Genomic DNA, 56,966 nt, shown 5'->3' with positions numbered 1-56,966 from the left:
CCAGGAGAGCAGGGCGAGTCCCGAGGTGAGGATGAGCGCGTCCAGCAGGCTGGCGATGTCCCGGGACGCGGTGCGGTAGCGGATGAAGCCGAAGAACCCGGCGGCGAACAGCGGGTAGGCCAGCAGATAGAAGACGTCCGCGAGGGACGGGAACGGGTTGGTCTGGCCGAAGGCCGATTCGAGGATGTTGTACGTGGTGTCCCCGGCCGTGAAGGTCAGGTTGGCGGCGGCGAGCATCAGCCAGGGCCAGCGTCGCGCCGGGCGGTGGAGGCGGACGCCGATGAGGATCGCGACGACCCCCGCCGTCCCGATCACGGCCCACATGCTGGTGTGCCGGTCGGGGACCGTCAGGTAGACGACGGTGAAGGGGATCACGAAGAGGACGTACAGCGCCATGACGCGATGGGCGGAGACGGGCGGCCTGCCGCTGACCGGTCCGGGCCCGTTGTGCGGCCCCCCTCCGGTGTTCGGCCGAAGCCAGTTCCCGAGACGTGTGATCGGCTCCACGGTGACCTGCCGGGGGATATCGATGACGCCCGAAAAGATATATATTTACAGCGTATATGTACACCTTCCTCCGATTTATGAAGAGGGTCAAGGGATGCCCACAGAGGCAGGCTCCGGAAGGACGGGACGCCGGCGCGGCCGGCTGACCCGGGACCTGGTGCTGGCCACGGCGCTCCGGCTGGTCGACCGGGAGGGCCTGTCGAGCCTGAGCATGCGGCGGCTCGCGGCGGAGCTGGGGGTGGAGGCGATGGCCCTCTACCGGTACGCGCCGGGCAAGGACGCGCTGCTGGACGGGCTGGTGGAAGCGGTCTTCCGGGAGCTCATGGACGCCCTGGGGGTTCCCGCGGCCGGCGAGCGGACCGGTATGAACGGCGGGGAGTGGCGCGAGGAGCTGCACCGCACGGTGCGGGAGGTCCACCGGTTGTCGCTGCGCCACCCGCACGTGGTTCCGCTGTTCGCCACCCGGATGCTCGCCGTGCCGCTGGCCCGCCGGCCGCGGGCGGTGCTGCGGGTGCAGGAGCACGTCCTGGCCCTGCTGGTCCGGGCGGGGGCCGACGACCACCGCACGGAGCTGGCCTACCGGGCGGTGACGGCGTGGGCCTTCGGGTTCGTGCTGGTGGAGCTGACCGCCGTGGTGGACGACCCCGACGAGCCGGAACCGGCCATCCGGATGGGCCTGCACCTCATGCCCGTACGGGAACTTCCCCATCTGCGCGCCACCGCGCCCGCGCTGGCCGAACGGGCGGGCGAGGAGGTGCTCGCCGCCGGCCTCGACGCCCTGCTGGACCGTTTCCTCGACGCCCCCGGGAGGGAACCGATGACGTGAGTCGACGCCTCCGGAAGGGCACCGCATGACGACCTCCGTGCACGGCCCCGCAGAGGAGGCCGAGGGCCCCGCCGGGAGCACCGGACGCCCCGGGCCGCCGCGCTCCCGCAGGGCGCTGGTGGCGGGCTCGGTGGGCAACTTCATCGAGTGGTACGAGTTCGGCGTCTACGGCTGGTTCGCCACCCTAGTCGCCGCCACGTTCTTCACCCCCGAGGGCGGGAGCGCGGCGGAGGCGCTGGTGCGGACGTACGCGTCGTTCGCGCTGGCCTTCTTCTTCCGGCCGCTGGGCGCCGCCCTGTTCGGCCGCCTGGGTGACCGCGTGGGCCGGCGCCCCACGCTGATCCTGGCGGTGCTGCTGATGACGGCCGCGACCACCCTGATCGGCGTGCTGCCCTCGTACGCCACGATCGGCGCGGCGGCGCCGTGGCTGCTGACGCTGCTGCGGGTCGTCCAGGGCCTGTCGGCGGGCGGCGAGTTCGGGGGCGCCGTGGCACTGATGACGGAGTTCGCCCCGCCGGGCCGGCGCGGTCTGTACGGGGCCTGGCAGTCGTTCACGGTGGCGCTCGGCCTGCTCGGCGGCGCCGGGGTGGCGGCCCTGCTGGGCACGGTGCTCACCGGGGCGCAGCTCGCCGCGTGGGGCTGGCGCGTGCCGTTCCTGCTGACGCTGCCGATGGGGCTGGCCGCCCTGTGGCTGCGGCTGCGGCTGGAGGAGACGCCGCCGTTCCGGCACCGGCACGACGCCCCGGCCGCCGCCGCGCCCGCGCCCCGGGCGTCCGCGGGGGAGGCGGTGCGGGCCGTCGCGCTGGGCGCCGGGCGACTGATGGGCTGGTCGGCGGCCGGCTACACCTTCCTCGTCGTCATGCCGTCGTACCTCCAGAACGTGCTGGACGCCTCGTTCCGGCAGGCGCTGACCGCCGCGGTCCTGGCCAACGCGGGCTTCGCCGCCGTGATCCTCCCGGCGGGCGCGCTGAGCGACCGGGTGGGGCGGCGCCCGGTGATGGTGTCGGGCGCGGTGGTGGCCGCCGTGGCGGCGTTCCCGCTGCTGGACCTGTTGCAGGACCCGGGCGTGCCGCCGGCCGTCAAGGGCCTCGCCGTGTGCGGGGCCGGGATGGTGGTCGGTCTGATGGCGGGGCCCGGGCCGGCGATGCTGGCGGAGATGTTCCCCACCCGCGTCCGGTACACCGGGCTGGGGCTGGCGTACGCCCTGTCCAACGCGGTGTTCTCCGGCTGCGCGGGCCTGATCGTGACCGAGGCGGTCAGGAGGACCGGCGATGCCGACGTGCCCGCGTACTACGTGGCCGCCTCGTGCGCCGTCAGCGCCCTCGCCCTGGCCACGCTGCGGGGCGACGACCACCGCCGCGCGCTGCGCGGCTGACCGGGGACGGAGCGGGATGCGGGTCATCGGGATGATGTCGGGCACGTCGTACGACGCCGTCGACGCGGCCGCCGCCGACCTGTCGCTGGAGGACGACACCCTGCTGCTGACGCCGCTGGGCATGGTGAGCGCCCCGTACCCCGCCGGGGTGCGGGACGCGCTGGCCGCGGCGCTGCCCCCGGCCGCCACCACCATGGAGGACGTGTGCCGGCTCGACACCCTGATCGGGCGGGCCTTCGCGACGCTCGCCGTACGGGCCGACGAGGAGCTGTGCGACGGGCGCGCCGACCTCGTCGTCTCCCACGGACAGACCGTGTACCACTGGGTGGCGGACGGGACGGTGCACGGCACCCTCCAGCTCGGCCGGCCGGCCTGGATCGCGGAGGCGACGGGCCGTCCCGTCGTGTCGGACCTCCGGGCCCGTGACGTCGCCGCCGGCGGGCAGGGCGCGCCGCTGGTGAGCGTCGTGGACGTGCTGTGGCTGCGCGACCGGCCCGGCGTGCCGGTGGCCCTCAACCTGGGCGGCATCGCCAACATCACGGTGGCCGCCGGGGCCGGGTCCCCGGTCGCGTTCGACACCGGGCCCGCCAACGCCCTGGTCGACGCGGCCGTGCGCCACTTCACCGGCGGTGCGCTCGGGTACGACGAGGACGGCGCCCTCGCCGCCCGCGGCCGGGTCGACCGGGCGCTGCTGCGGCGGCTGCTGGAGGACCCGTACTACGCGCAGCCGCCGCCCCGGACGACCGGCAAGGAACGGTTCCACCTGCCGTACCTGCGGGCGGCCCTGGCGGGGTTCGAGCGGCTGCCCGCCGAGGACGTGGTCGCGACGCTCACCCGGCTCACCGCCCGGACGGTGGCGGACGCGGTGCGCTCGGTGGGGGCGACGGAGGTCGTCGCGTCCGGCGGCGGCACCCGCAACCCGGTGCTGATGGGCATGCTGGGCGGGGAACTCGGCGGCGTGCCGCTGCGCGGGTCGGACGAGCTGGGGCTGCCGTCGGCCGCCAAGGAGGCGTACGCCTTCGCGGTCCTGGGGTTCCTGACGGTCCGTGGGCTGCCGGGGACGGTGCCCTCGTGCACCGGCGCCCGGCACGCGAGCCTCCTCGGTTCACTGACGCCGGGGAGGGACGGGCTGCGCCTGCCGGAGCCGGCCGCCACCGCGCCCAAGAGGCTGCGACTGTGCGGCGAATGAGTCCGTTCTGTGATGATCTGTTTCGACTCCCCTCCTCGCGGCGACCCGCATGGGACGAACCGTTCGACGGATTGGGAGAGTTTCATGAGTGACTGGCGCCAGCAGGCGGTGTGCCGCGACGAGGACCCCGACCTCTTCTTCCCGATCGGGAACACCGGTCCGGCGGTCCTCCAGGCGGAGGACGCCAAGACGGTGTGCCGCCGCTGCCCGGTGCGGGAACCGTGCCTGGAGTGGGCGCTGGAGTCCGGGCAGGAGGCGGGTGTCTGGGGCGCCACGACCGAGGACGAGCGGCGGGCGATCAAGCGCCGCCGGGCCGCCCGCCGCACCCCGCGCGGCACGGGCTGAGCCCGGACCGCCCGTGCTGGGCCGGTGGCACGGAGTGAGGGCGGGGTCACGGCGTGCCCACGATTCGCCGACGGGGCTGTTCAGGGAACACGTGTCCGGTTTACGTTGGTGTGGCCCGCCCTGTCCCGGCTATCGATCCGGAGCCCCATGCACAGCGCCCGTACCGCTTCCGCCGCGCTCACCGGCGCCCTCGTCGTCGCGCTCGTCGGCTGTGCCGCCACGGGCAGCGGAGCGGCCGAGCGGCCGGCCGGCCCGGCCCCCGGCTCCGCCTCGGCGACGGCTCCGGTGACGGCGGCGGCGACGGCCTCGACCCCGGTGGCGCCCGTCGGCGGGCCGGCGCCCGGGACGCCCCCGGCGGCACCGCCCGTCGCGCCCTCCCCCGAGCCGTCCCCCGACGACCCGGCCCGCTCCGAGGCCGCCGTGCTGGCCGTTCCGGCGATCGGCGTCGAGAACCTGCGGGTCGTGCCGTACAAGGGGACGACCGACGACTGGCCCGGGACCCGGATCCAGAACCGGGGCGTGGCCGCCGGCCCGTACGGCCCGCACGGCGGCGTGGGGCCCGGCGAGGTCGGGAACTACCTGGTCACCGCGCACCGGCTGTCCGCCGGTGGTCCGCTGCGGGACCTGCCGGAGCTCCGGGTGGGCGCGTCGGTGTTCGTCACCTCGGGCGGCACCGTGTACGAGTACCGGATCACCGGGACCCGGAAGACGTCGTTCCGCTCGGAGCGCTCCCTCGCCGAGCAGCGCGCCGCCGTGCCCGGCCGGCCCGGCGAGCGGCCGGTCAAGGCGATGATCACCCTCTCCACCTGCGCGACGCCCGAGGACAACGCCGACGGGAACTTCTGGCGGGACGCCAAGGGCAACCCGGAGCACCGCATCGACAAGGTGGGCGTGCTGGTGTCAGCCGAGAAGGCGAAGGGGCAGTGACTTCAGGCCGTTGATGAAGTGGGAGACCAGCCGCCGCGGCGGCGGGCCCGGTTCGTACGGCGGCAGGACCCGCAGCACCTCCTCGTGGAACACCCGTAGCTGGAGCCGGGCGAAGTGGGCGCCCAGGCACACATGCGGCCCGTCCCCGAACGACACGTGCGGGTTCGGCGAACGGGCCAGGTCCAGCCGGTGCGGCTGCGGGAAGACCCGCTCGTCGTGGTTGGCGGAGGCGTGGAAGACCACGACCTTGTCCCCCCGGCGCACCCGTCGGCCGCGCAGGACGTGGTCCTCGGCCGCCGTGCGGCGGATGTGCAGGACGGGCGGGTGGACCCGCAGCAGTTCCTCGACGGCGGTGCCGATGGAGAACTCCCCCGCGCGCAGCCCGTGCTGGGCGTCCGGGTGGGCGGCGAGCGTGAGCAGCCCGCCGGGGGCGGCGCTGCGGACCGTGTCGTTCCCGGCGACGGTGAGCAGGAAGAAGGACATCTCCAGTTCGCCGTCGGACAGGTCGGCGTGGGCGAGCGAGGTGAGGACGTCGTCCCCGGGACGGGCGCGCTTGTGGGCCGCGAGGTCCCGGGCGTAGCCGAACATCTCCTCCAGCATGGCGGGTGAGCGCGGGTTGACGGGTGTGCCGTCGGGGCCGAGCACCGGTGGCTCGTCGGGGTCCTGGTAGGCGATCACGCGCTCGGTCCAGCCGAGCAGCAGGCCCCGGTCGCCGCGCGGCACGCCGAGCAGGTCGGTGAGGTTGAGCAGGGCGTACTCGTCGGTGACGGCGCGCACGGCGTCGACGGTGCCGTCGCCGTCCCGCGCGGTGGCGTGCGCGGCGGTGAGCAGCGCGCGGGCCCGGCGGCGGACGTCGTCCTCGAAGCGGGCGACCCGCCCGGGGGTGAAGGCGCGGCTCACCGGACGGCGCAGCCTGCCGTGGCCGGGCGGGTCCTGGTTGAGCATCATGCGCCGGATGAAGGGCAGGTCGGCCGGGTCGGGGTCGCGGATCTGCGTGGCGCCCAGCCAGGAGGAGTAGCGGCGGGTGTCCTTGAGGATGTGTACGACGTCGCGGTGCCGGGTCACCGCCCAGAAGCCGGGCCCGGCGGGCCAGCCGAGCACCTCGTACTCGTCCTGCCGGGCCACCGGATGGTGGTCGCGCAGCTCCCGGTAGGCGTCGTGCGGGATGCCGCGCGCGTACAGCCGGGGGTCGAACACGTCGGGCACCGCCCGGGGCGGGACGGTCACGCGGGGCCGTCCGCGCGGAGGAAGTCCTCGACGACCCGGACGAGTTCGAGGGGCGTCTCGTCCATGGCGTAGTGGCCGGCGCGGGGCAGCTCGGTGACCCGGCCCTTGGGGTAACAGCGCAGCCAGGTGCGGCGCATCAGCTCGGCGCCGAGCGCCGGGTCGAGCGAGCCGACGACGGCGAGGGCGGGGACGTCGTTCCCGGCCACCTCGGTGTGGAAGTCCTCGCGGGCCCAGGAGTCGAGCCAGGCCCGGAACGCCTTGGCGTCGCTGCGGTCCAGGGAGCGGGCCACCATCCGGTCGAGCCAGGCGTCGGGGCGGTTGCCGCCGGTGGTGGCGTCGATGATGGCGCGGCGGTTGGCGGGGGCGTCGGCGGCGCCGGCGAACAGGTCCCACTGCTCGGGCGGCATCAGCAGTCCCCCGGCGGGGACCGGGGAGATACCGACCAGCCGGCGGACGCGGCCGGGCGCGGCGGCCAGGACGCGCTGGGCGACACTGCCGCCCATGGAGTGGCCGACGACCGAGAACCGGTCCCAGCCGAGCCGGTCCGCGAGGGCCAGCAGGTCCTCGGCCGCCTCCCGGGTGGTGTACGCGCCGGGGGCGTCCTTGGCCTCCCCGTAGCCGCGCAGGTCGACCAGCGCGTAGGTGAAGGCCGTCCGGTCGAGGTCGGGCAGGACGGGGGCGTAGGCGGTGCGGTCGGCGAGCCAGCCGTGGACGGCGAGGACGCGATGGGGTCCGTCACCGGTCAGGTGGTGGGGCAGCGGGAAGGGGGCCACGGTCGCTCCGATCGGGAGGGGACGGCGGGACGGGTTCACCTTGTCCCGGTCCGGGCCGCCCCACAAGACCGCGAAAGGGTTACCCGGTCGCCGGGCCGGGCGGTGGCGGGAGGTCCCCTCCGGTCGCCGGGCCGGGCGGTGGCGGGAGGTTCCCTCCGGTCGCCGGGCCAGGCGGTGGAGGGCGGTCCCCTCCGGTCTCCGGGCCGGGCGGTGGCGGGAGGTCCCCTCCGGTCTCCGGGCCGGGCGGTGGCGGGAGGTCCCCTCCGGTCGCCGGGCCGGGCGGTAGAGGGCGCACCGACCTCTGAGGGCCGGTGGGGCAACGGCGGGTGCGGGCCCGGCGGGCGCTTCCGCCGTCCGAGTACACCCCCCGGGTCGCGGCGGCCGCGCCGGAGACCGGTGTGGGAGGTTGGGGAGTCCGAGTCCGGCCGGGGTGACGGCTCCGGGGCGAAGGCGTCAGGAGAACATGTGCGGTCCGGGATCGTGAAACGGAACCTGCGGCTCCTGCCCGCCGACCCGCTGGGCGCCCTCGCCGGTCTGGTCCTGCGCTTCCCCGTCCGCACCCTGGTGCTGACCGGCTGCGCGCTGCTGGTCGCGGCGGTCACCGCCGTGGGGGTGAACGAGAACCTCTACCACGGCGGTACGACGGCACCGGGCGCCGAGTGGGCGCGGGCGGAGCACACGCTCTCCACCGCGTTCCGCAGCGGCAGCCCCACGGTCACCCTGGTGGCGACGGCCGGCCCCGGCGGTTCGGTGGACGACCCGGCGTCGGTGGCCGCGGGGACGCGGCTGGCCGAGCGGGCGCGCCGGCTGCCGAAGGTGGTGGAGGTCCGCTCGTACTGGCCGGGCCGTCCCGCCGCGCTGCGCGGCCGTGACGGGCGCTCGGCCCTGGTGCTGCTGCGGGTGGCGAGCGGTGAGGCGACGGCGCACAGGGACGTGGAGCCGCTGCTGCGCGAGCTGACGGGCCGCCACGGGCCGCTGGCGGTGGGCGCGACGGGGGCCACGCCGGTGGGGCTGGCGATCGAGCGGCAGAGCCGGCTGGACCTCCGGCGCACCGAGCTGCTCGCCGCGCCGCTGACCGCCGCCGTGCTCGTGCTCGTCTTCGGAGGTGTGGTCGCGGCCGGCCTGGCGCTGCTGGTGGGCCTGTGCGCGGTGGTGGGGGCGGTCGCGTTCCTGACCGGACTGTCCCAGCTCACGACGGTGTCGGTGATCGCGCTGAACCTGACCACGGCGCTGGGGTTCGCGCTGGCGGTGGACTTCAGCCTGTTCATGATGGCCCGGTACCGCGAGGAGCGGGCGCGGTACCGCGACGAGCCCGATCCGGGCGAGGCCGCGCACCAGGCGCTGGTGGCCACGGTGTGCAGCACGGGCCGCACGGTGGTGTGCTCCGCGCTGACGGTGATCGGGAGCCTGGCGGCGCTGCTGGTGTTCCCGCTCGACATGCTGCGGTCGGTGGCGTACGGCGGCATCACGGTGGTGGCGCTGAGCGCGCTGCTCGCCGTCACCGCGCTGCCGGCGGCGCTCGTCCTGCTCGGTCCCCGTGTCGACGCGCTGTCGGTGCGCCGCCGCCGGCCGTGGACGACCCCGGACGGCGGCCGCTGGTACCGCCTCGCCCACACGGTGATGCGCCGCCCGGTGCCGGTGGTGCTGGTGCTGGGCGCGCTGCTGACGGCCCTGGTGCTGCCGTTCACGGACGCCCGGTTCGGCACGTTCGACGACCGGGCGCTGCCCGCCGGTTCGGCGACGCGCCGGGCCACGGACACCGTGCGCCGCGACTTCGACCACCACGCCCTGAACCCCGTGCAGGTGGCGCTGCCCGGGCTGGACGCCCGCGCCGGGGCGGCCGCGCTGGACGGCTACGCCCGGCGGCTGGCCCGGCTGGAGCACGTGGCCCGGGTGGAGACGGCCACCGGGACGTACCGGGAGGGCCGGCGGGTGGCGCCCCCGGTGCCCGGGCACGGTTACGCCTCGGGGGCCGGTGCGTGGGCGGCGGTCGTCACCGACGTCGGTCCCGAGACGGCGGAGGGCGTGTCGGTGGTACGGGCGGTACGGGCGGTCTCGTCGCCGGTGCCGGCGCTGGTGGGCGGCACGCAGGCGTGGCTCGCCGACCTCGCGGACGCCATCCGGGCACGGCTGGTGCCGGCGCTGTCGCTGATCGCGGTGGTGACGCTGCTGTTGCTGGGGTGGTGCACGCGCAGTGTGGTGCTCCCGCTGAAGGCGCTCGTCCTGAACGTGCTGAGCCTGAGCGCCACGTTCGGGGTCATGGTGCTGGTGTTCCAGGAGGGGCACTTGAGTGGGTGGCTCGGCGGGTTCACGGTGACGGGGGTGACCGACACCGTGGTGCCGGTGCTGGTGCTGTGCGTGGCCTTCGGGCTGTCGATGGACTACGAGGTGCTGCTGCTGTCGCGGACCGTGGAGGAGCACGGGGCGGGGGCGCCGACACGGCGGGCCGTGGCGCGTGCCGTGCAGCACACGGCCGGGCTGTTCACGGCGTCCGCGCTGGTCGTGGTCGTGGTGATGGCGGCGCTCGCGGCGTCCGGCCTGCTGCTGCTGAAGGTGGTGGGGGTGGGCCTGGCGGTGGCGGTGTTCGTGGACGCCACGGTGATCCGGCTGCTGCTGGCCCCCGCACTGATGGCGCTGCTGGGCCGGGCCAACTGGTGGGTCCCGGCCCTGCGTCCCGCGCCTCAGTCCCTGGTGCCGGTGAAGAGGTAGGTGGGCACCCGGGCCGGCAGGTACGGGACCGGGGAGAGGCGTTCGCGCACGTGCACGGGGGTGAACCGGGCACACAGGTAGGGCAGGTGGTCGGGCGACAGGAAGACGTTGTTGTGGCTGAACCAGGCGGGCCACAGGTGCCGCCGCCACGCGGCGTGGCGGACGCCGCCGGAGGGCTGCTTGCGCGAGACGTAGAAGTCGCAGACGGCGAGGGTCCCGCCGGGCCGGAGGATGGCCCGGGCGTGGTCCACGGCCGTGAACCAGTCGGGCATCATCGTCAGCGCGTAGGAAAACACCACGACGTCGGCCCGCCCCTCCGGGGGCCGGTAGTCGGTGGCGCTCGCGAGGACGGTCTCCACGTTGTCCCAGCCGGACCGTTCGACGCGGTCGCGTGCCACGGCCAGCATCGAGGCGGAGACGTCGACGAGCGTGATGCGCCCGTACTCCTTGCGGCGCCGCTCGTCGAGGTGGGCGATGTTGCTGCCGGTGCCGGCGCCCATGTCGACCAGGTGGCCGCCGGGCGCGGCGGGAAGCAGGCCGACCAGTTCACGGCGGCCGTGCAGGAGCCGTTCGCGAAAGGCGTCGTAGTCGGCGGCCGTGGAACGGTAGTAGGACTCCATGCGCTCGGCCGGTGTGGTGCCGGCGACGCGCGGGAAAGCCATGTGGCGGATGGTGCGCAGGTCGGACCGGATTCCCATGGATGCTCCTCGCTCAGGGCAGGTCGGCGATGTGGAAGCTGCCGTAGGTGTGCACCCTGTCCCGCTCGTGCAGCCGGGCGGCGAGTTCCGGGTGACGCCGGAGCAGGTCCGTCAGCCGCCGGGTGCGTCCGTCGTGGCGAACGCGTACGGGGTCGAGGTAGCGGGTGGTCAGTCCGGCGCTGCGATAGATCACACGGGCGCCCGGGCGGGCGGCGTCCACGATGGCCTGCCACTCCTCGGCCAGCCCGGGCTGGTCGCGCCAGCCCATCCAGTCCATGTGGTCCAGCAGGACGAACTTCGAGACGTCCGGCCGGGGCGCGGTCCGGGAGAGGAACCCGGTGACGGTCGCGGTGCGCACGTCCAGGCGCGGCAGGGCCTCCCGGAGACGAACGAAGTTGCCGGCCTTCAGATACTCGGGACAGCAGGTCTCCGTGTACGAACCGGTGATGTAGGCGCGCCAGAAGTAGTTGTCGGCCAGGGGCAGCCGGCCGAAGATGGCGTCCAGTCCGTCGTGCACGAGCTGGGCGGTGCCGCCCGCGTACTCGTCGGCGATCTCCCGGCGCTGCTCCGGCGGGACGCCCGCCAGGTTCAGGGCGACCGGCTGTGCGGCGAGCCGCGCCGCCGACCAGAGCCGGTCGCGCAGCCGGGACTCGTAGATGTGCCGCTGCCGTTCCAGGGTGGGCGCGGCCAGCAGCTCGTCCAGGTCCGGGCCGAGGCCCTGGAAGCGGCGCAGGAAGAGCATCAGGCCCTTGGCGAGGAAGCCGGACGTGCCCCGGTAGTAGAAGGAGTTGCGCCAGCCTCGGCCCGCGAAGGCCTCGATGTACCCGTCCCAGAACCGCTGTGCGAAGGGGGACAGGTCCGGTCGCAGCGCGTCCCGGTAGAGCCGGTGGGCGTGTACCGATCGCCCGGTGCCGAACAGTTCGAAGAACGCGTCGTGCGACAGGCGCCGGACGCCGGCGGCCTTCAGTTCCAGCAGGGCGTTCTGGCGCGGGTTGACATCGACGGCGGTGACCCTGCCGGCTCCGGCGAGCAGGTAGTCCAGGGCGTTGCAGCCGCCGCTGGTGATGACCAGGACATGGTCGTCGGGTCCGATGCCGAGGGCGGCGCGGTCGAGCGCCGGGTCCTCCCAGCACGCGTTGTAGACCAGTTTCCGGTCGTGGAGGGCGCTGAACACCCGCCCTGCCAGCGGGGTGCCCGCGCGGGGCCCCGGCAGCGCCGGGGGGTGGTCGGCGACCGGCGTCACATCGGCGGTGGGGTACGAGGACATGCCTCTCACCTTGCTGGATGGGGCGCCCCGGCCGGTGCGGGGACACCCGGATTCGCCCGGGCGGCGGAACGCCGGGCGGTGACGCGCTGGGCCGGGCGGGCGGTTTCCGGCGCCGTCCGGCCCGGCGCGGACGCCTCGCGGGACCCGCCGGGTGGACGCTGTCCGGTGGACCGAGCGAGGGAGGAACGGGGATGGGACGGCGACCACGACGGGCGGTGACGCCCGTGGGCCTGGCCGGAACGGCCCTCGCCCTGGCCGCGCTCGCGCTGGTGGCACGCGGCGCCCCCCGGCGCCCGTCGCCACCCCGCCGCGAGGCCCCCACCAGGATCCGGACCCCCCTGCTGCTCATTCCCGGGGCCTGACCCCGGGCGGGCGGGGCGCGGCTCGCCCCGGGCCGGAAGGGACGGCCCCACCGCCCGGGTACGCACCCGCCCCTCCCCCGGCCGCCCGGCCCATGGGCCCGCACCGGCGTCCGGGGGAGGCCCCGGGGCGGTACCCATAGGCCCCCGGACGCCCGGCAAGGGCTCCGGGAGGCGGTTCGGACCGGGAGGGACCGGGCGCGGCGCCCGGGCGACCGGTGCGGCGGTCAGCCGTTGCCGATGCGGGCGCCGACCGCGGCGAGGGCGGTCGTCACGGGCTGGAAGAACGTCTCACCGCCCACGTCGCAGTTGCCGCTGCCGCCCGAGGTGAGGCCGATGGCGTCGCCCTCCCGGGTGAAGAGGGAGCCGCCGCTGTCGCCGGGCTCGGCGCACACGTTGGTCTGGATGAGCCCGGTGACGGTGCCCTCGGGGTAGTTCACGGTGGCGTTCAGGCCCGTGACCTGCCCGTCCCGCAGCCCCGTGGTGCTGCCCATCCGGAAGACCTGCTGCCCGACCGCCGCCTCGGCCGCCTGCCGGATCTCCAGCTTCCGGCCGCCGCCCACGTCGACGGCGCTCGGCGCCTCCGCGTTGGGGTCGTCGTACGTGACCAGGCCGAAGTCGCCCTGGCCGGGGAAGACGCTCTCCTGCACCGAGCCGAGCGGCGTGCCGTTCTGGTCGGCCCACTGCTGGGAGGCGGCGGTGCAGTGACCGGCGGTGAGGAAGGCGTTGGCGCCGTCCTGGGTGGTCACGTTGAACCCCAGCGAGCAGCGCGAGCCGCCGCCGAAGATGGCGTCACCGCCGTCGACGAACGGCTTGAACTCCCCCTTGGACTTCTGGATGCGGGCCATGCCCTCGCCCAGTGAGGCGACCGTGGACTCCAGCTTGTCCCAGCGTTCACCGGTGACCGTGCGGTCGGCGGTGACGAGGACCTGGTTCGTCCGGGGGTCGAGGGCCCAGGCCGTCCCGGGGATGCCGGCCTTCCGGGACAGCGTCCGGGTCGCCGCCGTCAGCTCGCCGGTGCTGTGCTCCACGTCCCGGGCGACCGCGCCCGCCCGCTCGACCGCGGCCTTGTCGGTGCCGTCGCCGTCCGCCACGTTGACGACGAGCCGGCGCGCGGCCTTGTCGTAGTAGGCCCCGGCGTACGAGTCGCCGAGGGACTGGCCCAGTTGCCTGGCCACCTGTGCGGCGGACGCGGCGCTCATGGTCGTGGCGGTCGCCGTCCCCGGTGCGGGGCCGGACTGTGAGGCGTTGGCGTTGGGCAGCAGGATCGCCGCCGCGACAATGCCGACCGCCCCGGCTCCCGCCAGGACGGCTTTTCGCTTGGGTATGCGCCTGTGACTCAACTCCGCTGCTCCTGCTGGTGGTTCGGACTCCGGTCGCCGACGGCGGCCGGGGGACGCGTCCGCCCCTAGGTACGGGCGGCGCGGCGGATGTGTTCACCCCGGCTCCGCTTTCCCGGTACGGCGACGGGGGCCGGGCGTGCGCCCGTGGGTCGCTGCGCACGAGGGAGCGGTGTTAGAAATGGTTCATGAGCGGACGTCTCGGACGGACCAGGCGGGCGTCGGGCCGCCCGGTCCCGGGACGCGCGCCGGACGCTCCGGACGCTCCGGACCGGCCCCGGGGCAGGGCCCGTCCCGGCGCGGCCGGACGGCCGCCCGGTGAGGGGATGCGGTCCCTGCTGGGCGTGCGCAGCGTCGCCGGTCAGGTGCTGCTGCTCCAGGTGCTGGTGGCGGTGCTGCTGATCACGGCCGCGGTGGTGGGACTGGCGTTCCAGGCGCGCTACGACGGGGAGCAGGACGCCCAGAACCGTTCGCTCGCCACCGCCGAGTCCTTCGCCGACGCGCCGGGCACGATCGATGCGCTGAGGTCCGCCGATCCGACGGCCGCGCTCCAGGCCGCGGTGGTGCGGGCACGCAACGGCTCCGGCGTGGACTTCATCTCCGTGATGCGGCCCGACGGGACGCGCGTCGCCGACAACGAACGCTCGCTGATCGGTGTCCGTGCCGAGGGCGTCCAGCGCGCCACGGCGGGGACCGCGTTCACCGAGATCTTCGAAGGTGCCCCGAACGACGCGGCCCGGGCGGTCGTGCCCGTCACCGCCCCCGACGGGTCGGTGGCCGGCCTGGTGAGCGCGGGGGTCTCCATCGAGAACGTCGGGGACTCCGTCAACCGGCACCTTCCGGTGCTCTTCGCCTCCGCCGGTGCCGCGCTGGTGCTGGCGGTCGGCAGCTCGGCGCTGGTCAGCAGGCGGCTGCGGCGCCAGACGCACGGGCTCGGGCCGACCGAGATGACCCGGATGTACGAACACCACGACGCCGTTCTGCACGCGGCGCGCGAAGGGGTGCTCATCATCGGGGACGACGGCCGGCTGACCCTGGCCAACGACGAGGCGCGCCGGCTCCTGGAGCTGCCGCCGGACGCGGAGGGGCGCCCCGTCACGGCGCTCGGGCTGGACGAGAGCACCGCCGGGCTGCTGGCCTCGGGCCGTGCCGTGACCGACGAGGTGCACCTGGCCGGGGACCGGCTGCTGGCGGTCAACACCCGGCCGACCGCCCCGTACGGCGGGGCGGTCGGCACGGTCGCGACGCTGCGCGACACCACCGAGCTGCGCGCGGTGTCGGGGATGGCCGAGGTCGCGCGGGAGCGGCTGAGGCTGCTGTACGAGGCGGGCGTGCGGATCGGGACGACGCTGGATGTGGTACGCACCGCCGAGGAGCTGTCGGAGGTGACGGTCCCGGGGTTCGCGGACTTCGTGACGGTGGAGCTGCTGGATCCGGTGCTGCGGGGCGAGGAGCCGTCGGGCGGGCACACCGAGATGCGGCGCACCGCGGTGTGCGGGATCCGGGAGGACCACCCGCTCCAGCCGGTGGGCGACCTCGTCCGGTTCGCGGTGCCGACCACGCCGATGGCGGCGGCGCTGGCGGCCGGGCACGCGGTGCTGGAGGCCGACCTGAGCGTGGCGCACGGCTGGCGGGCGCAGGACCCGTCCGGGGCCGACGAGGCCCTCGCGTACGGCATCCACTCGCTGGTCACGGTGCCGTTGCAGGCACGCGGGGTGGTGCTGGGGATGGCCAACTTCTGGCGCTCGGAGCGTGCCGAGCCGTTCGAGGAGGAGGACCTCGCCTTCGCGGAGGAGGTGGCCGCCCGGGCCGCCGTGGCCGTCGACAACGCGCGGCGCTTCACCCGCGAGCACACCATGGCGGTCACCCTCCAGCGGAGCCTGCTGCCGCGGGTGCTGCCCGAGCAGAGCGCGCTGGACATCGCGTACCGCTACCTGCCCGCGCAGGCGGGGGTGGGCGGCGACTGGTTCGACGTCATCCCGCTCCCGGGGGCCCGGGTGGCCCTGGTGGTCGGCGACGTGGTGGGCCACGGTCTGCACGCCGCCGCCACGATGGGCCGGCTGCGGACCGCCGTGCACAACTTCTCCGCGCTGGACCTGCCGCCCGACGAACTGCTGGGCCATCTGGACGAGCTGGTCACCCGCATCGACCAGGAGGAGGGCGGGGACGGCAACGGGGAGGGCATCACGGGTGCCACCTGCCTGTACGCGATCTACGACCCGGCGACCGGCGGGTGCAGCGTGGCGACCGCCGGGCACTTCGTCCCGGCGCTGGTCCGCCCGGACGGCACCGTGGACTGCCCCGAGGTGCCCGTCTTCCCGCCCCTGGGGCTGGGCGGGCTGCCGTTCGAGACGGCCGAGCTCCGGCTCGCCGAGGGCACCCAGCTCGTCCTGTACACCGACGGCCTGATCGAGCACCGGCGGCGGGACGTCGACATCGGTCTGCGGGAGCTGCACGAGACGCTGTCCGGTCACCCCGGCCGGCCGCCCGAGGAGACCTGCGAGGCCGTGTTCCGGGCCATGCTGCCGCCGCACCGCCGCGACGACATCGCCCTGCTGGTGGCCCGCACCACGCTGCTCGACCCGTCCAGGGTCGCCGACTGGGACGTGCCGGCCGACCCGGCGGCCGTCGCCGGCGTCCGGGCCGCGTGCGGCCGGAAGCTGGAGCAGTGGGGACTGGAGGACATCGGGTTCACCACCGAGCTGATGCTCAGTGAGCTGATCACCAACGCCATCCGGTACGGCTCGGAGCCCATCCGCGTGCGGATGCTGTACGAGCGCCGGCTGGTCTGCGAGGTGTCGGACGGCAGCAGCACCTCCCCCCACCTGCGGCGCGCGGCCACCACCGACGAAGGCGGGCGGGGGCTGTTCCTGGTCTCCCAGTTCGCCGAACGGTGGGGCACCCGGTACACCCCGACCGGGAAGGTCATGTGGACCGAGCAGTCCCCGTCCGCGGGGCCCCGGCAGCCGGTGGAGCTGATGCTGGACGACATCTCCTGGTGAAGTGATCCATTCCCGCCGAATGGACGAGGGCCGTTTTGCTCCTTTCCCGCCGGCGCCGAATTCCTGAATGATCGCGGCGTTACCACGGGCCGGCCGGTACGCGTGGATCAATGGACGACCGGACCGCCGCAGGAAAGAAGCCGCGTCCGCTCCGGACGCCGTCGACAGGACTCGGACCGTCTCCGCCTTGCTTTCGCGAGGCGTGAATGTGGGAAGGGGGCCGATGCCGCTCGTTCCCGGGGATCCACGGGAGTGTCGATCGGGGCGGCCATCCGTGGTTCGCGCCCGGCGCTCCTCGCGAGTGACCGGCGATCACCCGCCCAGTCGGCAGCCTTACGCCCCATTTACCCCGCGATGGGCTCTAAGCCGGTAACGCGGCATGTGCCCATGTCCAGCCATACATAGGCGACTTGTCGCCCTTCCGAGGTCCGCGTGATAAGCATCACCGCGCCCTGCCTCCACGAGCCCTCGCACATGCCCGTATTTCCGTATGGGAACTGCGAAGTTGACGGTCCACCACTTCACGGCGGTAACCGCGCGTGTGGAATTCCAGCCTTGTTCCGTGCGGCCTCTCTCGCTTACGGTCCCCTCAATCCGGATGGACCGCCGAATCCTGCCGCCGTCCGGTAACCCCACCCACTCACGGACCAACGGCAGGAGCGGGGGACCCAGGTAAGCCGCCGGCCCGGATCACACCGGAACGGCTCGGGGTGAAGTCGTGGTGAATACCACGGCCGGACATCTCCCGTCCGAACCCGACAGCTCACCTCGCAGGCGACGGAGAGGAATTTCGCCATGCCCGCAAAGGGTAAGCACCGTCGTGCCAAGAACAGCCCGCTCGCACGCCGCCTCCTGGCCGCGGGCACGGGTGGCGCGGCGCTCGCGCTGCCGATGATCGGTGCCACGGCCGCCGAGGCGGCACCGAGCGCGGCGCCCAGCGCCGTGCACGCGGTCACCACCGCCGTGTCCGCCGCGCCGGCCGCCACGACCGCCGCCAAGAAGGCCGGCACCGTCACGTACGCCGTCGTCGCGGGCGACTCCCTGTCCAAGATCGCGCGGGAGCAGGGGGTGAGCGGCGGCTGGAAGAAGCTCTACGACGACAACCGCAAGGCCATCGGTGCCGACCCGTCCCTGATCCGCCCCGGCCTGAAGCTGACCATCGCCGGCAAGGCCGCGGCCGCGCGCCCCTCCGCCGCCCCCGAGCGCGCCGACCGGTCCGCCGTACGCCAGGCCGCCCCGGCCGCCGCCAAGGCCGTGTCCTACCCGGACAACCTGGACGGCTGGATCCGCGAGGCGCTGGACATCATGGCCCAGCACGGCATCCCCGGCACGTACGAGGGCATCCACCGCAACATCATGCGCGAGTCCTCGGGCAACCCGCTCGCGATCAACAACTGGGACTCCAACGCCCTGGCCGGAACGCCCTCCAAGGGCCTCCTCCAGGTGATCGCCCCGACCTTCGAGGCCTACCACGTGCCGGGCACCTCGACCGACCTCTACGACCCGGTCGCCAACATCACCGCCGCCTGCAACTACGCGGCCGACCGGTACGGCTCGATCGACAACGTCAACGGCCCGTACTGATCCTCCCGCTCCCGCACCGGGGCCGGCCGCACCCTCGCGGCCGGCCCCGCCGGCGTTTCCGCCCGGGAACCACCGCACCACCGCACCGGCATTGCATAACCATGCCAAATCGTGCAAACTTACGCATACCGCGTTGTACGAGGAGTTTTCCCGCATGGCCCACGAAGCCGACCCGACCGCTCCCGCCCCCGCCCCCGCCCTCCGCATCGACATCACCCTGGCCCGGAACTGCCACGACTGCGGCGAATGGGGCACCGTGATCGACGCCCAGGGCCACGACCGGCCCTGCCCGGCCTGCCAGCGCCCCCGCCGCGGCTGACCCCTGCCGCCCTCACGGGCGGGCACGCTCAGTAGTTCTGCCACTCGTGGCGGGTGTACTCCAGCACCGCCGGGTCCATCAGAGTGCTGGCGCGGACGTCCTGGGGGCGCCGGTCGACGGGGAAGACGGTGGCGGCCGCGAGGACGTCGTCGTCGAGGAAGCGCAGCGGCGGGGCGTCGGCCGCGAGGCGCAGCTTCGGGGGCGGGCCGTCGGCGCCGGGGGTGGCGAGGACGAAGCCCCAGTTGCCGAAGCTGGGGACGTCGACCTGGTAGGGGGTGGTCGCGTAGCCGGCCTTCCCGATGGTGGCGGCGATGGACCAGTACGACTTGGGCGCGAAGAACGGCGACCCGCCCTGGACCATGACGCGGCTGTCGGGGGTCAGGACGCGGCCCAGCAGGTGGTAGAACTCGACGCTGTACAGCTTGGCGAGGGCGGCGGTGTCCGGGTCCGGGAAGTCGATGAGGACGGCGTCGTAGCGCCGGGTGGCGTCCCGCAGCCAGTTGAAGGCGTCGGCGTTGACGACGGTGACGCGCGGGTCGGACAGCGCGTGCCGGTTGAGGTCGAGCAGCGGGGCGAAGGTGCGGGCCAGCCGTGTCATGGCCGGGTCGAGGTCGACGAGGGTGACGGTGTCCACGTCGTCGTAGCGCAAAACCTCCCGGAGGGCCAGCGCGTCTCCGCCGCCCAGGATCAGCACGGAGGAGCGCTTCCCGGCGAGCGCGGGGTGGACCAGCGCCTCGTGGTAGCGGTACTCGTCCACGGACGAGAACTGGAGGTCGCCGTTGAGGAACAGCCGTGTGTCGGGCTGCCCGGTGAAGGCGGTGGAGCGGGTGACCACGATGTCCTGGTACGGCGTGGTCTCGGCGTGCACGATGGGGTCGCGGTAGAGCTGCTGGCGTGCCGTGACCTCGATGTCGTCGGCCAGGACGTACACCGTGGCGAGGACGGCGAGGACGCCGCCCGCGCCGGCCAGCAGCCCGTTGCGCACCATCGGGCGGGTTTCGCGGCGGAAGATCCACAGCACCACGACGACACCGGCGACGGCGTTGACGCCGCCCACCACCAGCGCGCCCTTGAGCTGGCCGAAGGCCGGCAGGAGCAGCAGGGGGAAGCACAGGCCGCCGGCCAGCGCGCCGACGTAGTCGGCGGCGAACATGTCGGCGACGGCGCTGCCGGCCTCCTGGCGCCTGATCCGCTGGAGGAGGGTCATCAGCAGCGGGATCTCGGCGCCGACCAGGAGCCCGACGACGAAGGAGACGACCACCATGGCGGGCATGTAGAGGCGCAGCCAGGCGAAGGCCATGTACAGGATGAGCACCGACAGGCCGCCGACCAGCGCGAGGAGGATCTCGACGAGGGCGAAGGCGCCGACCGCGCGCCCTTGCAGCGGCTTGGCCGCGAGGGACCCGATGCCCATGGCGAAGACCATGACGGAGATGACCACGGAGGTCTGCATCACGGAGTTGCCGATGAGGTAGCTGCCGAGGGCCGTCAGCGCCAGTTCGTAGACCAGGCCGCAGGCCGCGCAGACGAACACCGCGAGCAGCAGCAGGAAGCGCGTTCCCCGTGCGCGGGGCCCCGGCGGCCGGGGTCCGGCGGCCGGGGCGGTGCGGTCCAGGACGGTGGTGCCCATGCCGGGTTCAGGAAACGGCGGCGCCGACCATGAAGGCCGTGCCGAGGTACATGGCGGCCTGGACCCAGGCGGCGGGGTGGGGGCTCGTCCCGTTGTCGTCGAGCACGGCGTGGCCCAGGCGCCCAGGGGTGAGCAGCCCGACGATGACCGAGATCAGCGTCATCACGACGACACCGGCGAGGCCGTACAGCAGGGTGCTGACCAGGCCCTCGGCGAGGCCCAGCTCGGATTCGCTGGCCCGGATGGACTGCTCGATGACGAGGCCGATGGCGAGCGTCTGGCCGGCGAGGAGGACGGCGGCGCCCCGGTTGCGCTCGGTCCACACCACGTGGAGGAGCTTGCCGGGGGTGACGAGGTCGAGCGCGATGAAGCCGACCGCCATCACGACGAAGCCGACCAGGCCGTAGAGCAGGGCGGTGCCTGCCGACTCGAAGATCTCTGTCACGGTGTGCCTTTCGGGGACGTCGTCGAGGGATGCGGAGGGAAGGGGGGTGCGGAGGGGCGGACGCGTCGCGTCACTTGCCGGAGCCGGGGCCCCCGCCGCGGAACGCGGCGCTGTCGGGGTCCGGCCAGACCGACCCGACGTGGGTGCGCCAACGGCTGTAACCCGTGCGGTAGTCGGCGATCTCGATCAGGCTGCCGGTGCCGCTGGTGTGCGGGCTTATGGCGACGATGTCGTTGCGGTAGCGGAGGAACTCCTTGCCGCCGTCGCTGACGCGGTCGACGGCGGAGGTGTTGCCGTTGATCTCCCCCGCGACCTTGGGCACCGGGTCGGTGCGGTCGACGTAGTCGGCGCCGCTGGAGGAGTACTGGCCGCGGATCCAGCCGGACGGGACGTCGTTGCCGTCGTCGTCGTCCGGGTCGCTGGAACAGGCGGCGAGGGCGAGGGTGGCGAGGAGCATCACGCTGATGCGTCGGGCGGTCTTCATCGGGCCTCCAGCCGGGTGTGCGTCGCCACGATCCGGCGGCTCTGCGGGTAGGTGTGCCAGGTGCGCCAGCTCAGCCCGGTGTCCTCCGGCTCCACGGTGAGGGCGGTGACGGCTTCCGGTGAGCCGGGGAAGACCCCGTACAGGGACCGGGGGTGGTCCTCCGAGCGGTCGCGGATCCGGGCCACCCGGGTGCTGAACTCCCGCGGGCCGTACTGGCGTACGCGGGCGCCGAAGCCGTAGTGCCAGCCGTCGAAGTCCCGGGCCGCGGTGTCGGGCAGACCGCCCGCGACGCCGGGCAGGCAGGCGACGGTCTCCCCGACCGGCCCGGCGAACACCTGGTGGGAGGCGCCCAGCAGTCTCAGTTGTACGTCGAGTCCGCCGACGGTCAGGTCGCGCACGGCGAGCGCCTCGCGCGGCGGACGTCCGAGCACGAACGACAACTGGTCGGCGTCGGTGTCCAGGTACGGGGTCGTCAGCGCTATACCGCTCATCCGACGCCGCCCGGGCACCCGACCAGTACCGTGCCGAGGACGGCGGGCTCGAATCTCAACGGTGGTTCCCCCGACTGCGAAAGTGCTTGGAGCGCGGCCGAGTATGGCACAGGCGCCCCACGCGCCTCATCCGGGGCTGGGCGGGGCCCTCAGCCCCCGTCGCCGGCCGGACGGGCCGCCGCTTCCCGGTCGGAGCCGGGCCACACGTAGGGCAGGTCGTCCGGGACGCCGGTGAAGCGCGCCGCGTAGAAGTCCGGGTCCTTGCGCAGCAGGGCCGACTGGTGGCTGCGGTGGAAGGCGGGGTCGCCCAGCCAGAACGGCACCTCACCGGCCCCGGCGAGCTCGTCCTGCGGACGGACGGGCGCGCCGGGGCGGAAGGCGTGGAAGTCCGCGAGCAGGGAGGCGGCGCAGGTGTCGCGGTGCCCCCGCTCGGTCCAGGCCGCGCACACGTCCAGGCCGTAGCGGACCAGGGCCTCCTCGTAGCCGATCCACATCCGTACCGCGGGGTGGTGCCGCCAGCCGTAGCCTGGCACGGTCAGCCCGCGCAGCACCTGGAGGGCCTCGACCCGCTGCTTGCCCAGACGGCGCGGGTCCAGCACCTCGGCGCACGCCGAGAACGCCGGGTACGGCAGGAAGGTCTGCACATCCACGTGTCTACCGCCCCTGGGCCGTCTCCGCACGCCGGGGTACGGAGCCGCGCGCCGGCCCGTACGGGGGCGGGACCGGGACCGGACGGCGGACGAGCGGCCGGCCGTTCACCCACCCACGGGATGGGGACATCCGTTCGGGGTGGTGGACGTCGTGACGCCGGGCGGGGCCGGCAGTTGAACAGGGCATGAAGAAGCGCAGCATGCTCGCCGTCGCCTCCCTCGTCGCCGGAGCGGCGATCGCCGCCCTCAGCCCGGCGCCGCCCGCCGCCCAGGCGGTCACCTCCGACGGGCCGTCCGGCGCGGACGTCGTCGGCTCGGTGGAGGACTTGGACGGCACGGACGACACGGACGACACGGACGACACGGACGACGAGTCCGCCCCGCGCGCGTAGCCGCGTACGGGCACGGCGCCGCCGCACGGGGCACGGCGCCGAGGGCAACGGCACGTGCGGGATAATGCCGCCATGCGGATTTCAGCCAGGGCGGACTACGCGGTGCGCGCCGCACTGCTCCTCGCCGTCGGCGAACGGAGCGACCCCCTGAAGGCGGAGGCCATGGCCGAGGCGCAGGAGATCCCGCACAAGTTCCTCGAAGGCATCCTGAACGACATGCGGCGCGGTGGCCTGGTCACCAGCCAGCGCGGGGTGAACGGCGGCTACCGGCTGGCCCGGCCCGCCGGAGAGATCAGCGTCGCCGACGTCGTCCGGGCGGTGGACGGCCCGTTGGTGTCGGTACGGGGCGTCAGGCCGCCGGAACTGTCGTACAGCGGCCCGGCGGAGTCGCTGCTGCAGCTGTGGATCGCGTTGCGCGCGAACGTCCGGAGCATCCTGGAGGGCGTCTCGCTGGCGGACGTGGCGTCGGGCCGCCTGCCCGAGGGCGTGCACGCGCTGGCGGAGGACCCCGCCGCCTGGTCCAACCCCTGAGACAGCGTCATCGCCGCCTGACGTGCGGCGTCTCGGCACGCGAGACGTGGCCGACCACCATGTGAGCCGCCCCTTGTTCCGGTGTCCCCTGCCGAGCAATATCCCTACCAACCCGATAGGGAAACTAGGGATTGGGGGGGTGCGACGCATGGACCCGTACGCCGTGCGCGCCGCCGGGCCACACCGGCCGTGGTCCGGCGGGCGCCCGGCGCTCCCCTGCCTTCGGGCCTGTCATGCCCCTGCCTCCCGGTCGGCCCTCGCCCCGACGACCACCCGCGGCACCGGTGCCCCGGCCCGTCTCCGGCGCGCCGCCCGCCCCGTACGCCCACGACACCAGGAGTACCGCCCATGACCACCGCCCCCGCCCCCCACGGCGCCGAGGCCGCCCCGGCCGCCGGGCACCGCCCCACGACCCCGGCCCGCCGGTGACCTCCGCCACCGCCAAGACGGTGACCGCGCCCGCCCCGGTGACCGACGCCGGACCGGAGCCCGGAGCCGGGTCCGGGTTCGGGCCCGGCCCCGGAGCCGGACCCGCCGGCCGTACCGATGTCCTCCGCGTCGCGCGGGACGTCGCGGACGACCTCGCCGCCGACGCCGTCCCCCGGGACCGGGCCGGCCGGCAGCCGGCCGACGAGGCCGCCCGGCTGCGGGAGGCCGGACTGCCCGGCCTCCTTGTCCCGCCGGGCCCGGGGCGCGGGGTCGACTGGCGCACCGGCTGCGCCGTCATCCAGGAGGTCGCCACCGCGGACAGCTCCGTCGGCGCGTTACTGGCCCGCCATTACGTGCACACCTGGAGCGGCCGCTTCTACGGCGCCGCGCACCGCGCGTCCGCACTCGAGGGGGACACCGCCCGCGAACAGTGGCTCTGGTCCGGTGACGTGCACACCACACCCCCCGACGGCGCCGCCCCGGAGCTGACCCTGACCCCGCTCGACTCCGGCCACCTGCTCCACGGGAGGGTGGCGGTCGACACGGCCGTGACCGTCGCCGACCAGTTCGTCGTGGACGCCTTCTGCGCCGTGACGGGCGACGTCCTGGTCGTCCGCGTGCCGTCGGGCCGGCCGGGGGTGTCCGTCGAGCCCGCGGGGGACCGGCTCGGACAGCGGGTCGCGGGTGCGGGCAGCGTCACCTTCGACCGGGTGACCGTCGCCCCGGCCCAGGTGCTCGGCCCGCGTCCGCACGACGCGGAATCGACGGCGCCGTTCACCGCGCTGGCCGACCCCGCGCTCCGGCTCGCCCTGTGCCACGTGGGCCTGGGCATCGCTGAAGGGGCCCTCGCCGAGGCCCGCGACACCAGCAGGAACGCGCTGCCCGCCAAGGACCCGGACCTCCTCCTCGCGTACGGCGAGCTGGCCTCCGCGGCCCACACCGCCGCCGTGGTCGTCGAGCGGGCGACGGAGACGATGGCCGGGGCCCTGGAGGCGGGGCCGCACCTCGGTGTGGAGGAGCCCGCGGACGTCGCCGCCCTGGTGGCCACGGCCGAGACCGTCACGGCCCGGGCTGCCCTGCACATCACCACCCGGGTGCTGGAGCTGGCCGACACCCCCGGCCTGGACCGGTTCTGGCGCAACGCCCGGGTGCTGACGGCCCACCGCTCCACGGCCCACCGGCTCCGTGACATCGGCGAGCACTACCTCAACGGGACGCACCGCCTCGCGGCGGTGGGCCGCTGAGCTCCCGGGCCCGGCCGCGGCCGCGGGCCCCCCGCCCCGGCCGTCCCGGGCCGGCCGGGGCCGGCCGGGGCCTCAGCCCGCCGCGCCCCCGGGGGTCGCGGTCGCGCAGTCGGGATGGCCCCAGCGGGTCCCGAGCTTGGCGATCCGCTCCCCGGCCGCGTACGACCGGCCGCAGGGGCAGGTGCCGCGGAACTTCGCCTTGATGGTGCCGGAGGTGGTGCGGCCCGGGCGCTTCCCGGCGCCCCCGGCCTTCGCACGGGCCGGGGCGGTGCGGGCCGGCGCGGGCACCGGAACCTCCACGGCACCGAGCGCGGTACCGGCGGCCTCCTGGGTGAGCGCCGCGTCGCTCGCGGCCTGGTCGGCGATCGCGTTCAGCGGGTCGCCGCCCACCTGGTGGGCCGGCACGTAACGGAACTCGACCTCCCGTTCCGCCAGAAGCGCGTCGATGCCCTCGACGAGCTCCTGGTTGGCGACGGGCTTGCCGGCCGCCGTCCGCCAGCCGTTCCGCTTCCAGTTGGGCAGCCACTGCGTGACGGCCTTTATGGCGTACTGGGAGTCCATCCGCACCTCCAGGGAGGTCCCGGGGTCGACGGCCTCCAGCAGCCGCAGCAGAGCGGTGAGTTCCCCCACGTTGTTGGTGGCCCGGCCCAGCGGCCCGGCCTCCCAGCGCTCGGGGCGGCCCTCCGCGTCGGCGATGACCCACGCCCAGCCGGCCGGGCCGGGGTTTCCCTTGGCCGCCCCGTCACAGGCGGCGATGATGCGATCGGACATCCTCCGATCATGCCCTACGGCGGGACCCGGCCGGCCCACGGGCCCGGGCGGGCGGTCCGGACCCGCGTGCGCCCGGGCCGGGGCACACCGGGCACGCCGTGGCCTGGTTCGGACAACACCGGCTCGTGTCGCGGTGTCCGCGCCTCCGCAGGACCCCGGGTGCGGCACCATGTGCTCCATGTCGGCTTCCGCACTCCGGACGGTCACGGCCGGGGGGGCCAACTTCCTTGGCTGGGAGGTCAGTTGAACGCCGACGGGACGGGTACGGAAGTGACCGGCGCGACGCACGGTGCGGGCGGGCGTCGGCGGGGGGACGGGGGCGGGGGCCGGCGGGAGGGGGACGGCCCGCGGCCGGGGGTGCGGGACTGGCTGGACGTCGGCCGCGCGATGCGGCGGGACGGCTGCTGCTCGCCGGAGCCCGGCCGCGGGTGAGGCTCAGGCCTCGGCGTCCTCCGGGTACCAGCGCAGCTCGACGGTGTTGCCGTCCGGGTCCCGCACGTACACCGACTGCGCGCTGCCCCGGGCGCCGAACCGGCTGACCGGCCCCTCCAGCACGTCGAACGTGCCCGAGTCGATGACCTCCTGCCAGTCCAGGGGCTCCACGACCAGGCAGATGTGGTCCACGTTGGACTCGCCGCGCGGACGGCCGAACAGGTCGATGATCATCGTCGGGCTGACCCGGACGGACGGGAACGGCACCGTGCCGGCCCGCCATTCCTCGACCCGGACCGGTTCCAGGCCGAGCGGCCCGCAGTAGAACTCCAGCGACCGCTCCACGTCCGCCACGTTCAGCACCACGTGGTCGAAGTCCTTGACCCGCACGGGCCACCCCCTTCACCGGCGGCCCGCGCACGGGCCGGCCGCATCGTCCGACACCGGAAATACGAGGTCACCGTACCCGGCCCGGATCCCTCACCCGCCGGCCAGCTCCCACAGGGTCTCCGGCGCGCAGGTGTGGGCGTAGTCGGGCGGCAGGTGCCGGGCGTGGCGTTCCTGGGCCAGCACGATCTGACGGACCATCCCCCGGCAGAGCTCCAGGTTCTCGGCGTCGCCGCGGCCGGGCGCGTACCCGGCGACGAAGGCGTCGAAGGGGACGCCCTCGCGGTGGCGGGCCAGGGCCGTCCCCAGGGCGCGCAGCGGACCGGTCATGTGGCGGCGGGCCGCGCTGTGGAACCGGCCCCCCTGCCGGTAGGACCGGTCCAGCAGCATGCAGACCGCCCAGTAGTGCAGGTTCGACAGGTGGCGCAGCACCGGGACGGTCTCGTCCGGCACCGGTTCGCCGGACGGCGGGAGACCGGTGGCGAGGCGCAGCGGGACGACCGGGTGGTCGGGGCTCGCGGGGTTCCAGACGTCCTGGCCGCCGAGGAGGGCGGGGTGGGTGCCCTCGAACAGGGCGCGGAAGAGCGCGAAGTGCTCGCTCTCGCCCTCTTCGCGGAGCAGGTCGAGCCGGGCGGACCAGGCGGGGTAGTCGAGCCGGTCCGGTTCCCGGGCCCGGAGCAGCTCCAGGACCCGGGCGACCTTGCGGTAGAGGCTGCCGACCTGGTTGGGGCGGGGCGCGGGGGCGGGGCCGGAGCCGAGCACCTCGTACAGGCGGGCGACGAAGGCGCGGTCCTCGGGGGTCTGCTGCTGGTCGGGGTCGACCGCCCGGGGCGAGGCCTCGACGTAGACGTACTTGGCCAGGCTGTACGGGCTCAGCGGCTCCAGGGTGAAGTCGAAGGGGTAGATGTCCTGTTCGTACGGGAACTGCTGGCGTCCCAGGTGGGGGGCGGCACCCAGGGCGACCAGGAGCGAGTTGACGATGTCGAGGTGGGTCATCTCCTCGATGGCCACGCCCATCAGGTGCAGGGGGCGGCCTCCGTAGCGGTGGCTGGGCCAGCCGGCGAGGGAGGTGAAGCGGGGCACCTTCACGGAGAACGCCGCGTACAGGTACTGGACCAGCAGCGAGTGCTCGATCTCGGCGCCGTCGCGCAGCAGCCGGATCAGTTCGAGGGTGGGATCGTCGAACAGGGGCGTGTAACCGAGTTGTTCGGCCTCGGCGGGGGTGAGCGGGCGGGCGGCCGCCGGGCTTCGGGCGCCGCTGCGGACGGCCCCGGACCGGGTGGTGGCGTCCGGGGCGGGGGCGCCGGCCGGGGTGGCGGGGAGGGTCGCCGTACGGTGCACCGTGCGGTGCCCGTCGGCGGCGGACCGCACCGCCTCCCCGTACCGGTCGTACCCGGTGCAACGGCAGACGTGCGGGCCGAGGACCGTGGCGACCAGCTCGTCCAGGACGTCCTGGTCGTCCTGGACGTCCGGACCGTCCCCGTCCCCGGTGCCGGCCGCCTCGCGGGCGAGCCGCGCGTGTTCGGCGACCACGCTGCCGGCGACGGCGAACCCGGCCGCGCAGTAGCCGCACTGGAAGGCGTCCCGGTCGAGGAACGCCTGCTGGACCGGGTGCAGCGCGCCGTCCTCGGCGAGCCCCTCGACGGTCGTCACCTCCCAGCCGCGCACGTGCCGCATGCTCGTCATGCAGGCCTGGCGCGTCACGGGCGGCAGCCCCGGAGCCGTCCGGACGGCGACGGTGCAGGCGCGGCACTCGCCGATCGAGCAGCCGATCCTGGTGCCGGTCAGCCCCAGCTCCTCGTGCAGGAAGTGCACGAGCGACAGGTCTCCCGGCACCCGCCGTCCGTTGTGCCGTACGCCGTTGACGGTGACGTCCAGCTCGGTCTGCGGTTCCTGCATCACGGCCGTCCATCGGTGGGGAGGGGCAGATCCGCGAGGCGGATCGGGGTACGGGTGGGCCAGCAGCGGTCGTCGGTGTGGCCGAGGGCGTGGGCGACGGCGTTGGCGATCGCGGGACCGACGCCCGTCATGGTGGCCTCGCCGACGCCCTTGTGGCGCATGGCCGGCTGTCCGGGGCCGAGGACGCCGCCGTCGGGGAGCGGGACGAGCACCGTCTCGCGGCGGATGCCGGTGATGTCGGCGTACCGGGCCAGCCGGTAGCGGTCCAGGTTGACGAACGGCCCGGCGCCGGTCTCCTCGGGCAGTTCCTCGTGCAGCGCGTGGGAGATGCCCATCGCCAGTCCTCCCTCGACCTGGCCTTCGAGCGCCGAGGGCAGCAGGGCGTCCCCGGCGTCGAGGAAGGTGACCGCGTCCGTCACCCGCAGGGTGCCCCGGCGCGGGGACAGTTCCACGCCGATCAGGTGTCCGGCGGCGGCGTACAGGGAGCGGGGGACGACCAGGCCGCCGGGGCCTCGCGCGGGCGGTGCCCGCAGCGGGCCGTGGGGTTCCAGCGGGAGCGGGTCGTCCGTGACGCCCTGCCCCAGGGCCAGGGCGTCGACGGCCGCCCGGTGCTCGACGCCGTCGACCCGGAAGGTCGCCCCGGACCAGCCGTTGCAGAAGTAGCCGTGGGCCAGGGCGTAGGTCTCGCCTCCGGTGCGGCGCAGTTCGCCGGCGAGCGCGGCCAGCGGGACGGGGTCGCGGCCGGGTAGCCGTACGGCACCGTCGCGCCAGGCGGCCAGCAACTGCGCGTCGGTGAGGCCAGGATCGCCCAGCAGGGTCCGGGCGGCGGGCAGGATGCGCAGGCGCAGCAGGGCGAGGCACACCTCGCGCAGGACGTGGACGTGGAAGAACGCCGTCTTGGAGGCGCTGCTGGCGCCGTGCGACAGGGAGATCTTGACCGTGGAGTGCAGGTTGCGGTCCCGCAGCCGCCGGGCGAACCGCTCGAAGGGCCCCACCACGCCGAGGCGGGCGACGGCCGGTACCCCCAGCACGCCGTGGGCGGCGTGCTCCAGGGCGAGCCGTGCGGACTGCCCCATGTCGATGGTCTGTCCCCAGACCTCGGCGCGACCGTCCTCGGTGAGGCGGACGGCGCTGTACACGCTGTCCTGGCTCGTTCCGTACGCCTCCATGCAGCAGGCGAAGCCGACGCCGCGGAGGGTGCCGTCGCCCCGGTCGGCGGCGCGGGCGCGCGCCGCGTCGCGCTCCCGCCACAGGGGGTGTTCCAGCGCCGCGGCGCAGACCTCGGCGTTCCCGACGTGGAAGCGCAGCGGGGTGCCGGCGAGGTCGACGTCACCGTCGCCGGGCGTTCCGTCGCCGGGCGTTCCGTCGCCGGGCGTTCCGTCGTCCGGCATTCCGTCGCCGTGCGGGCGCAGCACGTTGGCGAGGCGGAACCGGATGGGGTCGGTGCGCAGACGGCGTACGGCGAGCCGGTCGAGGGCCGTCTCCAGGTTGAACGCGACCTGGGGGATGCCGAAGCCCCGCATCGATCCCACCGGCGGGATGGCCCGCTCCAGCACGATCGCGTGCACGGAGGCGCGGGGCACACGGTAGGGGCCGGTGGCGTGCAGCGCGGCGAGCCCGAGGACGGCTCCGTTGAGGTTGGCCTCGACCCCGCCGCGCAGCACGACGAAGGAGCGGACGGCGTGGAGGCGCCCGTCGGGGGTGGCGCGGATCCAGCTTCGCACCGCGGACTCGTGGCGCTTGAGCCCGCCCTGGAACTGCTCCCGCCGGTCGTAGGCGAGGCGGACCGGTACGGGGGAGAAGACCGCGGCGAGCGCGAGGTAGAAGGGGAACGGCGACTTGTCCCGGCCGCCGAAGCCGCCGCCGCACTCGGTCGCGGTCAGCCGCACGCCGCGCACGGTGGGGTGGCCGTCGCCCAGCAGGTCGAGGATGTCGGGGACGTCGCTGTGCGGGGACTGGGTGCCCAGCAGCATGTGCAGCAGGCCGGTGGCACGGTCGAGCCAGGCCAGTCCGGCCTCGGGTTCGAGGAAGGCCGGGTCGGTCTGCTGGGTGAAGGTGGTGGTCTCGACGACGTGTTCGGCCCCGTCCGCCATGTCGGCCTCGACGGCCCGGTACAGGTCCTCGGCCTCGGTGTCGGGCATGTCGTTCCGGACGAACGAGGTCCCGTCGAAGGTGGTGCGCCCCCGCTGCCAGAACGAGTAGCCGTCGGGCCTGGTGCGGTCCAGCAGGTAGTGACTCTGGCGCTGCGTGCCGGTGAACCGGCGGCGGGTCCAGTCCCGCAGCTCGTCCTCGATGGTCCGGCCGTCGTCCTGGCCGGCCCGCGGCCCGTACAGCACGGGGCCGGGGTCCTCGCGGAGTTCCTGGGCGGCCCGGCGGAACCGCACGAAGTCGCCGTACAGTGCGATGGCGACGGGCTGGCCGAGGTAGTCGGCGCGCTCGCCCACCGGCAGGAGGGCCTGGACCCGGTCGGTGGAGACCCTGTTGCGGTACGGCGGCTCGGGCAGGTCCGCCGCGGTCACCACGGTGTCGGGCCGGAGGCCGGGCGGCAGCAGGCCGAGGTCCAGGCCGGTGAAGGGCCGGTCCACGCAGCGGCTGCGGAGCAGCAGGGCGTGGGCGCACTCGGCGGGCCAGCCCTCGGCGGCGAGGTCCCGGGGCCGGAAGTCGCTCGCGTAGACCTTGCCGCCGGTCACCTTCAGCCGCCGTACCGCCTCGGCGCCGTCGGTGGCGTCCGTTCTCCGGACGCCCTCGGCCTCACCGCCCATGATCCCGTCCTCGTCCCATGCCCTGGCGGCGCTCCTCGCGTCCGCGGCCGTGGGCCCAGCTCAGCAGCGGTGCGCGGCCCCGGCAAGGCGGCCGTGTCCGAACGGGTGCCGCCACGGGGAGCCCGGTCCTGGACCGGCCGGGGTCACCACCAGTAGGCGGGGTACCTCGGGGCCCGGGGGCGGATCCGGGAGGCGGCGTACTCGGCCAGGATCATCAGCGTCGCGGCGCCGAGCAGCAGCGGGACGAACCGGCCGGCCGCGGGGGTCTGGAGGACGATGACGACGGTCGTGGCGCAGGCCGGGGAATGGGGGGCGCGGGCGACCATGAGGAGGGCGAGGGTGATGCCGGCCGCAACGGCCGCCGCCCAGGGGCTGCTGCCGGCGGTGGCGAGCGCGGTGTAACCCACGGCGGCGCCGATGAGGTGGCCGGCGAGGACGGAGCGGGGCTGGGCGAGGGGCAGAGTGGGCGCGCTGTGGACGAGGGCGGCGCTGGCGGCCAGCGGGGGTATCAGCACCGGCTCGTGGATCACCGCGCCGATCGCGGCGAGGACCAGGAGGCCCGTGGTGGCCGCGGTGAAGCTGTAGAACGCCCCGGTGAGGGCGGGCCGGTCGGGGGCACGGCCGGTGGCGGTGCGGCGCCGCTGGGGCGGGCGGCCGCGGGCGGGGCCGGCGGAGTCGCCGGGCGGGGCGGTACGGGCGGCCGGGGCGGGGTCGGCGGGCAGCGTGGAGTCGGCACTCAGCACGGAGGTCTCCGGGGCGGGGCGGGCGGCACACGGCCGGTCGGGGGCGGGGCTGGAGCGGTCGGTGCTGTGCGGAGCATGCCCTGTGGTCGACAGAGGCGCTGACCTTGCGCCGGTCCCGGTCGGTCGGGCGCAGTCCGCCGGTCATGTTACCGAGGCGCCGGGTGGCCCACGGTGGGGGGCACCGGGAGCGGGCGGGCCGCCGGGCGGGGTGCCGCGCCGGTCAGCAGGTCCCGCAGGCCGGCGAACCGGTAGCCGCGGGACCGGTAGGCGTCGATGACACGGGGCAGCGCCTCGGCGTCGAGCACGGTGGTCCGGCCGGCCGGGTCCCCGATGTGCATCTGGAGGATCGCGCCGGGCCGCAGGGCGTCCACGGTCCGGCGTACCGCCCGGTCCGCGGTCATCCCGCCGGCGGTGCCGAGGTAGCCCTTGGTGTCGGCGGTGAACTCGATGTCGGCGAAGCCCAGCGCGTTCACCTCGGCGATGTGCCGGGGCGTGGTGGCGCCGTACGGGAAGCGGAAGAACGGCAGCGGTCGGGTGCCGGACGCCGCGCGGACGGCCCGGTCCGCGAGCAGCACCTCCCTCGCCCGCCCGGAGGGGGTCAGTCGGGCGAAGCGCGGGTGCGTGTGGGAATGGTTGCCGAGGCCGTGTCCGGCCGCCGCGATCCGGCGGACCGCGTCGGGGTGGCGGAGGGCGAAGTCGCCCGTCGGGAAGAAGGTGGCGGGCACCCCGTGGTGGGCGAGGACGGCCAGCACGGTGTCCAGGCCCCGGTCGTCCCAGGCCGCGTTGAACGTGAGCGCGGCCACCCGGCGGTCCGTCCGGATCGTCCGGTTCTCCGACCCGTACAGCGCCCGCAGGCGCCCCTCGTCCCACCCCGCCGTGGCCCCCACCGTCCGCCGCGCCGCGGCGTCGTGCGGGGGCGCGGCGCCCGTGAGCGGCGCGGTGACGAGGACCACGGCCGCCGCCGTGGCCGGCACCGCCCAGGCAGCCCGTACCCGTCCGGACCCGTGTCGTCCCGTTCTGGAGTGCACCGTCACACCTCCCCCATCGGCGCGGGCCCGCTGCCTCTTGAGCCCCGGAGCGCCCGCACGGCGGCCGGTGGCCGTGCGGGCGCGGGTGGTCAGGCGGGCGTGCGGGCGGGCGGGGGGCCGTCATCCGCCGACGTGGATGCCGGGACGCCGGTCGGGGTCGGGCTCGTGGCTCCGGATGATCTCGCGGGTGACGGGTGCGGTGTCGCCGCGGCCGAGCAGGAAGTACCGGAACATGTGCATCAGCGGGCTGCCCTCCGCCCAGGCGAAGTAGCAGTGCGGGCGTACGCCGGTGGCGTCGCGCAGCGCGAGCAGGATCGCGGCGATGGCGTTGGGGGCGGCCGGGGCGTGGGCGCGCAGCACCCGGTGGCCGTCGACCTCGACGCCGTGGACGGTGAGGGTGTCGCTGAAGTCCGACGGGTCGACCACGTCGATCTCCAGGAAGAGGATGTCGGCTGGGCCGGGGACGGGGTTGGTGCCGCGCTGTTCCCGCTCCTTGCCGCGGTACTCGGCGTCGTCGCCCGCCTGGCGCCGGTTGGCGATGATGTTGATGGCGCCGTCGTGGGCGAGGGTGTCGGTCAGGAAGCGCCGGGCGGTCTCGTCGAAGACGATGCGGTCGGCGCGCAGTTCGGTGGTGCGGGAGACGCGGGAGACCAGGGACACGACGACGATGCCCGCGATGAACAGGCCGGAGATGGCGATGCCGCCGGGCTTGTCGACGATGTTGGCGATCAGCGCGTAGAGGAGCACGGCGGTGAGCACACCGAAGCCCGCGGCACCCGCCCGCCGGCCGTGGCGGGCCGTGGACACGGTCACCGCGAAGGCGCCGGAGACCATCATGGCCAGGATGCCGGTGGCGTACGCGCCGGCCTGGGCGTCGACGTCGGCGCCGAAGGCGAGGGTGATGAGGACGCACAGCGCGGTGTAGACCAGCACGACGGGCCGTACGGCGCGCCCCCATTCGGGGGCCATGCCGTAGTCGGGCAGGTAGCGGGGCACGATGTTGACCAGTCCCGCCATGGCGGACGCGCCGGCGAACCAGAGGATGAGGATGGTGCTGATGTCGTAGACGGTGCCGAAGCCCTCGCCGAGGTGTTCGTGGGCCAGCCAGGCCAGGGCGCGTCCGTTCGCCGCGCCCCCGGGTGCGAACTCGCGGGCGGGGATGAGGACGGCGGTGACGAAGCTCGCGGACAGCAGGTAGACGCTCATCACCAGCGCGGCGGTGGTGAGGAGCGCGCGGGTGTTGCGGATACGCGCCCGCAGGCGCCGTTCGTCGTCGGCGCCGTCGGCCGCCACCAGCGGCATCATGCTGACGCCGGTCTCGAAGCCGGACAGGCCCAGCACCAGCAGCGGGAACGCCATCAGCGCGGGCCCCAGCAGGTCGCCGGGGCCGGCGCCGCCGCCGGTCAGCGCGTCGGTCCAGGCCGCCAGGGCGCCGGGGGTGGTGAACACCTGGGCGGCCCCGACGGCGATGACGATCGCGTTGAGCGCCAGGAAGACGGCGACCAGCGGGATGGCGACGTTGACCGCCTCGCTGAACCCGAGCAGGAACACCCCGCCGAGCAGCAGCAACAGGACGACCGTGAGCGCGACTTCGTGCCCGTGCAGGGCGGCCGGGAAGAAGGGGTTCTCCACCACGTGCACCGAGGCGTCGGCGGTGGACAGGGTGATGGTGATGATCCAGGACGTGGCCACGAACCCGAGCAGGACGAGCACGAACAACTTGCCCCACCAGAACGGCAGCAGGTCCTCCAGCATCGCCACCGACCCCGCCCCGTGGGGGCTCTCCCGCGCGACCCGCCGGTACATCGGCAGCATCCCGAGCAGGGTCAGCGCCACGATCAGGAGCGTGGCCAGGGGGGAGACCGCCCCGGCCGCGAGCGCGGCGATGGCCGGCACGTACGCCAGGCTGGAGAAGTAGTCGACGCCGGTCAGGCACATCACCTTCCACCAGGGGTGCTGTTCGGTGTTCCCCTCCCCCGCCGCCCGGCCCACCGGCTGCACACGGTGGCGCAGGAGCCAGCGGGCGACCGCCCCGGTGGGCTGCGTCCGCGCCGCGGGACTCGCCACCGATTCGGGTACGACCGTGTTACCGATGTCCGTCATCGTCTCTGTGACCCCTTCTGTCCGGTCGAGGCGTCGGCCTCCACACCCACCCGCTTGCCCCGGACCGGGGACGTCACCGACCATGAGGCCTGCTCGTCGCGCCGGACGGGCCCGACGCCGCCGGACACTGGCACCCGGCCCGCCGGTTGTTCGAAGGAGCCCGCAGTTGCCCGTGATACGCAGCCTGCGCCGAGTGGTGCGCCGCGCCTACCGCAGGACCGTGGACCTGAGCCACCCGGCCCGTTCACCGCTGGGCACCTCGGTGATGAACTGCGTGGTCTACGAGGACGGCGTCCGGCTCTCCGGGTTCCACCGTGCGGACGAGGCCGTACGGTACGTGCGGAAGGCCGGCCGAGGGTTCGTCTGGCTGGGCCTGCACGAACCGTCCGAGGAGGAGTTCGCCGGGTTCGCCGACGTGTTCGAGCTGCCTCCCGCCGTCGTGAAGGACGCGGTGCGTCCCCACCGGCGGCCCAGGGTGGAGGCGCACGACGGCACGCTGCTGGCGGTCTTCAAGACGTGCCGGTACGTCGAGCACACCGAACTCACCGCCACCAGCGAGGTGGTGGACACCGGCGAGATCACGGTCTTCACCGGGCCGGACTTCGTCATCACCGTCCGGCACGGCCCGCACGGTTCGCTGGGCCCGCTCCGGGAAGCGCTGGAGGAGTGTCCCGAACAGCTCGCCAAGGGGCCGTCCGCGGTGCTGCACGCGGTCGCCGACCGGCTGATGGACGACTTCCTCGCCGTCGCCGACGCGCTCCAGGACGACCTCGACCACGTGGAGACGGTCGTCTTCAGCGAGCAGGCGGCGCGCGGGGACGCCGGCCGGATCTACCAGCTCAAGCGGGAACTGCTGGAGCTGCGGCGGGCCGTGACCCCGCTCGACCGGCCCCTGCACGCCCTCGCCACCGCGCCGCTCGCACCCGTCGCCCCGGACGTCCGGCCGTACTTCCGCGACGTGGCCGACCACCACCTGCGCGTCACCGAGCAGATCACCGCCTACGACGCGCTGCTCGACTCGATCCTCCAGGCCCATCTGGCGCAGGTGACGGTCGCTCAGAACGAGGACATGCGCAAGATCACCGCCTGGGCTGCGATCGTCGCCGTGCCCACCATGGTGTGCGGGGTGTACGGCATGAATTTCGACCACATGCCCGAGCTGCGCTGGAGGTACGGCTATCCGCTGGCCCTCGGGGTCATCGCCCTCGCCTGTTTCCTGATCCACCGGGGCTTCCGCCGCAACGGCTGGCTCTGAGCGGGGGCCCCGCCGGCACCGCGGCGGGGCGCGGGGCGGACGAGCGCGGTGGACGGGCGGGGCGCGGGGCGGACGGACGGGGCGACGGGGCGGACGGACGGAGCTCCGGGGCCGGTCCGCGACACGCGCGGACGGGCCTGGGCGCGCGGGCCGCGCGGGTGTTACTACAGGGCCATGGAGAAGGGCCAGGGGCGCGCCACCGCCCGGACCGGCGGGCCGCGACTGCCCTCGCACCGGATGTTCGCCCTCACCGACGGCGTCATGGCCATCGCCATGACCCTGCTGGTGCTGGACATCGAGCTGCCGGAGGGGCTGAGCGGCCGGGCGCTGCACGACGCGCTCGACGACGTGGCGTCGCAGGTGGCGACCTTCCTGCTGAGCGCCGTGGTGATCGCGCTGTTCTGGCAGGCCCACCACACGGCGCTGCGGGGCGCGGAGTGGCTCGACGCCCGCCTGTTCTGGCTGAACGTGGCCTTCCTCGTCCTGGTCTCCCTGATCCCGTTCCCGACGCGGGTGCTGGAGGCCTACGCCCATCTGCCCCTCGGCCCGGGCCTGTACGGGGCCGTCATCGGCACGGCGGCGCTGGTGCTGTACGCGATGCAGCGGCACATCGCGCGGTCCCCGGCGTACGGGCGCGGCGGCCGTACGCCCTTCCCGGCGCAGGCCTTCGTGTTCCTGCTCTCGGTCGGCATCGCCCCGTTCTCGCCGCAGGCGGCCCTCTACAGCTGGATCGCCTCGGTGCCCCTGTCGCTGCTGGTCGACCGGCGCGCGGCCGGGTAGCCCTGCCCGGGCCGGTCAGTCGTGCGGGACGACGGCGACGGGGGCCTGGGAGTGGTGGAGGACGGCGTGGGTGACCGGCCCGATGTGGGAACCGGTCCGCGCCCGCCGGTTGCGGCGGCCGACCACGAGGAGCAGGGCGTCGCGCGACGCCTCCACCAGGTCCTGGGCCGGGCGGGCCTGGTGGCACTCGCGCACGACGGGCACGCCCGGGTACTTGTCCGTCCACGGCAGCAGCGCCTCGTCGAGCGCCCGGCGTGCGGCCCGGGCCGCGTCGGCCAGGGTCACGGCCAGGGCGCCGCCCAGGTCGGGCCCGTGAACCGCCGGGACCGCCCAGGCGGCCAGCACCCGCAGCCCGCAGCCGTACCGGTCGGCCGCGGCGAAGCCGAAGGCGAGCACCTCGTCCGCGGAGCCCCGTACGTCCAGGCCCAGGACCACCTCGCCGGCCGTGCGGGCCTCCCCGGGCACGGGACGGTTGTGCGGGCGTACGAGGACCACCGGGTGCCGGGTGCGGGCGAGGACGGCCAGGGAGACCGAGCCGGCCAGGAATCCGGCGAGGGCGCCCAGGCCCCGGGAGCCGAGCACCAGCACCTCCGCCTCGTCGGCGGCGGCGCACAGTGCCTCGACCGGGTCGCCGGAGCCCCACTCCGTCTCGACGTCGAGGCCCGGGTGGCGGGTGCGCAGCCGCCGCTGCGCGGACCCCAGCGTCCGCTCCCCCCAGCCGAGGGCCGTCAACGGGTCGACGAGGCGGGTGCGCGGGTCGTCGTCACCGGCCCAGACCTGGAGCAGGCGCAGGGGCACGCCCCGGCGCAGCGCCTCCTCGGCCGCCCAGTCCGTCGCTGCGAGGCTTTCCCGGGACCCGTCGAGGCCGACGGTGACGGTGCGGGACATGAGGGGCTCCTTCGGTGCCGGGGGTGGGCCTGCGCTCCCCACCATGGTCGCTCCACCCGGGTCCGCACAGGGGACGGAGGTCCCGGGGCGCGGGGGCCGGTGGGCCCGCCGGTGGCGGGTGTCCGGCCGTGGGCGCCGTTTCTTGGCCCGGCCGGCCCCCGGCGCGGGGCCGACCGGCCCTGCGCGACCACGTGCCGCCCCGCTCATGCTGGGTGCGGAGGGGTGGCCGTGGCGGCCGCCCCCGAACCGTGTGGAGGCACCCATGACCCGCGCCATCGCCGTAGGAGTGGACGGATCCGCGGAGGGCCTGGCGGCGGCCGACTGGGCGGCGCGTGAGGCCGCGCTGCGCGGGGTGCCGCTGCGGATCGTGCACGCCTGGCTCTGGCAGCCGCTGGACGTGCCCGTGGCGCAGGACCGGGAGACGACGGCCCGGGCCGCCGAGGCGCTGGTGCGGGAGGCCGGGACGCGTGTCGCGGAGCGGTGGCCGAAGCTCGCCGTCTCGGCCGAGGTGGTGCAGGACACCGCGGTCGCCACCCTGCTGGGGGAGGCGGCCGCGGCACGGATGCTGGTACTGGGCTCCCGCGGGCACGGAGCGCTGGCCGGCCGGCTCCTCGGTTCGTACGGGCAGCAGGTGATCGCCGCCGCGGCCGGGCCCGTGGTGTCCGTACGCGCTTCCGAGGGGCCGGTGCGCCCGGCGGAGGGCGGTGAGGTCGTGGTGGGGCAGCAGGGCACGCCCGAGGACAGCGGCGCGGTGCTCCGCTTCGCGTTCGAGGCGGCCGCGGCCCGGGGTGCGGCCGTGCGCGCGGTACGGGCCTGGAGCCTGCCGCCGGTGTACGCCTACAGCCCCGGTTCGCTGCGCCTCGCGGACGAGGCGGGAGGGCTGGAGCCGTTCGAGCGGAAGGCCCTGGCGGAGGCGCTCGCGCCCTGGCGGAAGCGGTTCCCTCAGGTGCCGGTGACCGAGCACGTCGAGATCGGCAGCGCGGGACAGGTGCTGCTGTCGGCCGTGGCGGAGGCGCGGTTGCTGGTGGTGGGGCGCCGGACGCGACGGGGCCCGGTGGGCGCCCGCATCGGCTCGGTCGCCCACGCCGCGCTGCATCACGCCCCCTGCCCGGTGGCGGTCGTTCCGCACGACTGACGGCCCGTCGCGGGCGCGGGACGCCCCAAGTCCGGGGGCGGGGTCCTCCGGCCACGGCGGGACGGTCGAGCGGGCGCCGGGAAGAGGGACCTTCGGCCCTGTGGCGGGGACTCGCGGGGCCTGCCGGCGCCCGGCGCTCCCTGATGGACTGCGTGCTCCGGGGCGATCAGGGTCCCCGGGCAGGGCCCGCACGAGGAAAGGCTGCCGCATGACGACGACCGGGATCAGCCTGACGAGGATCCCCCTGGACGGGAGCACGGTGGGCGTCGCGCTGGCGGGGGAGCTCGACCTGTACACCGTGGAACGCGTCGAGCCGACGCTGGCCCTTCTGACGCGCGACGCGCACCGGGAAGTGCTGCTGGACCTGGCGGACGTCACCTTCTGCGACAGCTCCGGCGCCGCGCTCCTGATCCGGGTGCACCGGCGCTGCGCGGCGGCGGGCGTCCGGCTGCGTCTGTGCCACATCCAGCGGCTCCCGGCCCGTGTCATCCGCACCCTGGGCGTGGACCGTGACGTGCCGTGCACCTTCGTCTGAGCCGTCCACCGGGCCGGGTACGCGCCGCGGACCGGCGGCGGGCACGAGGAGTGCGGGTGGCGTGCCGGCACGGTGAGTTCCTCCTCGGTCAGCGGTACGCCGCGCCGCGCATTGTCCGGAGGGCGTCCGCCGGACGGCGCTGAGCTGCGGTGGAGCGGTCCGATTGTCCATGGACGTCCCGGGACGCCGGATCCCTGCCCCTGGCGGCGACTTTGCCGCTACTCATAGAGGCAGCAAGTCCGCGCCGCCGCTGCCCGGCCGGCGCGGTGGCGACGACCGCGGCACGGCCAGGTCCGTGCGCGGAGCCAGGGGAGGCAGTGATGGTGGGGCGTCGGGAACGACCGTTGGATCCGGGTGGGGGGCCTGTCGTCGAGTTCGCGGCGGGGCTGCGGCGGTTACGGCAGGAGGCGGGGAACCCCTCGTACGAGGCGATGGCGAGGCGGGTCACGTACGGCAGGGCGACCCTGCACGCGGCGGCCCGCGGCCACAACCTCCCGTCGAGGGACGTGGCGCTGGCCTTCGTACGGGCCTGCGGTGGCGATGAGCGGGCCGTGCGGGAGTGGGCGCGGCGCTGGGAGAGCACCAAGGCCCTGCTCGAGCGGGACCTGGACCACCAGGACGCCCGGGACGCGGCCGCGGCCGGCGCCGAGGAGCCCCTCGCGGCCGGCGGCGACACCGGACCCGGCAGCCGGCCCCGTACCGGCGGGGCGGGGACGTGGCGGGAGGCGCTGTGGCCGCTGGCACCGAACGACCCGCGCGTGATCGGCGGGTTCAGGCTGCTGCGGTTCCTCGGGGCCGGCGCGATGGGGCGCGTCTACCTGGGGGAAAGTCTCGGGGGGCGCAAGGTCGCCATCAAGGTGATCGACGGTGCGCGGTCCGGGAACACCGAGTTCCGGGCCCGGTTCCGGCAGGAGATCGCGGCGGCCCGCCGGGTGCACGGGATGTTCACCGCGGCGGTGGTGGCGTCCGATCCGGACGCCGACGACCCGTGGCTGGCCACCGAGTACGTGGCCGGCCCCTCGGTGCAGGAGCTGGTGGGCGAGCAGGGCCCGATGCCGGTGGACACGGTGATCCGGCTCGCCGCCGGTATCGCCGAGGCGCTGGCGGCCATCCACGGCGCCGACGTGGTGCACCGGGACCTGAAGCCGGACAACGTGCTGGTGGCCGGGGACGGACCGAAGGTCATCGACTTCGGGATCGCCCGCACCCGGGACGCCACCACACTGACCCGGACACAGATGCTGGTGGGCACGCCCGGCTATGTGGCGCCCGAGCGGCTGACGAGGGGCACGGTGGGGCCGGAGTGCGACGTCTTCTCCCTGGGGGCGCTGCTGGCCTTCGCCTCGACGGGCCGACTGCCGTTCGGCAGCGAGCCGTCGGAGATGGGCTTCCGGATCGTGCACGGCGAGCCCGACCTGGAGCCGGTGCCCGAGGAGTTGCGGGAGCTGGTGGCGTGGTGTCTGGCCAAGGACCCGAATGACCGGCCGAGTCCCGGCCAGGTGCTCGACTGGTGCTGCGAACGCGCCGGACAGCCGGGCCCGGGCTGGCTGCCCGCCCCGCTGACCGGGATGATCCGCCGGCGGGCCCGGGAGGCCGCCGAGGTCCGGGCGCCCGATCCGGACACGCGTGCGGGCGGGTCCCGTTCGCGGACCGCCCGGGTGGCGCTCGCGACGGCCGCGGTGACCGCGGTGATCGCCCTCGCGGGGGCGCTGATGAACCTCCACCCGCCGTCGTGGCGTGACGGGGCCGACCCGCCCGTCGGCGGTTCCCCGACCGGGTCCCCGACCGGTGGTGCGACCGCCGGTGCGACGCCCGGCCCGACCGGTGGTGCGACCGCGGGTGCGACGCCCGGCCCGACCTGGGGGCCCTCCGACGGTGCGACGCGCGGTCCGACCTGGGGGCCCACCACCGGTCCGACCGGGGGATCCACGACCGGTCCGACGGGCGGGGTCACCGTCACCGTCACCGGCGGGCCCGGGGGCAGTGCCCCGGGCGGCACCGGCCAGGGACCGACCGGCGGCACGGTCACCGCCGGACCGACCGGCGGCACGGTCACCGGCGGGCCGACCGGCGGCACGGCGAGCGGGTCCGCGCAAGGCGCGTCCGCCGGGACGGTCGCCGGCGGGACCGCCGGGACCAGCCGGGGGCCCGGCGGCGGGACGTCGACCGGTACCTCGGAGGGCACGTCGGCGGGCGGTTCGGAAGGGACCTCCACGGGCGCCTCGGAGGGTACGGGGAACATCAAGAACCCGCCGGAGCCGATCCTGATGGGCACCTCCGTCCACGTCCAGCCCCGATCCGACACCGTGGACTGCACCCGGCCGATCACGTTCACCTTCTCCGCGACCGCCCGGCGCACCGGGAGCATCCACTACACCTGGTACCCCGACGAGCGCCTGACCGGCCGGGGCTACCAGCCCCGTACGGGCAGCATGACCTTCACCACCCCCAACACCCAGTACGAGACCTTCGAGGTCCGGCTGCTCAACACCCAGTCCGGCCAAGTGGTGCAGGGCGAGATGGCCGTGCAGGTCGGCTCCCCCGAGGTCGACCGGCAGAAGGTCGCCGACCAGTTCTACCTGACCTGCTCCTGACGCCCCGTCGAGGGCAGGCCCGCGCGCGCAGCGTCCCCGGGCCTGCCCCCTGACAGCCGTCCCACGCCACCTCCGGTACGCGGCGCGCCTTGCCGCCCCGCGGCCCCGCCGTGCCCGCATCCGGCCCACCGGCCTCGCCGTTCGTCCGCGAGCGCCGCGGCCGAGCGCCGTCCGTGCCTGGCCGGCCCGCACGTCCTTCCGCCGCTTCCGCGACCTTCCGCCACCCGGAGCGATCGTCCGGGCGCCTGCCCGCCGGACCGCTCCGACCTGCCCGCCGGACAACCGGACACCCATCCCGCCCCGACACCTGTACGAGGAGAACCGCATGAACAAGCTCCGGCAGCGCTGCCGCGCCGCCTTCCGTCCCGCTCCCGCCGCGTCAGGCCGGCCCGAAACCCCCGCCGTCCCCCGTCCGGGCCCCGGCAGCCACCCCGGTGGCAGGGTCCGCCGCCACCTGGCCGTGACTCTGCTGCTGGCCGTCCTGGCCGGCCTCCCGCACGGCGCGCCGGCCCACGCCGAGCCCAGCCCGGTCCCCACCACCGCGAAGACCCGCTGCGCCCACGGGTTCGACCCGGACGAGTCCGCCGCCCTGCACCTGTCCGGTGGCCGGGGCACCACCTTCCCCTCGGATGCCCGGGGCCTGCGTCCCGGCGACGTCGTCCGCGTCGTCCCGCACATGAACGACGAGGTCTCCACCAGCGGCTTCTGGTGGCAGCCAGCCGACGGCTCCCAGTGGGTCACCCCGGCCGGCGCCGACCCCCGGCGGCCCGCCCCCGCGGGCTATCCCGCGCCCGGCCTCAACGCGTACAGCCTCATCGGCCGCCTCACCGGCGCCCAGCCCTTCGAGGTCCTCAACCGTCTCGGCTGCCGCCAGATCGGAACCTCCGGGAAGCTCGACCTGCGGATCAACGACCCCCAGGACTGGGACAACTTCGGCGCCTGGAACGTCGACATCCAGCTCTACCGCAACCCCCTCCAGGACGGCGGATTCGAGGAGCAGCGCACCTCCGCCGTCTCCGCGCCCTGGACCGTGGAAGGCCCCGACCCGAAAGCCGTCTCCACCTCCCCCACCGGTGCCAACACCGGCAGCAGGTCCGCCGTCCTGAGCTCGCCCGGAACCCGCGTGTGGAACGCCCTGTCCCAGCCGATCCCGGTGCGCCCGCACACCAACTACGTGATCACGGGGTTCTTCCGCACTTCGAGCAACGTCGACACGGCCTTCTTCGGAGTCCGCCTCCCCGGAGCGTGGCCGCCCGTCGAACGCCACTTCGGCCCGGCGCCCGGCTGGTGCCCGCCCACCACACCCGCCTGCTTCGGGCAGATCAGCGTGCCCTTCAACTCCGGCGACCACACGACCGTCACCGCCTTCGCCGGCTTCTGGGGTGTCGGTGCGCCCGCACACCTGACCGTCGACGACATCAAGGTCCTCTCCGGCTGACACCGAGGGGCGCCCGGGTCACAACCGTGATCCGGGCGCCCCCTCGGGCCGGGCCGTCCGTATCCGGGCGCCCCCTCGGGCCGGTCCGTCCGTCGGACATTGACAGGCCCCTGTCGACATGTTGCTATGAGGCGCTGCTCAGCCGGCCCCGCGTCATCGCCCGCCGCCCGGGCACCGGATCGACGGCCACCCGACCGGGGCGGCGCCCCCGACACCAGAGCGAGGACCCATGCCGCAGCGCGCCGCGACCATCGTCGGCGGCGGGATCGGCGGGCTCGCGGCGGCCATCGCCCTGCATCGCCGGGGCTGGCGCGTCGAGGTGCTGGAACGGGCCCCGGAGTTCACCGAGATCGGCGCCGGCATCTCCCTGTGGCCGAACGCGCTCCACGCGCTGGAGGCGCTCGGTCTGGCCGGCACCGTCCGGGCGCTCGGCGCGGTCGAGGCCACCGGCGGCGTACGCGACCGCCGGGGCCGCTGGCTGTCCCGCACCGACAACGCGGAGCTGGCGCGCCGCTTCGGCAGTCCCCTGGTGGTCCTGCACCGCGCGGACCTGCTGCGGGCGCTCACCGAGGCGCTCCCCGGCGACTGCCTGCGGCCGGACAGTGAGGTGTCCGTGGTCCGCGACGAGGGCGGCCGCCCGGTCGTCGAACACCGTGGGGGCGTGTCCCGTCCCGATCTCGTGGTCGGCGCCGACGGGTTGCGCAGTGCGGTCCGCCGCGCGCTGTGGCCCGACGCGGCCGGCCCCCGGTACGTCGGCTACACCGCCTGGCGCATGGTCACCGGGCCGCTCGCCGGGCCGCCCGCCGAGGGCGCGGCGATCTGGGGCCGCGGGGCGCGGTTCGGCTACACGGCGCTCCCGGGCGGGCGGATGTACTGCTTCGCGACCGCGTCGCTGCCGCCGGGGGCGGCCTCCGGCCCGTCCGAGCACGCCGAGCTGCTGCGCCGGTTCGGGTCCTGGCCGGATCCCGTCCCCGCCCTGCTGGCGGCGGTCGCTCCGGACACGGTGCTCCGGCACGACCTGTACGACCTGCCACCGCTGCCCTCCTTCGTCCGCGGCCGGGTCGCGCTGCTGGGCGACGCGGCGCATGCCATGACCCCCAACCTGGGCCAGGGCGCGTGCCAGGCGCTGGAGGACGCGGTCACCCTCGCCCACCGCCTCGACGGCACCGGGGACGTGGCCGCCGCGCTGCGCTCGTACGACCTGCTGCGCCGCCCGCGGGCCCAGGCCGTCGCGCGCCGCTCCGCCCGGCTGGGGGCGGTGGGCCAGTTGTCGTGGCCGCCCGCGGTGCTGCTGCGCGACACGGCCGCCCGGCTGACGCCGATGCGGGCGACGCTGCGTTCCATGACGCCGGTGCTGGGCTGGACCGCGCCCGGGCCCGGTGAACCCCTGGAGGCGACGGAGGGCGAGAGCGACTGATGCCGGACTGGACGTACCACCCCTTGCGCGGCCTGGCCGCCGCCGTGCTCGGTCGGCGCCGTTCGCAGCGCGCCGCACTGCGGCTGCTGGCCTCGGTCGGCTCCCGTCCCGCCGGCGCGCGGCTGATCGCCCGGGGGTTCGGCCATCGCCATCCGCCCGAGCGGCTCGCCGGCGAGATCGCCGGGGTGCCCGTGGCCGCCCGGCTCGGGATATCCGTCCCGCCCGCGCTGGCCCGCGAGGCGGTACGCGCCATGCCCCCGCTCGGGGCCGGTGTCGTCGAGGTGGCGCCCGTCGCGGCGGCCGACGCGCGGACCGTGCGGGAGGCCGCCGCCGGCCGCTCGATCCCACTGGTGGTCCGCGCCCGCGACCCGGAGACCGAGGCCGCCCTCGCGCCGTTCGTCGACGGGTTCACCAGCGGCGACGACCCGCACGTGGTCCGTACGTCCGACGCGTCGGTCACCGCCGCCGCCACCGCGCTCGAAGAGCCGGATGCCGTCGTGCTCGCCCGGCCGGGGGTGCTGGTCGCGGCCGGACCCGGATGGTTCCAGCGCGTCACCGAAGCGGCCACGCCCACCGCGCCCGCTCCGGCGCTGCGTGACGTCGGGCGCGATCCCCGCCGCTGGCCCGCCTGGTGGTGGGCGCTTTTGGTCGGGCTCGGGATGACGGGAGCCGGGCTGGGCGCCGCGGCGATCACCCTCGGGCCGGTGTTGCTCTGGTACGACCGCGACTACCTCGGCATGACGCTGCGCGAGCTGCACGCCGCCAACCACCACCTCGTGCACTTCCTCCAGCACGACCGGATCACCATGGCCGGCACGATGGTGGCGATCGGCGCCCTCTACTCCGGCCTCGCCCTGGGCGGGATCAGACGCGGCTGGCCCTGGGCCCGCGAGGTGTACCTGCTCTCGGGGGCGATCGGCTTCCCCACCTTGTTCTACTTCCTGGCCACCGGCTTCGTGGAACCGCTGCACACGGCCACCACCCTCGTGCTGTTCCCGATGTTCGTGCTCGCGGTCCGCCGGGCTCCGCACGCACCCCGGTGGCGTCCGGCCCGCGAGGGGCCGGAACGGGAGCGCCGTCGGGCGCTGGTCGGCCAGTTGCTGCTGATCGTCACGGGAGCGGGGCTGTTCGCCGGCGGAGCGGTGATCTCGGTGGTCGGTCTGACCGGCGTGTTCGTACCGACCGACCTGACCTTCCTGGGCGCCGGCCCGCAGACGCTGGAAGCCGTGAACCCCCGGCTCGTACCGTTCATCGCCCACGACCGGGCGGGCTTCGGCGGCGCCCTGATGGCCGCCGCGGTGGCCATCACCCTGCTCAGCGCGTGGGGCTGGCGGCGGGGTGAGGCCTGGGTGTTCTGGACCCTGGCCGCGGCGGCGGCCGCCGGCTTCCTGCCGGCCGTCGTGGTGCACGGCGTGATCCGCTACACCGACCTCGTCCACCTCGCGCCGGTGTACGTCGGCATCGTCATGACCGCCACCGGCCTGCTCCTCGCCCGTCCCTATCTGTGCGCCGGGGCGTCGGCGGCGCCGGGGGACTGACGGGCCGCTCCGGGGGCGGGACGTTCGGCCCCGACGGGAGCCGTTCGGCCCATGGCCGCCGGGGGCGGCGGGGGCGACGCTGGGGGTGTGAAGCCGCCCTGGCCTTTCCTGTCGGGGCCGGCGGGTCCGCCGGCCCCGCTTCCCGGAAGGTGACCGCCATGCCCGTTCGCACACCGGACACGGACTCCGTGACGTCCTGGGTGGCCGCCGCCACCACCGCCCCGTCGATGCACAACGCCCAGCCCTGGCGGTTCCGTCATGTGCGCGGCAGTGGCGAGCTGCTGGTGATGTCGGACCCGCGGCGGACGATGCCGCGCACCGACCCCTCCGCCCGGGGACTGCACGTCGGCTGCGGTGCCGCGCTGTTCAACCTGCGTGTGGCCGCGGCGGCGGCCGGCTGGGAGACACGGGTGCGGCTGCTGCCCGACCCGGCCGACCCCGAACGGCTGGCCATCGTCGGGTTCGCGTCCGCCGACCGGGAGGACGAGATCGCCGGCCTGTACCCGGCGGTGCGCCGGCGCCGCACCAGCAGGGAGCCGTTCTCGGACGAGCCGGTCCCCCGGGAGCTCCTCGACGGGCTGGCCGGGGCCGCGCTCGTCGAAGGGGCACGCCTCGCCTTCCCGGACGCCTGGCAGGTCCAGGCGATGCTCGACCTGGTGTGGGACGCCGAGCAGGAGGAGCGGTTGTCGCCCGAGGTGCGGGAGGAGATCGCCCGCTGGACCGGTACGGGCAGGGAGGCGGCGGCGCTGGAGGGGGTGCCGACCTGGGCGTTCGGTCCGCGCCGGCACGGCGGCCGGGCCCCGGTGCGGGACTTCGCCGGTGACCGCCCGGTCGAGGGCCGGCGCACCGCGGTCTTCGAGCAGTGGCCGTGCCTGGCCGTCCTCGGGACCCGGGACGACGGCCCGGAGGACTGGCTGCGGGCCGGTCAGGCGATGGAGCGCGTCCTGCTCCTGGCGACCTCGGACGGGCTGTCCACGTCCCTCAACTCGCAGGTGCTGGAGTGGCCGGAGCTGCGCTGGGTGGTGCGCGACCCGCTGTCGCCGACGGGCCACCCCCAGATGCTGATCCGGCTGGGGTACGGCCCGGACGTGCCCGCCACCCCGCGCCGGCCGGTGTCCGACGTCCTCGACGTCGTGTGACCCGGCGGCCCCCCTGCCCCGGCCCGGTCGTGGCGACGGACCGGGGCGGAACGGCTGGGCGGGCCGGGGCGGCTGGACGGGGCACGGGTCCCGGACCCGGAACGGTCAGCCGAACTGGCCGGGCGTGTAGTCGCCGGCGGGCTGCCGGACGATCACGTTGACGCGGTTGTAGGCGTTGATGAGGGCGATGAGGGACACCAGGGCGGCGAGCTGGTCCTCGTCGTAGTGCTTGGCGGCGTTCGCCCACGCCTCGTCCGTGACACCGCCGGACGCGTCGGCGATGCGGGTGCCCTGCTCGGTCAGTTCCAGGGCGGCGCGCTCGGCGTCGGTGAACACGGTGGCCTCGCGCCAGGTGGCGACCAGGTGGAGGCGCGTCGCGGTCTCCCCGGCGTGCGCGGCCTCCTTGGTGTGCATGTCCGTGCAGAATCCGCAGCCGTTGATCTGGCTGGCGCGTATCTTCACCAGTTCCTGCGTCGCGGCCGGCAGTGCCGAGTCGGTGACGACCTTTCCGGCGGCGTTGACGTGGCGCAGGATGCGGCCCGCGACCGGGTTGCCGAAGAGGTTGAGACGAGCGTCCATGGTGCACTCCTGGTGTGCCGTTGTGGTGCGTTGACACCTCCTTGACGGACGGGCCGGGCGGGATGTGACAGGGGCGGGGTGTGACGTACGTCTCCCCCGCCGCGCGGTGCCGTCGCCGCCGCCGCACCGCGTCGGCTCCCCGCCGCACCGCGCCGTTCCGGGTGGCGTACGCCCCGGACTCAGCCGTCGCGGGAACGGCGGTGGGCCCGGATGATCTCCGCGTACCGGTGGCCGCTCACAGCGGAGCGCCCGGCCTGCCGGTGGGCGGGCCGGGCGCTCCTCGGCGCGGGCGGGACGGTGTCAGTGGGGGTCGGCGCCCGCCCCCGCGGGCGCGCCCGCCAGGATCAGCGGCTCGACCTCGTCGTAGCGCCGGACGCGTTCGGCCGCGTCTCCGCCGCCGGCGACCGTCGCGAGCCAGCCCGCGAGGAAGCCGAGCGGGATGGAGAGGATGCCGCTCGTGGTGAAGGGGAACCAGTTGACGTCCACGTCGGGGAACATGGACCGCGGCGACCCCGACACCAGGGTGCTGCCGGCCGTCAGGACGAGGGTGGCGACGGTGCCCACGACCAGGGTGGCGAGCAGCCCCGCGCGACTGTAGCGGCGCCAGAAGAGGCTGTACACGAGCGCCGGGGCGATCGCGGAGGCGCCGACGCAGAAGGACAGGGTCAGCAGCGCCTGGAGGTTCAGGTGCCTGGCGCCCGCCGCGATCGCGATGGCGACGACCCCGACGCCCACCGCGGCGGTCCGGGCGACGGCCGTCTCGGTGGACGCCTTCAGCTCGGAGGTGCGCAGGCCGTGGGCGACCAGGTCGTGCGCCAGCGTGTTGGCACAGGCGAGGGTGATTCCGGCGACCGAGGCCAGCAGTGTCAGGAAGACCGCGGTGGCCACCGCGGTGAACAGCAGCGTCTCCGCCACGGTCGGGTCCGCGCCCAGCACGGCCTGGCTGACCATCAGGAACGCCGTCTGCCCCTGGGGGTCGCCCGCCACGAGGTCCTTGTGCCCGACGATCGCGGCCGCGCCGAACCCGATCACCGTGAGCAGCAGGCAGGTGACGACCACGGTGGAGACGGCCCAGGACAGCGAGCGCCGGACGGCCGCCGTGCCGCGCGAGCCGAACATGCGCATGGTGATGTGCGGGAGCACCGCCGCGCCCAGCACGACGGTGAGCTGGGTACCGATCATGTCCAGGCCGTCGCCCGCGAACTGGAGCCCCGGCGCGAGGTACGCGTCCCCCGCGCCGCTCCCGTTCCGGGCGGCCACCAGCAGCGCCGACGGACTGAAGTCGAACCGCGCGAGGATCAGTACCGCGATGGCGGTGGCCGCGCCGAGGAGGACCACGGTCTTGACGATCTGGATGAACGCGGTGCCCTTCATCCCGCCGAGCGCGGCGTACACGATCATCAGCAGGCCGAGGCACACGATCGACCCGGTCTTGAAGCCGCCGGAGTGGAAGCCGAGGACGACGGCGAGCAGATCGCCCGCGCCGGCCAGCTGGAAGACCACCAGGGGCAGCAGCGCGGCCAGGGTGACCAGGGCGGAGGTGATCCGTACGGCAGGCCCGGGCGCCCGGCGGGTCAGGACGTCGCCCGTGGTGAACCGGCCGGTGTTGCGGAGGGGTTCGGCGAGCAGGAACATCATCAGGACCAGCGAGAGCACGGTGCTCAGGGTGAGGGTGACCCCGTCGAAGCCCAGCAGCGCGATGATGCCGATGGTGCCGAGCACGGTGCCGGCCGAGATGTAGTCGCCGGCGATCGCGAGACCGCTCCGCACCGGGGACAGCGAGCGGTAGCCGGTGTAGAACTCGGCCAGGTCGTTGTCGTCGGGCCCGGTCATCACGCAGACCAGCAGGGTGACCGTGATGACCGCGATGAAGGCGACGAGGGACATGGTCTGGGCGTCGGCGCCGAACTCGGTCATGACCGGTCACCCCCGGCCTGGCGGCCGGACCATCGTCGGTCCCCCCGCGGGGTGCGCTCACGGACGGCCGCCGCGAGCGGGTCGACCCGGTGGCGGGCGGTGCGCTCGTACACGGCGATGGCGGCGAGGGCCACCGGAAGCTGGCAGAGGCCGAGCACCAGGCCGGTGGTGAGCCCGCCGGTGATCTCGCCGGTCATGAGCCCGGGCGCGAAGGCCGCCAGGAGCAGGAAGACCAGGAAGTACCCGAGCGCCGTGAGCGTGGCCACCCGGCGGAGCCCCTGGTAGCCGGAGCGGAGGGCGCCGAGGTCGTCCCGCGGCGGGTGCGGCTCGTGAGGGCCCCGCGACCAGTGCGCGGCGGGCGCCTGCCGGAAGGGGGCGTCCGGGAACGGGGCATCCGGGAACGGGGGGTTCGGGAACGGGGGGTTCGGGAACGGGGGGTTCGACGACGCGGGGTTCGGGAACGGGGCCTCCGCGCCTCGGGGAGGGTGGGAGGGAGGTGGGTCGGGGAAGGCTCGGTGGAACGACATCGACGTGCTCCTAGCCGCCGGTGGGGCAGGCGGGCGGGTGGGGTGCCGGGTGGTCCGCGCATGTTACTCACCGGTAGAGAGCCGCCGTAAGGGCCGTTCCAGCAACTGGACGGCCAGGTTCCGTGAAGGTTTCGGTCAGTCCGTGGGACCGTCCTCGCCGAGCAGCCGCCACGCGGTGAGGGCGAGCCTGGCCCGTACGAGTCCGGCGGGCCCGGTCAGGTCGACGCCCAGGAGCCCGCCCAGGTGGTCCAGCCGGCGGCCGACGCTGCTGTGGTGCAGGTGGAGGCGGTCGGCGGCCCGGCGCAGGGACCCGGTGGCGCAGTACGCCTCCAGCGTTCCCAGGTCGTCGGGGTCGCCCGCGACCCGGGCGATGGCGGCCACGTCGGGGTTGGCGCGGAGGGCGTCCGGCGGGAGCTCGGCCAGGAGCGCCAGCGCGCCCAGACCGGCGTGGTGCACGACGGGCTCACCGGCGGTGGTGAAGCGGAGGGCGGCCCGGGCCTCCCGCCAGGACCGGTCGGGACCGCCCGGGGAACCGACCCCGGCGCGTACCCCCGCGGGCAGCGCGGACACGTCCACGGTGGTGGCCAGGACGACACCGACCCCGGCGAGCGGCGCTGCCTTCACCGGGCGGGCCGGGCACACCAGGCTCCCGATCCGGTCGAGCGGGAGCCGGGAGCGTACGGCGACGACGTGGACCGGCCGGTCGGCGGCGAAGCCCAGGAGCCGTAACGCCCGCGCCCTGGCGGCCTCGTCACTGTCGGCGCCGATGGCCAGTTCGACGAGCGCGGGATCGGCCATGGTCGTGCGGGCCGGGCCGTACCGTTCGGCGAAGGCCGCGGCGGCGATGGCGAACCGGTCCAGCAGCACCTCGTCCAGCGGATCCGGCGGGCCGGGGCGTTCCAGCCACACGGTGCCGATCTCCTCCTCGTCCAGGGTGATCGGCCCGCTGCTGGACGGGGGCGCCGGCGGGACCGGGGCCCGCCCGCCGTCGGGCGTCATGCGGATCACCTGCCCGGTGCCGTGCAGCCGCAGCCCGGCCACGCACTCGGCCAGGCCCGCCGAGGCCCGGGTGAGGGCGGACAGTTCGACCCGCCGGCGCATCAGCGTGTCGTAGAACGTGACGACGCGGAACGCGCCCTCGACGTGCGGGTCCAGTCCGGACAGCCGTACGGCCAGTGCCTCCATGCCAGGAGGATAGGCCGCCGTACCGGTGCGGCGGTGCGCCGTTCGGCGCGCGACGCGAGCGGTCCGCGCGACGAATGGCGCACACGCGCCGCCGCCGACCCCCAACCCGAGCCCGACCCGGGCCCGCCCCGGGCCGCCGTCACGGCGAAGGCCCGGGGCGGGCGGGGGCGGGGGTACGTGCGGTGCTACGCCCGCGGTGGGTGCGGGGCGGTCAGCGGGTCACCGTCCACTTCTGGTTGGCGGCACCGGTGCAGGTCCAGATCTGCAAGCGGGTGCCGTTGGCCGAGCTGCCGCCGGCGGCGTCGAGGCACTTGTTCGCCTGCGGATTGACGATGTCCCGGGCCGCCGGAACGGCCCACTGCTGCGCGGCCGTGCCGTTGCAGTCCCACAACCGCACCTGTGTGCCGTCGGCCGTACCGCCCGAGGCGACGTCCAGGCACTTGCCCAGCGCCCGGAGCGTACCGTCACCGCCCACCGTCCACGCCTGGGCGGCGGTGCCGTTGCAGTCGTAGAGCTGCACGGGCGTGCCGTTGGCGGTGTTGCCGCCGGCCACGTCGACGCACTTGCCGCCGATGCCCGTGATGGGCCCGCCGCCGGGCCGGCCGCCGCCGGTGGTGACCCGGACGTGGTCGACCAGGAGCTGCTGGGGGAAGACGGTGCCGGCGTCGGGGTCCCCGGGCCAGTAGCCGCCCACCGCGAGATTGAGGATGAGGAAGAAGGGCTTGTCGAAGACCCACCGCCGTCCGCCGAGATCGGCCGGCGTGCGGCGCTGGTAGACGGTGCCGTCGACGGACCAGGTGATCGCCTCGGGGCTCCAGTCGACGGCGAAGGTGTGGAAGGCGTCGGCGAAGGCCTGGCCGCCGGGGAGGGTGTGGGCGGCCCCGATGCCGCCCGAACCGGAGTATCCCGGTCCGTGAAGCGTGCCGTGGACCGTGGACGGCTCGAAGCCCACGTTCTCCATGACGTCGATCTCACCGGAGTCGGGCCAGCCCACCTGCCCGATGTCGTTGCCGAGCATCCAGAAGGCCGGCCACATGCCCTGTCCGCGCGGGATCTTCATCCGGGCCTCGACGTAGCCGTAGGTGGTGGTGAACCGGCCGGCCGTGTTGAGCCGGGCGGAGGTGTACTCGCACCGCCCGTACCAGCAGGTGTAGTTGCCCGGGTTCTCCCGGCGGGCGGTGATGACCAGGTGACCCTGGCCGTCCAGGGCGGCGTTGCGGTTGCCGGCGGTGTAGTACTGGCGCTCGTGGTTGGCAACGTTGTCGCCGGTCTCGATCTGCCATTTCGCGCCGTCGGCGGCGGAGCCCGCGGGGCCGTCGAAGTCGTCGGAGAAGGTGACCGCCGCGGGCGCCGCGGGGGCGGCGGGGGCGGTCACCGCCGCCGCGCCGGGTGCGGGACCCGCCACGGGCGGGGAGGCGCCCTGGGCGGGGCCGGTGACGAGCGACCCGAGCGCGAGCGCCGGAACGAGCGCCGCGAGGAGGCGCCGGGGAGAGCGCGGGAGAGGCATGACCATCCCTCCATGGGGACGTGCCGGGGGAAGGGGCCGCGCACATCGAACGACACACGCATGACGGGCGTACGCGTGCGGGCGTGCGGCTGCCGGGGCCTGTGGGGAACGGGGCACCCGGCGGGTATCCCGCCGACGGGGGTGGGGGGGAACGCACCTGGGGAGGCGCTTAGTTCACCACGTGATTGAAGAAGTGAGTGACGGGCGTGTCAAGCGTTTGGTCTGGACCGGGTCGGCGCAGTTGCACGGATGCGGGGTGAAGCCATGTATCGAGGCGTGAGTGAACTCCCGTTGCGCAGCGGCGTCAAGAGCCTGGCGCATTCACTTCCTGAACGAACAACTCCCTTACTGGGCCGCCAGTTGAGAACCTTTCCGGTTTCGGTGTGAAGTCTTGACGGCGGGTCCACTCGGCTGTTGACTCGCCGCACCCGCCGGTACCGGTTCCGGAACCGCTTCCGGCGGCCGTACCGGATCTCGACGCGGAGGCGCCCGCATGCCCGTGACCATCGCCGATGTCGCACGTGAGGCGGGAGTCAGCAGGACGACGGTCTCCCGGGTGCTCAACGCCAGGGCGGAGGTGGATCCCGGCACCGCCGCCCGGGTTCGCGAAGTGATCGCCGCACTCGGCTACGTCCCCAGCTCGGGTGCCGTCGGGCTGGCCCGCGGCACCAGCCGCACCATCGCCGTACTGACGCCGTCCCTGACCTGGCCGTGGATGGGCGAGGTGCTCCAGGGCGTCGCCGACACCGTCGAGGCGGCCGGGTACGGGCTGCTGCTGTTCAGCAGCAACCGGGGCGCGGAGTCGGTCCGGCACTTCACCGCACAGGTCTCCGCCCGGGCCTTCGACGGTCTGCTGGTGGTCGAACCGGAGAGCACCCTCGGCGCCCTCACGGAGATGTACCGCCGGGGGCTGCCCGTCGTCCTGATCGACGACCGCGGCCACCACCCCGCGTTCCCGTCGGTGGCGACCACCAACCGCGAGGGGGGCGCGTCCGCCGCCCGTCATCTGGTGGGCTCCGGCCGCACCCGGCCCCTCGTGCTGGCCGGCCGGCGGGATTTCGGCTGCGTACGCGAACGGCTCGACGGGTTCCGGGAAGTGGCGCCCGACGCGTACGTCATCGACGGGGAGTTCACCGAGGAGTCCGGGCGGCGCGGTGTCGAGCGGGCCCTGGCCGAGGGGTGGGACGGCGACGGCGTCTTCGCGCACAACGACCTGATCGCGGTGGGCGCGTTGCGCGCCCTCCGGGAGGCGGGGCGGGACGTCCCGGGCGACGTCGCCGTCGTCGGGTTCGACGACATCCCGCTCGCCCGTCACACCGAGCCGCCCCTGACCACCGTCCGCCAGCCCATGCGGCGGATGGGCGAGACGGCGGCCCGGCTCCTCCTCGCCGGTCTCGGGGGGACGGCGCTGCCCGCCGAACCGGTGGTGCTGCCCACCGACCTGGTCGTCCGGGGTTCCGCGCCCCACCGGTGAGGCACCTGCCGCCCCGCCGGCCGCGGCGCGGCCGGCCCGCCGCTCCCCCGTGCCGGGATCCCCCCCCCGGCCGTTCCCCGCCGGTACGCACCCGCGCCGGCCCCGGCCGGGCGCCCGCCCCGCCGGTTCTCCCCGCTTCTCCCCCTGACCAGGAGCTGTCATGTCACGATCAAGAATGTCCCGATCACGCCCGCCACGCTCACGACCTCCGCTCGGAGCCGGTACGGCGGTACTGGCCGCGGCCGCCGTACTCGCCGGCCTGCTGACCGGCCAGGCACCGGCGTCCGCCGCGGACGATCCGGCACCCCGGGCCGTCGACCGCTTCGAGGGCGAGGTGCCTTTCGCCGACCCGCCCGCCGAGGGCATCTTCACCTGGGGCAGCGACGCCGACGACCGGCCGGAGCTGGAGCTCCGCGCGCGGGCCGACGCACCCGAGGGCGGCAAGGTCCTCGAAGGCCGGTACGACATCAGCGGCTGGGGCGGGTTCAGCCACGACTTCGCCTTCGACGCCCCGGCACAGGACTGGACGGCCCACAAGGGCATCCGCTTCTGGTGGTACGGACAGAACACCGCTCCCCTGCCGCCCGGTTCGGGCAAGCGCGTCAGCTTCGAGATCAAGGACGGCGGCGCCAACGGCGAGGCGTCCGAGCTGTGGACCACCTCGTTCACCGACGACTGGGAGGGCTGGCACCTCGTCGAGATACCGTTCGCCGACTTCCGGTACCGGTCCGACTACCAGCCCGTCGGCGGCATCGACCAGGTCCTCGGCCTGAAGGAGATGTGGGGGTACGCCCTCACCCTGCCGCCCGGCGCGCCGGGTTCCTTCGCCGTCGACGGCGTCGAGCTGTACGGGAAGGCCGACCCCGCCCTCACCGCCCGGGTGGTCACCGACGCCGCCGTGTACCCGGTGGCCGAGGGCGGGACCGCCCGGGTGAAGGTCTCCGTCGCCACCACGGGTTCCGGCCCGCTCGACGCACCCGTCACCGTCGACTACACCACCCGGGACGGCAGCGCGACGCCCGGCGACGACTACCGGCCGGTCAGCGGCAGCGTCACCTTCCCGGCCGGCACCGCCTCCGGCGAGACCCGCACCATCGCCGTCACCACCCGCAAGGACCGCTCCGCCGAGAGCGCGGAGACCGTCCCGCTGGAACTGACCGTCCGCGGCGCCAAGGCCCCCGCCGAGACCCCGCACGTCGTCGTCGACGCCCATGGGCTGCCGTACCTCGACAAGAGGCTCCCGGTGAAGAAGCGCGTCGCGGACCTGCTCTCGAGGATGTCCCTCGCGGAGAAGGCCGGCCAGATGACCCAGGCGGAACGCAACGCCCTCACGGCGCAGGGCGACATCGCCGCGTACGGCCTGGGGTCGCTGCTCTCCGGCGGCGGCTCGGTGCCGACGCCCAACACGCCCAAGGCATGGGCGCGGATGGTCGACTCCTACCAACTGCGCACCCGCGCCACCCGGTTCCAGATCCCGCTCCTGTACGGCGTCGACGCCGTGCACGGTCACAACAACGTCATCGGCGCGACGATCATGCCGCACAACATCGGCATCGGCGCCGGACGCGACCCCGGCATCGCGGCGAGGACCGGCGCGGTGACGGCCCGGGAGGTGCGCGCGACCGGAATCCCCTGGGACTTCGCGCCCTGCCTGTGCGTCACCCGGGACGAACGGTGGGGCCGCTCCTACGAGGCGTTCGGCGAGGACCCCGCCCTGGTCACCGCGATGGAGACCGTGATCAACGGGATGCAGGGCGCCCGTGACGGCAGGGACCTGGACCGCAACGACAAGGTGCTCACCAGCGCCAAGCACTTCGTCGGCGACGGCGGCACCGGTTTCGGCACCTCCACCACCGGGTCGTACACCATCGACCAGGGCGTCACCAAGGTCACCCGCCAGGAGCTGGAGGCGGTGCACCTCGCCCCGTTCGCCGAGGCCGTCGAGCGCGGCACCGGCACGGTCATGCCCTCGTACTCCTCGCTGGACGTCCTGGGCGACGACCGGGGGCCGGTGAAGATGCACGCCAACGCCGAGATGATCAACGGAGTGCTCAAGGGCCGGATGGGCTTCGACGGGTTCGTGATCAGTGACTGGCAGGCCATCGACCAGATCCCGGGCGACTACCCCAGCGACGTCCGCACGTCCGTCAACGCCGGCCTCGACATGATCATGGTGCCGACCGACTACCG

At 74.8% G+C, this 56,966-nt stretch carries 48 protein-coding genes and 1 riboswitch (2 of these 49 running past the window's edge); of the genes, 24 read left to right on the top strand and 24 right to left on the bottom strand.

The window, feature by feature from the left end; genetic code table 11:
• Positions 1–396 carry the 5' portion of an aminotransferase class I/II-fold pyridoxal phosphate-dependent enzyme gene (locus ACF068_RS09370; RefSeq protein WP_392273572.1) on the bottom strand. The gene continues 4,185 nt to the left of window position 1, outside the view, so the window shows 396 of its 4,581 coding nt (coding positions 1–396); the start codon lies at positions 394–396; its stop codon lies off the left edge, out of view.
• A gap of 205 nt (positions 397–601) precedes the next feature.
• Between ACF068_RS09370 and ACF068_RS09365 the strand changes: the two genes are divergently transcribed.
• The 5 genes from ACF068_RS09365 (at position 602) to ACF068_RS09345 (ending at position 5,169) form a co-directional block, all read left to right on the top strand.
• Entirely contained in the window at positions 602–1,333 is a 732-nt protein-coding gene (locus ACF068_RS09365; RefSeq protein WP_392273571.1) for a TetR/AcrR family transcriptional regulator, read from the top strand.
• Positions 1,334–1,358: 25 nt separating this feature from the next.
• Entirely contained in the window at positions 1,359–2,708 is a 1,350-nt protein-coding gene (locus ACF068_RS09360; RefSeq protein ID WP_392273570.1) for an MFS transporter, read from the top strand.
• A gap of 16 nt (positions 2,709–2,724) precedes the next feature.
• On the top strand, positions 2,725–3,897 hold the full coding sequence (locus ACF068_RS09355; protein ID WP_392273569.1) for an anhydro-N-acetylmuramic acid kinase: 1,173 nt from the start codon (positions 2,725–2,727) through the stop codon (positions 3,895–3,897).
• Positions 3,898–3,981: 84 nt separating this feature from the next.
• Positions 3,982–4,242, top strand: coding sequence for a WhiB family transcriptional regulator (locus ACF068_RS09350; protein ID WP_392273568.1), 261 nt, complete (start codon positions 3,982–3,984; stop codon positions 4,240–4,242).
• 147 nt (positions 4,243–4,389) lie between these two features.
• The gene (locus ACF068_RS09345) at positions 4,390–5,169 is read left to right on the top strand and encodes a class E sortase (protein ID WP_392273567.1); all 780 of its coding nucleotides are present in this window, start codon (positions 4,390–4,392) and stop codon (positions 5,167–5,169) included.
• Here the strand turns inward: ACF068_RS09345 and ACF068_RS09340 are convergent.
• Positions 5,143–6,396 carry a cytochrome P450 gene (locus ACF068_RS09340; protein ID WP_392273566.1) on the bottom strand — a complete coding sequence of 418 codons (1,254 nt, stop codon included), beginning with the start codon at positions 6,394–6,396 and terminating at the stop codon, positions 5,143–5,145. The two genes, ACF068_RS09345 and ACF068_RS09340, sit on opposite strands and share 27 nt — an antisense overlap.
• Complete coding sequence (locus tag ACF068_RS09335) at positions 6,393–7,169, bottom strand: alpha/beta fold hydrolase (RefSeq protein WP_392273565.1); 777 nt, start codon at positions 7,167–7,169, stop codon at positions 6,393–6,395. The genes ACF068_RS09340 and ACF068_RS09335 overlap by 4 nt, the downstream gene beginning before the upstream one ends.
• Positions 7,170–7,649: 480 nt before the next feature.
• Between ACF068_RS09335 and ACF068_RS09330 the strand changes: the two genes are divergently transcribed.
• The gene (locus ACF068_RS09330; RefSeq protein ID WP_392273564.1) at positions 7,650–9,878 is read left to right on the top strand and encodes an MMPL family transporter; all 2,229 of its coding nucleotides are present in this window, start codon (positions 7,650–7,652) and stop codon (positions 9,876–9,878) included.
• Here ACF068_RS09330 and ACF068_RS09325 read toward each other — a convergent pair.
• Both ACF068_RS09325 and ACF068_RS09320 read right to left on the bottom strand, forming a co-directional pair.
• Entirely contained in the window at positions 9,851–10,576 is a 726-nt protein-coding gene (locus tag ACF068_RS09325; protein ID WP_392273563.1) for a class I SAM-dependent methyltransferase, read from the bottom strand. The two genes, ACF068_RS09330 and ACF068_RS09325, sit on opposite strands and share 28 nt — an antisense overlap.
• 13 nt (positions 10,577–10,589) lie before the next feature.
• Positions 10,590–11,843: a DUF3419 family protein gene (locus tag ACF068_RS09320; protein WP_392273562.1), complete on the bottom strand. Its 1,254-nt coding sequence runs from the start codon at positions 11,841–11,843 to the stop codon at positions 10,590–10,592.
• A 191-nt stretch (positions 11,844–12,034) separates the two neighbouring features.
• Between ACF068_RS09320 and ACF068_RS09315 the strand changes: the two genes are divergently transcribed.
• Entirely contained in the window at positions 12,035–12,205 is a 171-nt protein-coding gene (locus tag ACF068_RS09315; RefSeq protein ID WP_392273561.1) for a hypothetical protein, read from the top strand.
• Between the two features lie 224 nt (positions 12,206–12,429).
• Here ACF068_RS09315 and ACF068_RS09310 read toward each other — a convergent pair whose 3' ends face one another.
• The gene (locus ACF068_RS09310) at positions 12,430–13,545 is read right to left on the bottom strand and encodes a S1 family peptidase (RefSeq protein WP_392273560.1); all 1,116 of its coding nucleotides are present in this window, start codon (positions 13,543–13,545) and stop codon (positions 12,430–12,432) included.
• Between the two features lie 323 nt (positions 13,546–13,868).
• On the opposite strand from ACF068_RS09310, the gene ACF068_RS09305 reads away from it, so the two are divergent.
• From ACF068_RS09305 to ACF068_RS09295, 3 genes are all read left to right on the top strand, one after another.
• On the top strand, positions 13,869–16,544 hold the full coding sequence (locus ACF068_RS09305) for a SpoIIE family protein phosphatase (protein ID WP_392273559.1): 2,676 nt from the start codon (positions 13,869–13,871) through the stop codon (positions 16,542–16,544).
• Between the two features lie 594 nt (positions 16,545–17,138).
• Positions 17,139–17,334, top strand: a riboswitch (cyclic di-AMP (ydaO/yuaA leader).
• Positions 17,335–17,339: 5 nt separating this feature from the next.
• Positions 17,340–18,128, top strand: a complete 789-nt coding sequence (locus ACF068_RS09300) for a transglycosylase SLT domain-containing protein (protein WP_392273558.1) — start codon at positions 17,340–17,342, stop codon at positions 18,126–18,128.
• A 154-nt stretch (positions 18,129–18,282) separates the two neighbouring features.
• The gene (locus ACF068_RS09295; RefSeq protein WP_392273557.1) at positions 18,283–18,447 is read left to right on the top strand and encodes a hypothetical protein; all 165 of its coding nucleotides are present in this window, start codon (positions 18,283–18,285) and stop codon (positions 18,445–18,447) included.
• Positions 18,448–18,475: 28 nt separating this feature from the next.
• Here ACF068_RS09295 and ACF068_RS09290 read toward each other — a convergent pair whose 3' ends face one another.
• From ACF068_RS09290 to ACF068_RS09270, 5 genes are all read right to left on the bottom strand, one after another.
• Positions 18,476–20,077 carry a polyamine aminopropyltransferase gene (locus ACF068_RS09290; RefSeq protein ID WP_392273556.1) on the bottom strand — a complete coding sequence of 534 codons (1,602 nt, stop codon included), beginning with the start codon at positions 20,075–20,077 and terminating at the stop codon, positions 18,476–18,478.
• Between the two features lie 7 nt (positions 20,078–20,084).
• The gene (locus tag ACF068_RS09285; protein ID WP_392273555.1) at positions 20,085–20,522 is read right to left on the bottom strand and encodes a DUF350 domain-containing protein; all 438 of its coding nucleotides are present in this window, start codon (positions 20,520–20,522) and stop codon (positions 20,085–20,087) included.
• Between the two features lie 70 nt (positions 20,523–20,592).
• The gene (locus tag ACF068_RS09280; protein ID WP_392273554.1) at positions 20,593–21,006 is read right to left on the bottom strand and encodes a DUF4247 domain-containing protein; all 414 of its coding nucleotides are present in this window, start codon (positions 21,004–21,006) and stop codon (positions 20,593–20,595) included.
• On the bottom strand, positions 21,003–21,497 hold the full coding sequence (locus ACF068_RS09275; RefSeq protein ID WP_392273553.1) for a DUF2617 family protein: 495 nt from the start codon (positions 21,495–21,497) through the stop codon (positions 21,003–21,005). Before ACF068_RS09275 ends, ACF068_RS09280 begins: the two co-directional genes overlap by 4 nt.
• Before the next feature lie 149 nt (positions 21,498–21,646).
• On the bottom strand, positions 21,647–22,141 hold the full coding sequence (locus ACF068_RS09270; RefSeq protein WP_392273857.1) for an MSMEG_6728 family protein: 495 nt from the start codon (positions 22,139–22,141) through the stop codon (positions 21,647–21,649).
• Between the two features lie 191 nt (positions 22,142–22,332).
• Between ACF068_RS09270 and ACF068_RS09265 the strand changes: the two genes are divergently transcribed.
• From ACF068_RS09265 to ACF068_RS09255, 3 genes are all read left to right on the top strand, one after another.
• Complete coding sequence (locus tag ACF068_RS09265) at positions 22,333–22,539, top strand: hypothetical protein (RefSeq protein WP_392273552.1); 207 nt, start codon at positions 22,333–22,335, stop codon at positions 22,537–22,539.
• 72 nt (positions 22,540–22,611) lie between these two features.
• Complete coding sequence (locus tag ACF068_RS09260) at positions 22,612–23,070, top strand: RrF2 family transcriptional regulator (RefSeq protein ID WP_392273551.1); 459 nt, start codon at positions 22,612–22,614, stop codon at positions 23,068–23,070.
• A gap of 425 nt (positions 23,071–23,495) precedes the next feature.
• On the top strand, positions 23,496–24,743 hold the full coding sequence (locus ACF068_RS09255; protein WP_392273550.1) for an acyl-CoA dehydrogenase: 1,248 nt from the start codon (positions 23,496–23,498) through the stop codon (positions 24,741–24,743).
• A 72-nt stretch (positions 24,744–24,815) separates the two neighbouring features.
• On the opposite strand, the gene ACF068_RS09250 is transcribed toward ACF068_RS09255, so the two are convergent.
• The 7 genes from ACF068_RS09250 to ACF068_RS09220 form a co-directional block, all read right to left on the bottom strand.
• Entirely contained in the window at positions 24,816–25,514 is a 699-nt protein-coding gene (locus ACF068_RS09250) for a ribonuclease H (protein WP_392273549.1), read from the bottom strand.
• A 435-nt stretch (positions 25,515–25,949) separates the two neighbouring features.
• Positions 25,950–26,336, bottom strand: coding sequence for a VOC family protein (locus tag ACF068_RS09245; RefSeq protein ID WP_392273548.1), 387 nt, complete (start codon positions 26,334–26,336; stop codon positions 25,950–25,952).
• 90 nt (positions 26,337–26,426) lie between these two features.
• Positions 26,427–28,232, bottom strand: coding sequence for a ferritin-like domain-containing protein (locus ACF068_RS09240; RefSeq protein WP_392273547.1), 1,806 nt, complete (start codon positions 28,230–28,232; stop codon positions 26,427–26,429).
• Positions 28,232–30,994: a xanthine dehydrogenase family protein molybdopterin-binding subunit gene (locus ACF068_RS09235; RefSeq protein WP_392273546.1), complete on the bottom strand. Its 2,763-nt coding sequence runs from the start codon at positions 30,992–30,994 to the stop codon at positions 28,232–28,234. The genes ACF068_RS09240 and ACF068_RS09235 overlap by 1 nt, the downstream gene beginning before the upstream one ends.
• Positions 30,995–31,137: 143 nt before the next feature.
• On the bottom strand, positions 31,138–31,737 hold the full coding sequence (locus ACF068_RS09230; RefSeq protein ID WP_392273545.1) for an HPP family protein: 600 nt from the start codon (positions 31,735–31,737) through the stop codon (positions 31,138–31,140).
• 146 nt (positions 31,738–31,883) lie between these two features.
• Positions 31,884–32,765 carry a polysaccharide deacetylase family protein gene (locus ACF068_RS09225; protein WP_392273544.1) on the bottom strand — a complete coding sequence of 294 codons (882 nt, stop codon included), beginning with the start codon at positions 32,763–32,765 and terminating at the stop codon, positions 31,884–31,886.
• 120 nt (positions 32,766–32,885) lie between these two features.
• Complete coding sequence (locus ACF068_RS09220) at positions 32,886–34,868, bottom strand: amino acid transporter (RefSeq protein WP_392273543.1); 1,983 nt, start codon at positions 34,866–34,868, stop codon at positions 32,886–32,888.
• Positions 34,869–35,034: 166 nt separating this feature from the next.
• On the opposite strand from ACF068_RS09220, the gene ACF068_RS09215 reads away from it, so the two are divergent.
• The gene (locus ACF068_RS09215) at positions 35,035–36,123 is read left to right on the top strand and encodes a magnesium and cobalt transport protein CorA (RefSeq protein WP_392273542.1); all 1,089 of its coding nucleotides are present in this window, start codon (positions 35,035–35,037) and stop codon (positions 36,121–36,123) included.
• A gap of 174 nt (positions 36,124–36,297) precedes the next feature.
• A complete protein-coding gene (locus ACF068_RS09210; RefSeq protein WP_392273541.1) occupies positions 36,298–36,903 on the top strand; it encodes a TMEM175 family protein in 606 nt (201 codons plus the stop codon).
• A 15-nt stretch (positions 36,904–36,918) separates the two neighbouring features.
• Here the strand turns inward: ACF068_RS09210 and ACF068_RS09205 are convergent, their stop codons facing one another.
• Positions 36,919–37,791, bottom strand: coding sequence for a universal stress protein (locus ACF068_RS09205; protein ID WP_392273540.1), 873 nt, complete (start codon positions 37,789–37,791; stop codon positions 36,919–36,921).
• 262 nt (positions 37,792–38,053) lie between these two features.
• Here ACF068_RS09205 and ACF068_RS09200 point away from each other — a divergent pair, with 262 nt between their 5' ends.
• From ACF068_RS09200 to ACF068_RS09170, 7 genes are all read left to right on the top strand, one after another.
• Positions 38,054–38,926 carry a universal stress protein gene (locus tag ACF068_RS09200; RefSeq protein ID WP_392273539.1) on the top strand — a complete coding sequence of 291 codons (873 nt, stop codon included), beginning with the start codon at positions 38,054–38,056 and terminating at the stop codon, positions 38,924–38,926.
• Between the two features lie 208 nt (positions 38,927–39,134).
• Positions 39,135–39,461: an STAS domain-containing protein gene (locus ACF068_RS09195; RefSeq protein WP_392273538.1), complete on the top strand. Its 327-nt coding sequence runs from the start codon at positions 39,135–39,137 to the stop codon at positions 39,459–39,461.
• A gap of 344 nt (positions 39,462–39,805) precedes the next feature.
• On the top strand, positions 39,806–42,055 hold the full coding sequence (locus ACF068_RS09190) for a protein kinase (protein WP_392273537.1): 2,250 nt from the start codon (positions 39,806–39,808) through the stop codon (positions 42,053–42,055).
• Between the two features lie 325 nt (positions 42,056–42,380).
• Entirely contained in the window at positions 42,381–43,493 is a 1,113-nt protein-coding gene (locus tag ACF068_RS09185; RefSeq protein WP_392273536.1) for a hypothetical protein, read from the top strand.
• 229 nt (positions 43,494–43,722) lie between these two features.
• Positions 43,723–44,910: an FAD-dependent monooxygenase gene (locus ACF068_RS09180; RefSeq protein WP_392273535.1), complete on the top strand. Its 1,188-nt coding sequence runs from the start codon at positions 43,723–43,725 to the stop codon at positions 44,908–44,910.
• Positions 44,910–46,448 carry a hypothetical protein gene (locus ACF068_RS09175; protein WP_392273534.1) on the top strand — a complete coding sequence of 513 codons (1,539 nt, stop codon included), beginning with the start codon at positions 44,910–44,912 and terminating at the stop codon, positions 46,446–46,448. The genes ACF068_RS09180 and ACF068_RS09175 overlap by 1 nt, the downstream gene beginning before the upstream one ends.
• A gap of 158 nt (positions 46,449–46,606) precedes the next feature.
• Positions 46,607–47,587, top strand: coding sequence for an Acg family FMN-binding oxidoreductase (locus ACF068_RS09170; protein ID WP_392273533.1), 981 nt, complete (start codon positions 46,607–46,609; stop codon positions 47,585–47,587).
• Positions 47,588–47,692: 105 nt separating this feature from the next.
• Here ACF068_RS09170 and ACF068_RS09165 read toward each other — a convergent pair whose 3' ends face one another.
• From ACF068_RS09165 to ACF068_RS09145, 5 genes are all read right to left on the bottom strand, one after another.
• Entirely contained in the window at positions 47,693–48,166 is a 474-nt protein-coding gene (locus tag ACF068_RS09165; protein ID WP_392273532.1) for a carboxymuconolactone decarboxylase family protein, read from the bottom strand.
• A gap of 300 nt (positions 48,167–48,466) precedes the next feature.
• On the bottom strand, positions 48,467–50,083 hold the full coding sequence (locus ACF068_RS09160) for a cation acetate symporter (protein ID WP_392273531.1): 1,617 nt from the start codon (positions 50,081–50,083) through the stop codon (positions 48,467–48,469).
• Positions 50,080–50,610 carry a DUF485 domain-containing protein gene (locus ACF068_RS09155; RefSeq protein ID WP_392273530.1) on the bottom strand — a complete coding sequence of 177 codons (531 nt, stop codon included), beginning with the start codon at positions 50,608–50,610 and terminating at the stop codon, positions 50,080–50,082. Before ACF068_RS09155 ends, ACF068_RS09160 begins: the two co-directional genes overlap by 4 nt.
• A 135-nt stretch (positions 50,611–50,745) precedes the next feature.
• A complete protein-coding gene (locus ACF068_RS09150; RefSeq protein WP_392273529.1) occupies positions 50,746–51,795 on the bottom strand; it encodes a helix-turn-helix domain-containing protein in 1,050 nt (349 codons plus the stop codon).
• Between the two features lie 211 nt (positions 51,796–52,006).
• A complete protein-coding gene (locus ACF068_RS09145) occupies positions 52,007–53,302 on the bottom strand; it encodes a ricin-type beta-trefoil lectin domain protein (protein WP_392273528.1) in 1,296 nt (431 codons plus the stop codon).
• 493 nt (positions 53,303–53,795) lie between these two features.
• Here ACF068_RS09145 and ACF068_RS09140 point away from each other — a divergent pair, with 493 nt between their 5' ends.
• Positions 53,796–54,776 carry a LacI family DNA-binding transcriptional regulator gene (locus tag ACF068_RS09140; protein ID WP_392273527.1) on the top strand — a complete coding sequence of 327 codons (981 nt, stop codon included), beginning with the start codon at positions 53,796–53,798 and terminating at the stop codon, positions 54,774–54,776.
• A gap of 175 nt (positions 54,777–54,951) precedes the next feature.
• On the top strand, positions 54,952–56,966 hold the 5' portion of the coding sequence (locus tag ACF068_RS09135; RefSeq protein WP_392273526.1) for a glycoside hydrolase family 3 N-terminal domain-containing protein. Its footprint extends 1,075 nt past the window's final position; only the first 2,015 of its 3,090 coding nucleotides appear in the window; it begins with the start codon at positions 54,952–54,954; its stop codon lies off the right edge, out of view.

Source organism: Streptomyces sp. NPDC016309 (genome assembly GCF_043077235.1).
Classification (GTDB): Bacteria; Actinomycetota; Actinomycetes; order Streptomycetales; family Streptomycetaceae; genus Streptomyces.
Note: the sequence above shows the minus strand (reverse complement) of the source record. Positions and strands in the feature narration are given on the sequence as shown.

Bases quoted from the DNA above. Each gene is read 5' to 3' on its own strand.
- ACF068_RS09180 (WP_392273535.1), top strand. From the start codon at position 43,723: ATGCCGCAGCGCGCCGCGACCATCGTCGGCGGCGGGATCGGCGGGCTC.
- ACF068_RS09325 (WP_392273563.1), bottom strand. From the start codon at position 10,576: ATGGGAATCCGGTCCGACCTGCGCACCATCCGCCACATGGCTTTCCCG.
- ACF068_RS09205 (WP_392273540.1), bottom strand. From the start codon at position 37,791: ATGTCCCGCACCGTCACCGTCGGCCTCGACGGGTCCCGGGAAAGCCTC.
- ACF068_RS09300 (WP_392273558.1), top strand. From the start codon at position 17,340: ATGCCCGCAAAGGGTAAGCACCGTCGTGCCAAGAACAGCCCGCTCGCA.
- ACF068_RS09160 (WP_392273531.1), bottom strand. From the start codon at position 50,083: ATGACCGAGTTCGGCGCCGACGCCCAGACCATGTCCCTCGTCGCCTTC.
- ACF068_RS09175 (WP_392273534.1), top strand. From the start codon at position 44,910: ATGCCGGACTGGACGTACCACCCCTTGCGCGGCCTGGCCGCCGCCGTG.
- ACF068_RS09350 (WP_392273568.1), top strand. From the start codon at position 3,982: ATGAGTGACTGGCGCCAGCAGGCGGTGTGCCGCGACGAGGACCCCGAC.
- ACF068_RS09355 (WP_392273569.1), top strand. From the start codon at position 2,725: ATGCGGGTCATCGGGATGATGTCGGGCACGTCGTACGACGCCGTCGAC.
- ACF068_RS09210 (WP_392273541.1), top strand. From the start codon at position 36,298: ATGGAGAAGGGCCAGGGGCGCGCCACCGCCCGGACCGGCGGGCCGCGA.
- ACF068_RS09240 (WP_392273547.1), bottom strand. From the start codon at position 28,232: ATGCAGGAACCGCAGACCGAGCTGGACGTCACCGTCAACGGCGTACGG.
- ACF068_RS09150 (WP_392273529.1), bottom strand. From the start codon at position 51,795: ATGGAGGCACTGGCCGTACGGCTGTCCGGACTGGACCCGCACGTCGAG.
- ACF068_RS09320 (WP_392273562.1), bottom strand. From the start codon at position 11,843: ATGTCCTCGTACCCCACCGCCGATGTGACGCCGGTCGCCGACCACCCC.
- ACF068_RS09165 (WP_392273532.1), bottom strand. From the start codon at position 48,166: ATGGACGCTCGTCTCAACCTCTTCGGCAACCCGGTCGCGGGCCGCATC.
- ACF068_RS09145 (WP_392273528.1), bottom strand. From the start codon at position 53,302: ATGCCTCTCCCGCGCTCTCCCCGGCGCCTCCTCGCGGCGCTCGTTCCG.
- ACF068_RS09280 (WP_392273554.1), bottom strand. From the start codon at position 21,006: ATGAAGACCGCCCGACGCATCAGCGTGATGCTCCTCGCCACCCTCGCC.
- ACF068_RS09185 (WP_392273536.1), top strand. From the start codon at position 42,381: ATGAACAAGCTCCGGCAGCGCTGCCGCGCCGCCTTCCGTCCCGCTCCC.
- ACF068_RS09170 (WP_392273533.1), top strand. From the start codon at position 46,607: ATGCCCGTTCGCACACCGGACACGGACTCCGTGACGTCCTGGGTGGCC.
- ACF068_RS09200 (WP_392273539.1), top strand. From the start codon at position 38,054: ATGACCCGCGCCATCGCCGTAGGAGTGGACGGATCCGCGGAGGGCCTG.
- ACF068_RS09345 (WP_392273567.1), top strand. From the start codon at position 4,390: ATGCACAGCGCCCGTACCGCTTCCGCCGCGCTCACCGGCGCCCTCGTC.
- ACF068_RS09360 (WP_392273570.1), top strand. From the start codon at position 1,359: ATGACGACCTCCGTGCACGGCCCCGCAGAGGAGGCCGAGGGCCCCGCC.
- ACF068_RS09275 (WP_392273553.1), bottom strand. From the start codon at position 21,497: ATGAGCGGTATAGCGCTGACGACCCCGTACCTGGACACCGACGCCGAC.
- ACF068_RS09155 (WP_392273530.1), bottom strand. From the start codon at position 50,610: ATGTCGTTCCACCGAGCCTTCCCCGACCCACCTCCCTCCCACCCTCCC.
- ACF068_RS09195 (WP_392273538.1), top strand. From the start codon at position 39,135: ATGACGACGACCGGGATCAGCCTGACGAGGATCCCCCTGGACGGGAGC.
- ACF068_RS09315 (WP_392273561.1), top strand. From the start codon at position 12,035: ATGGGACGGCGACCACGACGGGCGGTGACGCCCGTGGGCCTGGCCGGA.
- ACF068_RS09220 (WP_392273543.1), bottom strand. From the start codon at position 34,868: ATGACGGACATCGGTAACACGGTCGTACCCGAATCGGTGGCGAGTCCC.
- ACF068_RS09295 (WP_392273557.1), top strand. From the start codon at position 18,283: ATGGCCCACGAAGCCGACCCGACCGCTCCCGCCCCCGCCCCCGCCCTC.
- ACF068_RS09305 (WP_392273559.1), top strand. From the start codon at position 13,869: ATGCGGTCCCTGCTGGGCGTGCGCAGCGTCGCCGGTCAGGTGCTGCTG.
- ACF068_RS09250 (WP_392273549.1), bottom strand. From the start codon at position 25,514: ATGTCCGATCGCATCATCGCCGCCTGTGACGGGGCGGCCAAGGGAAAC.
- ACF068_RS09140 (WP_392273527.1), top strand. From the start codon at position 53,796: ATGCCCGTGACCATCGCCGATGTCGCACGTGAGGCGGGAGTCAGCAGG.
- ACF068_RS09290 (WP_392273556.1), bottom strand. From the start codon at position 20,077: ATGGGCACCACCGTCCTGGACCGCACCGCCCCGGCCGCCGGACCCCGG.
- ACF068_RS09235 (WP_392273546.1), bottom strand. From the start codon at position 30,994: ATGGGCGGTGAGGCCGAGGGCGTCCGGAGAACGGACGCCACCGACGGC.
- ACF068_RS09260 (WP_392273551.1), top strand. From the start codon at position 22,612: ATGCGGATTTCAGCCAGGGCGGACTACGCGGTGCGCGCCGCACTGCTC.
- ACF068_RS09365 (WP_392273571.1), top strand. From the start codon at position 602: ATGCCCACAGAGGCAGGCTCCGGAAGGACGGGACGCCGGCGCGGCCGG.
- ACF068_RS09265 (WP_392273552.1), top strand. From the start codon at position 22,333: ATGAAGAAGCGCAGCATGCTCGCCGTCGCCTCCCTCGTCGCCGGAGCG.